The organism is Streptococcus hillyeri, assembly GCF_041081565.1.
GTDB lineage: Bacteria > Bacillota > Bacilli > Lactobacillales > Streptococcaceae > Streptococcus > Streptococcus hillyeri.
Genome location: NZ_CP163513.1, coordinates 918,715 through 976,385 on the forward strand (window position 1 = coordinate 918,715; position 57,671 = coordinate 976,385).

58 protein-coding genes and 2 pseudogenes (2 of these 60 only partly in view) are annotated in these 57,671 nt (G+C 39.3%); 50 read left to right on the top strand and 10 right to left on the bottom strand.

The features are described from left to right. Positions 1 to 1,257, bottom strand: the beginning of a protein-coding gene (locus AB6M99_RS04350; protein WP_121834380.1) for a YfhO family protein. It extends 1,623 nt beyond the left edge of the window; the window shows 1,257 of its 2,880 coding nt (coding positions 1-1,257); the start codon lies at positions 1,255 to 1,257; the stop codon falls past the left edge of the window. Next, positions 1,258 to 2,176, bottom strand: a pseudogene (locus AB6M99_RS04355) (glycosyltransferase family 2 protein). 113 nt (positions 2,177 to 2,289) lie between these two features. On the opposite strand from AB6M99_RS04355, the gene AB6M99_RS04360 reads away from it, so the two are divergent. The 4 genes from AB6M99_RS04360 to AB6M99_RS04375 all read left to right on the top strand — a co-directional run bounded on the left by AB6M99_RS04360 (position 2,290) and on the right by AB6M99_RS04375 (position 10,574). Beyond that, a complete protein-coding gene (locus AB6M99_RS04360) occupies positions 2,290 to 2,700 on the top strand; it encodes a peptide deformylase (protein WP_121834382.1) in 411 nt (136 codons plus the stop codon). 651 nt (positions 2,701 to 3,351) lie between these two features. Further along, positions 3,352 to 3,864 carry a GNAT family N-acetyltransferase gene (locus AB6M99_RS04365; RefSeq protein WP_121834383.1) on the top strand — a complete coding sequence of 171 codons (513 nt, stop codon included), beginning with the start codon at positions 3,352 to 3,354 and terminating at the stop codon, positions 3,862 to 3,864. A 155-nt stretch (positions 3,865 to 4,019) separates the two neighbouring features. After that, a complete protein-coding gene (trmFO, locus tag AB6M99_RS04370; RefSeq protein WP_369351130.1) occupies positions 4,020 to 5,360 on the top strand; it encodes a methylenetetrahydrofolate--tRNA-(uracil(54)-C(5))-methyltransferase (FADH(2)-oxidizing) TrmFO in 1,341 nt (446 codons plus the stop codon). 486 nt (positions 5,361 to 5,846) lie between these two features. After that, the gene (locus AB6M99_RS04375; protein ID WP_121834385.1) at positions 5,847 to 10,574 is read left to right on the top strand and encodes a S8 family serine peptidase; all 4,728 of its coding nucleotides are present in this window, start codon (positions 5,847 to 5,849) and stop codon (positions 10,572 to 10,574) included. Positions 10,575 to 10,726: 152 nt separating this feature from the next. Here AB6M99_RS04375 and AB6M99_RS04380 read toward each other — a convergent pair whose 3' ends face one another. The 3 genes from AB6M99_RS04380 to AB6M99_RS04390 all read right to left on the bottom strand — a co-directional run bounded on the left by AB6M99_RS04380 (position 10,727) and on the right by AB6M99_RS04390 (position 12,119). Next, positions 10,727 to 11,641, bottom strand: a complete 915-nt coding sequence (locus AB6M99_RS04380; protein ID WP_121834386.1) for an FAD:protein FMN transferase — start codon at positions 11,639 to 11,641, stop codon at positions 10,727 to 10,729. 31 nt (positions 11,642 to 11,672) lie between these two features. Then, the gene (locus tag AB6M99_RS04385; RefSeq protein WP_018364737.1) at positions 11,673 to 11,858 is read right to left on the bottom strand and encodes a 4-oxalocrotonate tautomerase; all 186 of its coding nucleotides are present in this window, start codon (positions 11,856 to 11,858) and stop codon (positions 11,673 to 11,675) included. A gap of 84 nt (positions 11,859 to 11,942) precedes the next feature. After that, positions 11,943 to 12,119, bottom strand: a complete 177-nt coding sequence (locus AB6M99_RS04390; protein ID WP_183121626.1) for a helix-turn-helix transcriptional regulator — start codon at positions 12,117 to 12,119, stop codon at positions 11,943 to 11,945. 143 nt (positions 12,120 to 12,262) lie between these two features. On the opposite strand from AB6M99_RS04390, the gene AB6M99_RS04395 reads away from it, so the two are divergent. The 25 genes from AB6M99_RS04395 to AB6M99_RS04515 all read left to right on the top strand — a co-directional run bounded on the left by AB6M99_RS04395 (position 12,263) and on the right by AB6M99_RS04515 (position 31,092). After that, on the top strand, positions 12,263 to 13,273 hold the full coding sequence (locus tag AB6M99_RS04395; RefSeq protein WP_183121627.1) for a DUF4839 domain-containing protein: 1,011 nt from the start codon (positions 12,263 to 12,265) through the stop codon (positions 13,271 to 13,273). Between the two features lie 140 nt (positions 13,274 to 13,413). Next, complete coding sequence (locus AB6M99_RS04400) at positions 13,414 to 13,623, top strand: hypothetical protein (protein ID WP_121834388.1); 210 nt, start codon at positions 13,414 to 13,416, stop codon at positions 13,621 to 13,623. A gap of 83 nt (positions 13,624 to 13,706) precedes the next feature. Beyond that, complete coding sequence (miaA, locus tag AB6M99_RS04405; RefSeq protein ID WP_369351131.1) at positions 13,707 to 14,594, top strand: tRNA (adenosine(37)-N6)-dimethylallyltransferase MiaA; 888 nt, start codon at positions 13,707 to 13,709, stop codon at positions 14,592 to 14,594. A gap of 5 nt (positions 14,595 to 14,599) precedes the next feature. Continuing rightward, entirely contained in the window at positions 14,600 to 14,821 is a 222-nt protein-coding gene (locus tag AB6M99_RS04410) for a hypothetical protein (protein ID WP_245962660.1), read from the top strand. A gap of 14 nt (positions 14,822 to 14,835) precedes the next feature. Beyond that, positions 14,836 to 15,480, top strand: a complete 645-nt coding sequence (locus tag AB6M99_RS04415; RefSeq protein WP_245962661.1) for an alpha/beta hydrolase — start codon at positions 14,836 to 14,838, stop codon at positions 15,478 to 15,480. 637 nt (positions 15,481 to 16,117) lie between these two features. Continuing rightward, complete coding sequence (hflX, locus tag AB6M99_RS04420; RefSeq protein ID WP_369351132.1) at positions 16,118 to 17,356, top strand: GTPase HflX; 1,239 nt, start codon at positions 16,118 to 16,120, stop codon at positions 17,354 to 17,356. Continuing rightward, complete coding sequence (locus tag AB6M99_RS04425; RefSeq protein WP_121834390.1) at positions 17,349 to 17,987, top strand: cystathionine beta-lyase; 639 nt, start codon at positions 17,349 to 17,351, stop codon at positions 17,985 to 17,987. The genes hflX and AB6M99_RS04425 overlap by 8 nt, the downstream gene beginning before the upstream one ends. A gap of 806 nt (positions 17,988 to 18,793) precedes the next feature. Continuing rightward, the gene (gene rnz, locus AB6M99_RS04430) at positions 18,794 to 19,723 is read left to right on the top strand and encodes a ribonuclease Z (protein ID WP_121834391.1); all 930 of its coding nucleotides are present in this window, start codon (positions 18,794 to 18,796) and stop codon (positions 19,721 to 19,723) included. After that, positions 19,720 to 20,484: an SDR family oxidoreductase gene (locus AB6M99_RS04435; RefSeq protein WP_121834392.1), complete on the top strand. Its 765-nt coding sequence runs from the start codon at positions 19,720 to 19,722 to the stop codon at positions 20,482 to 20,484. The genes rnz and AB6M99_RS04435 overlap by 4 nt, the downstream gene beginning before the upstream one ends. Before the next feature lies 1 nt (position 20,485). Beyond that, positions 20,486 to 20,773: a lipopolysaccharide assembly protein LapA domain-containing protein gene (locus tag AB6M99_RS04440; protein WP_121834393.1), complete on the top strand. Its 288-nt coding sequence runs from the start codon at positions 20,486 to 20,488 to the stop codon at positions 20,771 to 20,773. Between the two features lie 7 nt (positions 20,774 to 20,780). Further along, positions 20,781 to 21,170: a PaaI family thioesterase gene (locus tag AB6M99_RS04445; protein WP_121834541.1), complete on the top strand. Its 390-nt coding sequence runs from the start codon at positions 20,781 to 20,783 to the stop codon at positions 21,168 to 21,170. Then, complete coding sequence (locus tag AB6M99_RS04450) at positions 21,160 to 21,345, top strand: hypothetical protein (RefSeq protein ID WP_183121628.1); 186 nt, start codon at positions 21,160 to 21,162, stop codon at positions 21,343 to 21,345. Before AB6M99_RS04445 ends, AB6M99_RS04450 begins: the two co-directional genes overlap by 11 nt. Then, positions 21,346 to 21,771 carry an Imm26 family immunity protein gene (locus AB6M99_RS04455; protein WP_121834395.1) on the top strand — a complete coding sequence of 142 codons (426 nt, stop codon included), beginning with the start codon at positions 21,346 to 21,348 and terminating at the stop codon, positions 21,769 to 21,771. It abuts the gene before it with no gap. Between the two features lie 86 nt (positions 21,772 to 21,857). Then, the gene (gene recJ, locus AB6M99_RS04460) at positions 21,858 to 24,059 is read left to right on the top strand and encodes a single-stranded-DNA-specific exonuclease RecJ (protein ID WP_121834396.1); all 2,202 of its coding nucleotides are present in this window, start codon (positions 21,858 to 21,860) and stop codon (positions 24,057 to 24,059) included. Between the two features lie 79 nt (positions 24,060 to 24,138). Continuing rightward, a complete protein-coding gene (locus tag AB6M99_RS04465) occupies positions 24,139 to 24,330 on the top strand; it encodes a hypothetical protein (protein ID WP_142925580.1) in 192 nt (63 codons plus the stop codon). Continuing rightward, complete coding sequence (locus tag AB6M99_RS04470; protein WP_183121629.1) at positions 24,320 to 24,916, top strand: GNAT family N-acetyltransferase; 597 nt, start codon at positions 24,320 to 24,322, stop codon at positions 24,914 to 24,916. The genes AB6M99_RS04465 and AB6M99_RS04470 overlap by 11 nt, the downstream gene beginning before the upstream one ends. A gap of 6 nt (positions 24,917 to 24,922) precedes the next feature. After that, positions 24,923 to 25,630, top strand: coding sequence for an AAA family ATPase (locus tag AB6M99_RS04475; protein WP_369351133.1), 708 nt, complete (start codon positions 24,923 to 24,925; stop codon positions 25,628 to 25,630). Positions 25,631 to 25,719: 89 nt separating this feature from the next. Then, entirely contained in the window at positions 25,720 to 26,853 is a 1,134-nt protein-coding gene (gene hemW / locus AB6M99_RS04480) for a radical SAM family heme chaperone HemW (protein ID WP_121834399.1), read from the top strand. 66 nt (positions 26,854 to 26,919) lie between these two features. Then, positions 26,920 to 27,657, top strand: coding sequence for an acyl-ACP thioesterase domain-containing protein (locus AB6M99_RS04485; RefSeq protein WP_121834400.1), 738 nt, complete (start codon positions 26,920 to 26,922; stop codon positions 27,655 to 27,657). A 9-nt stretch (positions 27,658 to 27,666) separates the two neighbouring features. Next, positions 27,667 to 28,287 (top strand): NUDIX hydrolase N-terminal domain-containing protein, encoded by a 621-nt coding sequence (locus AB6M99_RS04490; RefSeq protein WP_121834401.1) that lies wholly within the window; start codon positions 27,667 to 27,669, stop codon positions 28,285 to 28,287. Between the two features lies 1 nt (position 28,288). Continuing rightward, positions 28,289 to 28,417 (top strand): hypothetical protein, encoded by a 129-nt coding sequence (locus AB6M99_RS04495; RefSeq protein ID WP_369351134.1) that lies wholly within the window; start codon positions 28,289 to 28,291, stop codon positions 28,415 to 28,417. Continuing rightward, positions 28,396 to 28,848: an 8-oxo-dGTP diphosphatase gene (locus AB6M99_RS04500; RefSeq protein ID WP_121834402.1), complete on the top strand. Its 453-nt coding sequence runs from the start codon at positions 28,396 to 28,398 to the stop codon at positions 28,846 to 28,848. Before AB6M99_RS04495 ends, AB6M99_RS04500 begins: the two co-directional genes overlap by 22 nt. Before the next feature lie 10 nt (positions 28,849 to 28,858). Continuing rightward, entirely contained in the window at positions 28,859 to 29,632 is a 774-nt protein-coding gene (locus AB6M99_RS04505; RefSeq protein WP_121834403.1) for a TIGR01457 family HAD-type hydrolase, read from the top strand. Further along, the gene (locus tag AB6M99_RS04510) at positions 29,622 to 30,236 is read left to right on the top strand and encodes a TIGR01906 family membrane protein (protein ID WP_121834404.1); all 615 of its coding nucleotides are present in this window, start codon (positions 29,622 to 29,624) and stop codon (positions 30,234 to 30,236) included. Before AB6M99_RS04505 ends, AB6M99_RS04510 begins: the two co-directional genes overlap by 11 nt. A gap of 118 nt (positions 30,237 to 30,354) precedes the next feature. Beyond that, positions 30,355 to 31,092, top strand: a complete 738-nt coding sequence (locus tag AB6M99_RS04515; protein ID WP_369351135.1) for a glucosaminidase domain-containing protein — start codon at positions 30,355 to 30,357, stop codon at positions 31,090 to 31,092. Positions 31,093 to 31,220: 128 nt separating this feature from the next. Here AB6M99_RS04515 and AB6M99_RS04520 read toward each other — a convergent pair whose 3' ends face one another. Then, entirely contained in the window at positions 31,221 to 31,448 is a 228-nt protein-coding gene (locus AB6M99_RS04520) for a type II toxin-antitoxin system PemK/MazF family toxin (protein ID WP_121834405.1), read from the bottom strand. A 784-nt stretch (positions 31,449 to 32,232) separates the two neighbouring features. On the opposite strand from AB6M99_RS04520, the gene AB6M99_RS04525 reads away from it, so the two are divergent. The 20 genes from AB6M99_RS04525 (at position 32,233) to AB6M99_RS04620 (ending at position 53,573) form a co-directional block, all read left to right on the top strand. Continuing rightward, entirely contained in the window at positions 32,233 to 33,966 is a 1,734-nt protein-coding gene (locus tag AB6M99_RS04525) for an ABC transporter ATP-binding protein (protein WP_121834406.1), read from the top strand. Between the two features lies 1 nt (position 33,967). Then, a complete protein-coding gene (locus AB6M99_RS04530; RefSeq protein WP_369351136.1) occupies positions 33,968 to 35,716 on the top strand; it encodes an ABC transporter ATP-binding protein in 1,749 nt (582 codons plus the stop codon). Positions 35,717 to 36,542: 826 nt separating this feature from the next. Then, the gene (yycF, locus tag AB6M99_RS04535; protein WP_369351137.1) at positions 36,543 to 37,253 is read left to right on the top strand and encodes a response regulator YycF; all 711 of its coding nucleotides are present in this window, start codon (positions 36,543 to 36,545) and stop codon (positions 37,251 to 37,253) included. Continuing rightward, positions 37,246 to 38,616, top strand: a complete 1,371-nt coding sequence (gene vicK, locus AB6M99_RS04540) for a cell wall metabolism sensor histidine kinase VicK (RefSeq protein WP_121834410.1) — start codon at positions 37,246 to 37,248, stop codon at positions 38,614 to 38,616. Before yycF ends, vicK begins: the two co-directional genes overlap by 8 nt. Beyond that, entirely contained in the window at positions 38,597 to 39,400 is an 804-nt protein-coding gene (locus AB6M99_RS04545) for an MBL fold metallo-hydrolase (protein WP_245962669.1), read from the top strand. The genes vicK and AB6M99_RS04545 overlap by 20 nt, the downstream gene beginning before the upstream one ends. A 270-nt stretch (positions 39,401 to 39,670) precedes the next feature. Further along, entirely contained in the window at positions 39,671 to 40,999 is a 1,329-nt protein-coding gene (gene xseA, locus AB6M99_RS04550; protein WP_121834411.1) for an exodeoxyribonuclease VII large subunit, read from the top strand. Then, positions 40,992 to 41,471 carry a GNAT family N-acetyltransferase gene (locus tag AB6M99_RS04555; RefSeq protein ID WP_183121631.1) on the top strand — a complete coding sequence of 160 codons (480 nt, stop codon included), beginning with the start codon at positions 40,992 to 40,994 and terminating at the stop codon, positions 41,469 to 41,471. The genes xseA and AB6M99_RS04555 overlap by 8 nt, the downstream gene beginning before the upstream one ends. 147 nt (positions 41,472 to 41,618) lie before the next feature. Then, positions 41,619 to 41,837 (top strand): exodeoxyribonuclease VII small subunit, encoded by a 219-nt coding sequence (locus AB6M99_RS04560; protein WP_121834413.1) that lies wholly within the window; start codon positions 41,619 to 41,621, stop codon positions 41,835 to 41,837. Beyond that, the gene (locus tag AB6M99_RS04565) at positions 41,837 to 42,706 is read left to right on the top strand and encodes a polyprenyl synthetase family protein (RefSeq protein WP_121834414.1); all 870 of its coding nucleotides are present in this window, start codon (positions 41,837 to 41,839) and stop codon (positions 42,704 to 42,706) included. Before AB6M99_RS04560 ends, AB6M99_RS04565 begins: the two co-directional genes overlap by 1 nt. After that, positions 42,699 to 43,520 (top strand): TlyA family RNA methyltransferase, encoded by an 822-nt coding sequence (locus AB6M99_RS04570; RefSeq protein ID WP_121834415.1) that lies wholly within the window; start codon positions 42,699 to 42,701, stop codon positions 43,518 to 43,520. Before AB6M99_RS04565 ends, AB6M99_RS04570 begins: the two co-directional genes overlap by 8 nt. A gap of 121 nt (positions 43,521 to 43,641) precedes the next feature. Continuing rightward, positions 43,642 to 44,088: an arginine repressor gene (locus AB6M99_RS04575; protein ID WP_121834416.1), complete on the top strand. Its 447-nt coding sequence runs from the start codon at positions 43,642 to 43,644 to the stop codon at positions 44,086 to 44,088. A 17-nt stretch (positions 44,089 to 44,105) separates the two neighbouring features. Continuing rightward, a complete protein-coding gene (recN, locus tag AB6M99_RS04580; protein ID WP_121834417.1) occupies positions 44,106 to 45,764 on the top strand; it encodes a DNA repair protein RecN in 1,659 nt (552 codons plus the stop codon). A gap of 228 nt (positions 45,765 to 45,992) precedes the next feature. Next, positions 45,993 to 46,829, top strand: a complete 837-nt coding sequence (locus tag AB6M99_RS04585; RefSeq protein ID WP_369351138.1) for a DegV family protein — start codon at positions 45,993 to 45,995, stop codon at positions 46,827 to 46,829. Continuing rightward, positions 46,822 to 47,661 carry an SGNH/GDSL hydrolase family protein gene (locus tag AB6M99_RS04590; RefSeq protein WP_121834419.1) on the top strand — a complete coding sequence of 280 codons (840 nt, stop codon included), beginning with the start codon at positions 46,822 to 46,824 and terminating at the stop codon, positions 47,659 to 47,661. The genes AB6M99_RS04585 and AB6M99_RS04590 overlap by 8 nt, the downstream gene beginning before the upstream one ends. Further along, entirely contained in the window at positions 47,636 to 48,250 is a 615-nt protein-coding gene (locus tag AB6M99_RS04595; RefSeq protein WP_121834420.1) for a YpmS family protein, read from the top strand. Before AB6M99_RS04590 ends, AB6M99_RS04595 begins: the two co-directional genes overlap by 26 nt. Positions 48,251 to 48,353: 103 nt before the next feature. Further along, a complete protein-coding gene (locus tag AB6M99_RS04600) occupies positions 48,354 to 48,617 on the top strand; it encodes a phosphocarrier protein HPr (RefSeq protein ID WP_027973255.1) in 264 nt (87 codons plus the stop codon). Positions 48,618 to 48,621: 4 nt separating this feature from the next. Next, positions 48,622 to 50,355 (top strand): phosphoenolpyruvate--protein phosphotransferase, encoded by a 1,734-nt coding sequence (gene ptsP / locus AB6M99_RS04605; RefSeq protein ID WP_121834421.1) that lies wholly within the window; start codon positions 48,622 to 48,624, stop codon positions 50,353 to 50,355. A gap of 197 nt (positions 50,356 to 50,552) precedes the next feature. Next, entirely contained in the window at positions 50,553 to 51,017 is a 465-nt protein-coding gene (gene tnpA, locus AB6M99_RS04610; RefSeq protein WP_121834422.1) for an IS200/IS605 family transposase, read from the top strand. Positions 51,018 to 51,299: 282 nt separating this feature from the next. Beyond that, a complete protein-coding gene (locus AB6M99_RS04615) occupies positions 51,300 to 52,553 on the top strand; it encodes an MFS transporter (RefSeq protein WP_369351139.1) in 1,254 nt (417 codons plus the stop codon). Positions 52,554 to 52,562: 9 nt separating this feature from the next. Then, a complete protein-coding gene (locus AB6M99_RS04620) occupies positions 52,563 to 53,573 on the top strand; it encodes a helix-turn-helix transcriptional regulator (protein WP_142925581.1) in 1,011 nt (336 codons plus the stop codon). 133 nt (positions 53,574 to 53,706) lie between these two features. Here AB6M99_RS04620 and AB6M99_RS04625 read toward each other — a convergent pair whose 3' ends face one another. Then, positions 53,707 to 54,363 carry a DNA alkylation repair protein gene (locus tag AB6M99_RS04625; protein ID WP_121834425.1) on the bottom strand — a complete coding sequence of 219 codons (657 nt, stop codon included), beginning with the start codon at positions 54,361 to 54,363 and terminating at the stop codon, positions 53,707 to 53,709. A gap of 72 nt (positions 54,364 to 54,435) precedes the next feature. Here AB6M99_RS04625 and nth point away from each other — a divergent pair, with 72 nt between their 5' ends. Beyond that, the gene (gene nth, locus AB6M99_RS04630) at positions 54,436 to 55,062 is read left to right on the top strand and encodes an endonuclease III (protein WP_369351140.1); all 627 of its coding nucleotides are present in this window, start codon (positions 54,436 to 54,438) and stop codon (positions 55,060 to 55,062) included. A gap of 66 nt (positions 55,063 to 55,128) precedes the next feature. On the opposite strand, the pseudogene glpK reads toward nth, so the two are convergent. From glpK to AB6M99_RS04645, 3 genes and pseudogenes are all read right to left on the bottom strand, one after another. Beyond that, positions 55,129 to 56,624, bottom strand: a pseudogene (gene glpK / locus AB6M99_RS04635) (glycerol kinase GlpK). A gap of 254 nt (positions 56,625 to 56,878) precedes the next feature. Further along, on the bottom strand, positions 56,879 to 57,430 hold the full coding sequence (locus AB6M99_RS04640; RefSeq protein WP_121834428.1) for an ECF transporter S component: 552 nt from the start codon (positions 57,428 to 57,430) through the stop codon (positions 56,879 to 56,881). Between the two features lie 15 nt (positions 57,431 to 57,445). Beyond that, positions 57,446 to 57,671 carry the final stretch of a nucleoside hydrolase gene (locus tag AB6M99_RS04645; RefSeq protein WP_121834429.1) on the bottom strand. The gene runs 743 nt beyond the window's last position, so the window shows 226 of its 969 coding nt (coding positions 744-969); its start codon lies beyond the right edge, outside the window; its stop codon occupies positions 57,446 to 57,448.

Sequence of the window (57,671 nt, forward strand, 5' to 3'; positions counted from 1 at the left end):
ATCGTGTGTAGCAACATAATAGAGGCTAGCGCTGGCTAGTCCCGCACCAATCAAGGTATCATACCATTTTACTCTGTGACTATTTTTAAGAACCTGATAAGCCAGCAAGACCATGAAAAATGAGAAAATCCAAGAAAAACGATAGAAGAATCCCGCAGGATTTTGCCCCATGTGCCAGATTTTACTGGTAAATTCATGAACAAATGACAGGAAGAAGATGGTTGTGATAAAGCTAAAACCAATTTTCCGTGTCCAATGCACCTGAGCATAACGGAAGAAATAGATGAATCCGAGGAGTGCTAGAGCCCCAACATAAATATTTGGCAAATTAGGTCCAGCTGGCCAAGACTCATTGTCAAAGGCGCCGATGGTTAGTTTGGCTAGAATATCAAGTGGGTTGATTTGTAGCTTCCATTCAAAGAGCATGGGAGCATTGTAAGCTCCTTTACTGCGTAAGAGATTTAGGATAATCGGATAAAGGGTGACAAAGGTTGATGTCGCTGCAAGGACAGAGTAACCAACAACTTTGAAGAGAGGAAAGAAAAACTGCTTTGCTTTTTCTTTGATAGTACCCTGCTCTGCCCATTTTGGTAACATATAAGCAATAGCATAAAGTGCGACAAAAAGGCAAATCATGTAGCCCATATAAAATTGCAAAAGCATTGTAAGAGCAAGGGTTATTGCATATTTAAAGGGTTTGCCACCATCTAACGTTTCTTCCAAATATAGAATAACCAGTGGAAGCATAATCATAGCATCATAAAAGATGGGATTCATCTGATAGGAGACTAGCATACCAGAGAGAGCATAAGAAGCTGCCATGAGAGGCACCAACCAGGTCTGCCCCTGAAGTGCTTGATAGCGTTTGATAAGCAAGTGACTAAAGGTTAGTCCCATGAAGCCGTAGCGTAAGGCAATGGTAATAACGACTGCCCATTTGAATTGACTGAGTGGTAGTAAAATGTAAAAGATGTTAAAGGGACTCATTAGGTAATAACCTAAAACCCCAATCATTTCACCACCAATGGATTTTTCAAAAGAATAGAGAAAGGCAGACCAGTCACCTGTGAGAACCGTTTCTTTAAGATAAGCATAAAATCCGATATATTGCTGACCAAAATCAACAGCCATCAGGCTTTTATTGCCAAAGGGAAAGGCGCCGTTGGCTGCCCAAACAAGGAGCATGATAAGGATGGGCAGACTGAAACTTGCTAGGTAGGTCAGTCCTTTTTGATGTTTGTTTAGGAATTCATTCATTTATCCTTGTCCCTCCTGATTTGCTCTGTCAATATTTGATTTGTTAACGATATAATGAGGACGGCGCTTGACTTCATAATAAATTTTACCAATGTATTCCCCTAAAATTCCGATGGAAATGAGCTGGACACCGCCAAAAAGAATAATGGCTGCAATGGTGGTAAAATAACCACTCACACTAGATTCAGGGTGCAACAGTTGTTTAGCTAATTCCCAAAAAAGGTAGATAAGGGCAAGGCTGGTGGAAGCAGCACCGAGTTGGACACAGAAGCGCAAGGGTTTATCATTAAAGGAGATAATACCCTGCATGGCATAATTGAGCGATTTTCTAAAGCCAAATTTACTTTTACCAGCTTCTCGAACATGATTTGGGTAAGGGATGACTTTTTCTTTGAAGCCAATCCATTCGTAAAGTCCCTTATTAAAGCGATTATATTCAGGGAGTGAGGTAAAGATGTCAACTGCTTTACGGCTGAGTAAGCGAAACTCTGATTTTCCATCCTGTAGTTTGACATCCATGAGATGGTTGGAGAGGCTATAAAAGGCGCGTGCAAATAAAGTTGAGGCAAAGGCCTCTCCAGAACGGTCACGTTGGCCACTGACAATATCATAGCCTTCGTCATAAGCTTTGACAAACTCTGGGATGAGACTAGGTGGGTGCTGGAGGTCACCATCCATGACAAGTACTGCATCACCTGTTGCATAGCGAAAACCAGCTAAAATACCGCCTTCGCGCCCAAAATTACGGCTAAAGCTAACATAGCGAACATGTGTATCCTGCTCCGCCATTTTTTCCATCAATAAAAGCGTCGTATCTGTCGAACCATCATCAATGTAGAGAAGTTCATAGTCTGTGATTTGATGTGGTATCATACATTTTTTCTTCATTTAGAAAGGTAATAAGTACGGTTAATTTCAAAAGTAGAGCTTCCTTTCACGTGTATCACTATTATTTTATCATAAATACATTCTAAACCCTTAAATGAACTGTTTTCCGAACATAATGATATAATGAAGAGAAGGGAGTTTATCATGATAAAACCGATTATTACAGATACTTTTTTTCTTGCGCAGCCATCTTTAGAAGCAACAAAGGATGATTTGCCGTTAGGACAAGATTTGCGCGATACCCTTGCTTTTCACCGTGAGGCTTGTGTGGGCATGGCAGCAAACATGATTGGCGTTAAAAAGCGTGCCATTATTATCAGTATGGGCTTTGTGGACTTGGTGATGTTTAATCCTGTGCTTTTGGAAAAAGCTGGCGCTTATAAGACAGAGGAGTCCTGCTTATCCTTAACTGGCAGCCGCCAGACAACGCGTTACAAAGAGATCACCATTAGCTACCGCGATGAAAAATGGATGGCGAAAACGCTGACGTTGAGAGACTTACCAGCCCAAATTGTACAGCACGAATTAGACCATTTAGAAGGTGTTGTGATTTAACAGCTTGTAATGGAGGAACATGGGGTAAATGAGTATATAGAAAAACTAGTTTCCATGAAGAAACAGGGGAAGAAGAGTTAAAGACACAGGATAATAAGTTGATGTGTTTTTTAATTTTATAGGCAATTGTCAAGTAAAGTCAATTAGTTTTTATTTAGTATTTTTGTTAGCACTTCTCCTAATGTGGTGTGGGGCGCTCAAAAGGTCTGGGAGACCTTTTGAGGTGGGAAATGAAGCTGACGAAGTCAGTGTCAGAACCTCCCCTCCAACGGAGTTCCATTCCTTCTTGGCAAGCCTAGGTCTCATTCGCTCCCAGGTTTCTAAGCTCAGGCTGAAACTGTCCACTGGACAATTTCACCCCCACACACTAAAACTTATTAGTTTTAGTGTGATCACCACTGCGGAAAGTGCTAGTTGTGGCGACTTCGTCGCTCGTAATGATTGCAGAAAATACTAGCAATAAAATATTATAAAACAACCATATATTGAAGAGGAATTCATTGTGACTGAGACATTTTATCTTAAACGAGTTTACTATTTTAAAGCTAAAACACTATACCACCAGAAAGTCGATATAGAAAAAATGATACAATAATACTAATATTGAGTGAAATAAATTAGAATTTAGCTAAATATGAGAGATGATTTAAGATGATAAGTTTAGAATTGATGTCCAAAGAAAATAGTATTGATATCTATTTTTTTGAAAAAGAGAATCAAAAGTATTTTGAGCAGAATTTGCTTCCTAGACCGATTAATTATTTTGATTTATTGAGTTTTAAAGAAATGACAAATGAATTGTTGGTGGAACAAGATAATCACGAAGTTTATATGCACCTTATAAGAGATTTTCAAGGTGTTATTGTTGGAAGAATCAATTTAATTGTTGATGGTAATGATAAAAAAACAGCTGAACTTAGATATAGAATTGGAGAACATTATACTAATTTAGGTTATGCAAGTGAAGCAGTTAAAATTGTTTTAGATAGAGCATTCAATAGTTATGGTTTAAATAAAATTATTGCTGGAACAGCAATAGATAATATTGCCTCTAAGAGAGTGCTTGAGAAGAATGGGTTTATATTTAGTAAAATTATAGAAAATGATTTGCAAATTAATAATAAATGGATTCATACAGAAGTATTTGAGATAACGAATTTGTAGCGTATTACTATGTTGAGGCATGGGACTTATTCTATTGTGAAAAATCATCAAAAATTTGATGAGAACCCTATCTAATGAAGTGTCCGAATCGTAAGAATGGGATTTTTTTGTTATAATAAGTCAGTATCAAATTAGAAAGATTGAGGTATTAGTGATTGTCTCAAGCAACATATATTAACGTTATTGGAGCAGGTCTTGCTGGCTCAGAAGCTGCTTATCAAATTGCCAAGCGTGGTATTCCTGTCAAGCTCTATGAAATGCGTGGGGTCAAACCAACGCCACAACATAAAACAACAAACTTTGCAGAATTGGTCTGCTCAAACTCTTTCCGTGGGGATAGTTTAACCAATGCGGTTGGGCTCTTGAAAGAAGAAATGCGTCGCTTAGATTCAATCATCATGCGTAATGGTGAAGAGCACCGTGTTCCAGCTGGTGGTGCGATGGCGGTGGATCGTGAGGGCTATGCTGAAGCTGTTACAGCGGAAATTGAAAATAACCCTCTGATTGAAGTCATTCGTGGAGAGATTACAGAAATTCCTAATGATGCCATCACAGTCATTGCGACAGGTCCGTTGACTTCAGATGCCCTAGCTGAAAAAATCCATGAATTAAATGGTGGTGATGGTTTCTATTTTTACGATGCCGCAGCACCAATTATTGATAAAGCAACGATTGACATGACAAAGGTTTACCTTAAGTCACGTTATGATAAAGGCGAAGCAGCTTACCTTAACTGTCCGATGACCAAGGAAGAATTTATGGCCTTTCATGAGGCTTTGGTTAATGCAGAAGAAGCTCCGCTTAATTCCTTTGAAAAAGAAAAATACTTTGAAGGTTGTATGCCAATCGAAGTGATGGCTAAACGTGGGATTAAAACCATGCTTTATGGGCCTATGAAACCAGTTGGTTTGGAATACCCAGAAGATTATGAAGGCCCTCGTGACGGTGACTTTAAAACGCCGTACGCAGTCGTTCAACTCCGTCAGGACAATGCAGCCGGTAGCCTTTATAATATCGTTGGTTTCCAAACTCATCTTAAGTGGGGAGAACAAAAACGTGTTTTCCAAATGATTCCAGGTCTTGAAAATGCAGAATTTGTTCGTTATGGTGTCATGCACCGCAACTCTTATATGGATTCGCCAAATCTTTTGACACAAACCTTCCAATCACGCACCAACCCGAATCTCTTCTTTGCGGGGCAAATGACAGGTGTAGAGGGCTATGTGGAGTCAGCAGCTTCTGGCTTAGTCGCTGGAATCAATGCTGCGCGTTTGTTCAAAGGTGAAGAAGAAGTCGTTTTCCCACGCACAACTGCTATCGGAAGTTTGCCATATTATGTGACGCACACAGAGAGCAAACATTTCCAACCGATGAACGTTAACTTTGGTATCATCAAAGAACTTGAAGGACCACGTATTCGTGATAAGAAAGAACGTTACGAAGCGATTGCTGAGCGTGCTTTAGCAGATTTGGAAAGTTATTTGGCTGCATTATAGGATAAGAAAACTCGAGTTGATAAGTCAGCTCGTTTTTTTGTTACCTAATATTTTTATTAAAGCTAACAGGGTAATTTCTAAATAAGATAGAAATAAATAGAGAGTGCCAATACAAAATAAGAACAATAATGGTAATATTAAAAACTCTTAAAATGATTTTAGATGAATATTTTTTGTTCATTTAGGTACTTTTTGAACAATCAGTTTTCCATTATGAAAAGTGCTAGAAGATTGCTGTGATTATTTAAAAATGGAATAATGACAAGACTTTTTGAAATTTCTTTTTCGTTTACCTTCCCATAGTTATGGTTATAAAAATAACAAATATAAGTTTTAAAAGATGTTTTATTCTTAAAATACAAAAAAATATACAATAAATAAACTTTTGTGAATTTACAGAAAAGTGTTGATTTTTCAAAAAATATTTGTTTTAATAATGTGTATGACAGGTTTGTCAATAAAAAATCATTTAGGAGTAGTAGATTTATGGAAAAAAGACAACGTTTTTCACTACGGAAATATAAAATTGGTGCGGTATCTGTTCTTTTAGGTGCAGTTTTTTTGTTTTCTGGTGTAAGTGCGGCAGCAGATACGCAAGGAGCCTCTGCTGAAACAACCAGTGTACCAGCAGTAGTTACTGAGTCATCTGAGGATTCTCTTGTTAGTATTACGGAAGTTTCAAATACTCCAGTTAGAGATGAGGCTACTCAGGATGTAGCAATTGAAGCTCCAGTAGTTTCCACCAATGAAGAGACAGATATAGTTGTTGCGGACACAGCTCCAAGCGCTCCAGTAAAACCTTCAGTGGCAGACCAAGAAGTAGAAAGTGTATCTAAAACAGTTTCAAACCAGCCAGAAACACCAAAAGAGATAGACTCATCAGAGTTGGATGCCAAGGCGGTTTCAGAAAGTGTGAGGAAAATTGGTGAGGAGACACCACAAAATAATGACAGTAATACCATTATTACAGTGCCAAAAGTCTGGGATACAGGTTATAAAGGTGAGGGAATGGTTGTTGCAATCATTGACTCAGGGCTTGATGTCGATCATGATGTCCTTCGGATTACTGACCCAACTAAGGCTAAATACCAATCTAAAGAACAATTAGAAGCAGCTAAAAAAGCAGCAGGTATTGATTATGGTCAATGGTATAATGATAAGGTTATTTTTGGTTATAACTACGTTGATGTCAATACGGTTTTGAAAGAAAAAACAAAGGATTCGCATGGGATGCATGTGACAGGTATTGCAGCGGGTAACCCAAGCAAACAAGATAATGGTGAATTTATCTATGGAGTCGCACCTGAGGCACAGGTCATGTTTATGCGCGTCTTTTCTGACTTACATTCACAGACAGGACCAGCTCTTTATGTTAAAGCAATCAATGATGCGGTTGCTTTAGGGGCAGACAGTATTAACCTTAGTCTTGGAGCGCCAAATGGATCTATGGCGGATACTGAAGAAAGTCTTATCGCAGCTATTGAACGTGCTCGCCAAGCAGGTATCTCAGTTGTTATAGCAGCTGGAAATGATGGGGCATTTGGTTCAGGACATGCCAATCCGCTGGCTACCAATCCAGATTATGGTTTAGTTGATAACCCATCAACGGCCAAACATGCGATATCAGTAGCTTCTTATAATAACACAACCCTTATGAATAAAGTGGTTAGTATCATTGGTCTTGAAAATGATGAGAAACTTAACCATGGGCTGTCTACTTATACAAAACCAGATCTTGGTCCTATTGATTTTGAACAAGGGAAAGCTTACGACTACGCTTATATTGGTTTAGGAACAAAAGAAGAGTTATCAGGTGAATTTGCCAATGTAGATTTGAATGGAAAATTGGCTCTGATCAAACGCGGTTCTATTACGTTTACAGAAAAAATTGCTAATGCTCAGGCCCGTGGAGCGATTGGTGTGGTTGTGTTTAACCATACAGCTGGTGAGAATAATTTAAACATGTCTTTGGAGGCAGAAGGAAAAGGCATACCATCTATTTTCATTCCATTTGAGTTTGGTGAAGCGCTTCGTTCTAATCAATATAAAATTCAATTTAACAATGCTAAAGATAAATCGGATAATCCACAAGCTGAATTGATGTCAGACTTTACAAGTTGGGGCTTGTCAGCTGATGGTGAATTAAAACCAGATTTATCAGCACCAGGTGGCTCTATCTATTCTTCTGTTAATGATGGCGATTATGATATGATGAGCGGTACCAGCATGGCTACCCCTCATGTGGCAGGAGCAGTAACTCTTGTTAAACAGTATTTGCTTAAAACTTATCCAGATAAATCACCGTCTGAAATTGAAGCCCTTGTTAAACATCTTATGATGAGTACGGCTAAAGCACATTTGAATGAAGAAACAAATGCCTACACCTCACCACGCCAACAAGGAGCAGGGATTTTGGACACTGCTGCTGCTATTTCAACAGGCTTGTACTTGACTGGAAGTGATAACTATGGAAGTATTTCACTAGGAAATGTTGGAGATGTTGTAGACTTCAAGGTAACACTTCATAATATTACTAATGAGGATAAGACGCTCCGCTATGTTACTAACGTCAATACAGATACTGTGAAAGAGGGACATATTACCTTACTTCCTAGAGAACTAGAAACCCTTGTAGGTGAGACGGTAACGGTTAAAGCAAATTCTTCAACGACGGTAAACGTTGCAATTGATGCGACTGCTTATCGTGAGGAACTTTTAAAAGAAATGCCAAATGGTTATTATTTGGAAGGATTTGTTCGTTTCCTTGATGTTGCTGATAGTGGAGAAGTGGTCAGCATTCCCTATGTTGGTTTTAGAGGAGAATTCCAAAATCTTGATGTCGTCGAAACACCGATTTATGATTTAGTTGTTGATGGAAAAGGTGGCTTTTACTTCGTTGCGGATAGCGACAAAGTTGTTCCGACAGATGAAAATTATACTTCGCTTGTTACTGGGGAAACAGAACATATTTATGCGACATCTGAAACCAGTGATATGGTAATCAAGGCCTTAGGAACTTTCAAGGATGATAATGGTAAGTTTGTCCTTACGCTAGATACTAATGGCAAACCTCACTTGGCTATTTCGCCAAATAAAGATGGCAATCAAGAATCTCTTGCCTTTAAAGGTGTATTTCTACGAAACTACAATGATTTAGTAGCAAATGTGTATGCTGCTGATGATACAGAACGTTTGACTCCATTATGGACAAGTGAGGCTGTCTCTGGTAATAAAAACTTCTTTAGCGGTAATCCTAAACACCCTAAATCAAGCATTGTTTACTCTTCTGAATGGGATGGTACAGACAATTCAGGGGCAGACTTAGCTGATGGACGTTATGTTTATGTTTTAACTTATACGTCAGCAGTCGTAGGTGCTGAACCGCAAACCATGAGTTTTGATGTGATTGTTGACCGTCAAAAACCTGTTGTTACAACAGCAAAATATGATGAAGCCAATAAGACGTTTACGCCACGTGCAGCAGTAGATGCTGGAGAATCAGGTGTTTTCCGTGATAGGGTATTCTACCTTAAAACAGATGAACATGGTTTGAAAAACTGGATTGATGTCTCAGAAACTGGGAAAGTTACCATTGGTGATAATAAGGTTTATGTCGCTAAAAATGCAGATGGTTCCTTTACATTACCACTTGATCAAGCCGATATTGCAGATTTCTATTATACCGTTGAAGATTATGCAGGAAATGTGAGCTGGGCTAAAGTTCAAGATTTAATCAAAGTGGGGAATGATAGTGGTATTGTCACTGTGAACATTCTTGACAAGGATACTAACTCTGAAGCCTATGTAAACTTTTCATACTCAGTCAAAGATGCTAACGGAAAAACAGTTGCTGATATTGCTCGTTATGGTGATAATGCTAATAAACTGATTTTACCATTCGGTACTTACACATTTGATTTGTTCCTTTATGATAAAGATTGGTCTACATTGGCAGGTGAAACAACAGTTACTGTTAATATCTCAGAAGAGAAAAGCTTGGCTGATGTGAATTTCTATGTCAATAGCCTATCAAAATCTCAAGTTTTGATTGATATTGATAAAGCATTGCCAGATGGAACAACTGTAACCTTAATCAATGGAGCAGGTGGACGAACAGAATTGCCAAATGCTAAGTATTCACCTACTGATTACGGACGTCTTGTGACGACAGGTGAATACGATATTGAGATTGCTCTTCCTGAGGGCTATGAGTTCTTGGAGGAATTGAAAGTAACAGTCGTAGATGGTGTGAGAACTGTTAAAACATTAACTCTAATCAATAAAAATCCATTAAAAGAAGCGGTAGACTCACAAGGAGATGTTTCAAAATTGCCGGTTTACTACAATGCAAGTTTAGAAACGATTCAATCTTATGAGGCAGCATTGGCTAAGGCACAAGAAGCTTTAGAAGGAAAACTTCCTCAATCAGATATTGATGCAATTCAAGAGGAGCTTGTGAAAGCTCGAGCAGCCCTTGATGGTAAAGAGACTGATTTTGCAACACTTCAATCAGAAGTAGAGCAACAAACGACAGTAGAAGCAACAGTCGCCTACAGTAATGGTAGTGAAGAAACTCAATCAGCCTACGCTGCAGCTGTTCGTGCAGCACAATTAGTCTTGGCAAATCCAAAAGCTAGCCAAAAAGAAGTAGACGAAGCACTTGCAGCTCTAGTATCAGCGAAAAACGAATTGGATGGTAAAGAGACTGATAAAGTTGCGCTTAGAAATCGTATTTCAAAAGCTACTGTCTTACAAAAAACATCAGCGAAATATCAAAATGCAAATGATAAGGTCAAAGCAGATTATGACACAGCCTTAGCAACAGCAGAGCTTATAATGGCAGATGAGAGTGCGACACAAGCAGAAGTTGATGCAGCTCTTGAAGCCTTAATAGCTTCTGAAGTAGCCCTTGATGGTGTAGAATCAGCACCAACGACTATTGTAGCTTCAGGTACAATAACGACAGGTATTTCAGATGTTAAACCATTAGCACCACCGACCCCTCTGGTAATAGGAAGTGAAAAATCTGCTGTACCAGAAGTCGTTTCAGCAACTGTGACACGAAAGGATACCTCTCAAAAACCAATTGTCGTAGCAGTAGCAGAGAAATCACTCCCTGCTACTGGTGAAAATGATTCAAACCTCTACCTTCTCTTTGCAAGCTTAAACCTAATGTTAGGATTTGTTTTATTGGCTAAGAAAGAGAAAGAATAGATTAAAGTATTAATGTTTTTCAACGTTAATGCAATCTTCAAATAAAAAAAGCTTAAAATCACAGCTTTGTAAGCCTGTTGATTTTAAGCTTTTTATTGTGTCATAATGTTTAATAGAGTGATAGGGAAGGCATTCAAACCTTGCTTCCTTCGCTAGCGAATATTATTACTGGTCAGGATTTCGAGATCTTTTGTGATAATAAGACCTTCGATACCAGGGGTGTGATTGATGATTTGGAGAGTGGTGGCAGTTGGAAGTCCAAAAAGTCTAGTTGTCCAAATTTCACAATCTAAGGATGATTTGGCAACGATGGTAAGGCTTGCCATGTCAGTTTCGATAGGGTAACCTGTTTTTCGATCAAAAATGTGATGGTAATGCTTGTCTCCAATTGTCAGAACACGCTCATAGACACCAGATGTCACGACCGAAGCGTTTTGAATCGGAAGGATAGTGGCCTGATTTCCTCTTGGCTTATCAGGGTGCTGGATGCCGACATACCATAAGTGATTGTCACGGTTCGGATTTGGTCCGTGGACAAGTAGGTTGCCTCCTAGGTTGACCATAGCAGAGCTGGCACCTGCTTTTACCAGATAATCCATAACTTTATCTGCGATATAACCTTTAGCTAGGGCACCAAGGTCGATTTTCATGCCCTTTTTGGCAAGAAAGACGGTCTGTTTTTCGGGATTGAGAATGATTTGTTTAGGGTCTGTTAAAGCTAATTTGTCAGAAATATCTGACGCTGAAGGCAATTTAGCATCAGAAAAACCAATTCGCCAAGTTTGCACGAGTGGTCCGATAGCGATGTTCAGATTACTTTGGTCTGCGCAGCTATGTTTTTTACCGATAGCAATCAGTTCAAACAGTTCTGGGTGAACTGAGACAGGCTCAATGCCAGCTTTGCTATTGACCAGAGAAAGCTCGGAAGTGACATCGTTGGCGGAAAAACGGTTGTTGTAGAGGTGAAGCAAGTTCTCAGCTTCGTCGAGGAGATGGCTACTATTTGGGGCGACAACAAGAAGGTCGATGGTTGTGCCCATGAGTTTGAGTTGACGAGTATTTTGCATAGTAAAACTTGAAAAAACTAAGCAAATGTGCTTAGTTTTTCTTTTTCATCTCTCCGTGCGGGTAGTAAGTGCCCTCAGGCATGTCGTTAATAAAGACATGAATAGCTTCCTTAGGAGCTTTAGCGATACGAGAAACGACCTCAGTCACTTCGCGGGCCAATTCAATTTTTTGCTCTTCTGTACGACCTTCAAATAAATCAATTTTTACAAATGGCATAATATTCTCCTTGTGTTTTTTCTTGCTATTATTTTATCACAAAATTAAAAATCCTGCTTCACTTAGATGAAATTGAAGTAGGATTTAACTGTCTTTATCGTTAACAAAACAAATGACTTCATTTGGAGTGCATGCCAAAATGGTACAGAGTTTTTCCAAAGTCAATAGAGTAATATTTTTGTTCTTTTTAAGGCTATCTAGTGTTTTATTATCAATGCCTGATTTGAGAAGTTTGTATTGGGAAATCCCTTTCTTCTCCATTGTCTTCCAGAGTGGTTCAAAACTTATAATGGCTATCAACTCCTTTGAATACAATTATAAGTTTAAAAATTTGTTTATCATATTGTGTATATATCCACAATGTGATATAGTAATGTTAATAATTAAGAATGGAGACGACCAAAATGGCAATATTTAAAGGTAAAACAGTAAATGAAGCTACTGAACAAGCGTTAAAAGAATTACAAGTTGATAAACAGAATGTTGATATCAATGTACTTCAGGAACCTAGTAAAGGAATATTTGGTGTTTTTGAGAAAGAGGCTGAAATTGAAGTAATCGTTTTAAGCGATGATGAAATTATGAGACGGGCTAAGAAGAAAAAAAGAGAGAAATTATTGTATATTGCTGGTTGTTCAGGCTTAGCTCTAATAACTATTCTAGGAATATTTTTTGCTCCACAAAATGATGAGTCAACAGAAACTGATATTAAAACGCCAGCAAGTTCTAAAGATTTAGTGGGCGAAAACTATAAAACAGTTGTAAGTAAATTAGAAGCTGCAGGATTTTCAAACGTAAAAACTCAAAAGTTAGATGATTTGATTGTTGGGTTGCTTACCAAAGATGGAGAAGTAGAGACGGTATTGATTGGTAGTGATGATGACTTTGCTAAAGGTGAACGTTTTGATAAAGATATTAAAATTATTGTAAGTTACCATACGTTTGCCGAAAAAGAAACAACAACTGTAACGAGCTCGGAGATGGTAACTCAAACACCAAGAACGACTGAAATCGTAGAGCAAACTAAGAAAGACCAGGTACTGACTTTAGAAAATAATGCAGAATTTGCAGCTATTTTAAATTCGGATAATGGGGAATTAGCAAAACAATTTTCTGAAAAATATATGGGATTAATGGTAGAATTTGATGGTCATATTATGAATATCATGCCTCATGACAACTATAAAACAAGGTACGATATTTTGATTTTTGGTGGAGATTACAGTGGTACTGATTCGACCAGCTATCATGGTGTAAATTTACAATTTTTTGATGTGGCAACGGTCGCTGAGGCGTTTGATAGTCTTGATGGCTTGTCAGTTGGTCAAAATTTGCACATTAAGGCAAGAGTGATAGAATATAATGAAGTTTCAGGGGTGTTAAGATTAGAACCAGTGCTAGTTACTGCACGGTAAAGTCACTATCGTTATTCCAAGAAAATAAAACCTCAAACAGCTTAATGTTTCTTATTTTAAGTTGTTTTTATCCAGTAAATAATTGCTTTTACCTTTACATTATTTTATACTGAATACAATAATTAAAATGGAGTTTGCCTATGAAACGCTTTATTTGTGCTCTTTTTATTGCGGTATTTTCTTTTGCATCAGTTATTTATCTTTTTTCAGAAAGTGTTTGGTCAGGTCCTATCTTATTGACAATATCATTTTTTGCTATTATTTACAGCTTAGTGGGTCTGTCTAAACGTAGTAAAGTTTTTAAAGAGGTCATATCATTTTTTGTTGAACTCTTACTTTCTTGGCCATAATCTTATCGTAATAACAAGCTTTTTCGGCTTGTTTTTTCTATTTGGATTGTTGTGTCCTCGTCTCTCTGTGATATAATACTCCTATGACTAAACTAATTGTAATTGCTGGGCCGACAGCAGTTGGAAAGACGGCTCTTGGGATTAAACTGGCGCAAAACTTTAATGGAGAGATTATTTCAGGCGATAGCCAGCAGGTTTATCGTGACCTTAATATTGGTACGGCTAAGGCTAGTTTGGAGGAGCAAGCTGCTGCTGTTCACCATTTGATTGATGTTCGTGATGTGACAGAGACTTACTCGGCCTTTGATTTTGTGGCGGAGGCTAGGGCTGCGATTGAGGATATTTCTAGCCGTGGCAAACTCCCTATCATTGTTGGCGGTACAGGTCTTTATCTTCAAAGCCTTCTTGAGGGCTATCATTTGGGCGGAGAGGTTGACCAAGAGGCCGTTCTGGCTTATCGTACGGAGCTTGATGCTTTTTCTGATGAGGTTTTATTTGGGAAAATAGCAGAGCTGGGGCTTGAGATTCCTCAGTTAAACCGCAGGCGTGCTATTCGTGCGCTTGAATTAGCACGATTTACAGATCACCTCGAAAACCAAGAAACAGACTATGATGCCCTGCTTTTATGCCTAACAGATGACAGACAAGTCCTCTATGACCGTATCAATGGGCGTGTGGATAAGATGGTAGAGCAAGGGCTTTTGGATGAGGCTAGGTGGCTCTATGATAATTATCCGAATGCTCAAGCTGCGCGTGGTATTGGGTATAAGGAGCTTTTTCCCTATTTTGCAGATGAGCAATCACTGGACGAAGCGGTTGACAAGCTCAAGCAAAACACACGTCGCTTTGCGAAACGTCAGTTGACCTGGTTCAGAAACCGTATGGAGATGACCTTTTGTGAAGTTGGATCTAGTGATTTTGAGGCGAAGGTTAAGCAGCAGATTTCTGAATTTTTAAAAGGGGAAAAATGAGGTTGATGAAAAAAGTTTTGCTGATGTTGTTTGTACTGAGCATTTTGGGATATGCTGGCTTTTCATATTATCTAGCAAGCTCGATTGTTACACCCAAGGTATTGACTTTGTCTGAGGAACGTCAATGGATTGAGGAATACGATTTAGTCGGTGATTTTGATGCTTACAATAAGGAAGAGTTTACTGTTACAAGCTTCACGCTCAACTCATCAAATCAGATAATCTAACTTCTAGCAAATATGTGATTATCACACACGGCTTTCGTTCCAATCGAAATGGAGCTATCAAGTATGTGGATAGTTACCACAAGTTAGGCTACCATGTGATTATTTATGATGTGCGTGGTCATGGTGAAAACCAACCAACGCCAGTTAGTCTTGGTAGATTAGAATCAGAAGATTTGCTTGCTTTGATACACTACACCTATCAAACCTTTGGTGAGACGATTAGTCTGGGGTTGCATGGTGAATCTATGGGGAGTGCGATTTCCTTATCTGTTCTTGATAAACACCCTAAGTTAGATTTTGTAGTAGCGGACTGTGGGTTTACGAATTTATATGACCTGATAGAAGGAGCTTATGGGGATAATCACCTTGGTTTTCTCGTTTATGGTGTGAATGCTGTCACAAAATGGGGATTTGGGATTAACATGAAAGAGACCAGTCCGATTGAGGCGATAAAAACGAATCAGGTGCCCATCTTATTTATCCATGGTGAAAAAGATAATTTTATCAAACCGGAAAATAGTCAAAAACTTTTCGAAGCGAATGCTTCCAAGGATCAACTGGTCATTGTTCCAAAGGCAGAGCATGCTAGTTCACGAGAAATTTTAGGAAAAGAAGCCTACACAAAACTCATCGAAAATTTCATTAATGGCTTGAAATGAAAACGTCATTTTCATTAGGAAAGGGTGGTTACTTTGACCGCCTTTTTATCTTTTTTATGGTAAAATAGTAGCAATGGTCATTTTGAAGTTAATACTCATCCAAAATCAAAATTAGCATTTTAGAGCCTCTAATACTTTTGATGGACTACCGAACGAAGTGAGGCTAAAATGTTTCTTTCGCTATAGTGGTATTCTTAGCAGTGAAATTGTCCAGTGGATGGTTTCAGCCTGAGCTTAGAAATTAAAAAGCGAGGGGAATTGGCTCGATATGAACGGCTTTTTGGGAGAACTACAGAAATTGAGAATCAATTTCGTAGTAGTTCCCCCGCAAGGATGATTAGGGTGGACACTGTCGAGTAGTCGACAAGTACATCCAATCATCTACTACGAAAAGTAGGTTCAAATCTAGCAATGAAACTCCGTAGGAGGTTTTGACACTGACTTCGTCAGTTATATTTCCCACCTCCAAAGGTCTCCCAGACCTTTGGAGCGTCCGCACTTTTAAGAAAGAAACAAAAAGTAATTTTTGATTTTTGTTAAGTATAAAATGACAAAAAGTCTGAATAAGATTAGAAGCTGAGTGATCATTTTTCTTGAAAAGGAGAAGTGTATCAGGTATTAATTTAGGAGGTCTGCCATGATTGAGACAAAAAAAGAGCAGGAGCGTGTCATTTTAGTAGGTGTTGAATTGCAGGACACGCCACATTTTGACATGTCAATGGCAGAGCTAGCTAGTCTTGCTAAGACGGCTGGTGCCGAAGTGGTGTCCAGTTACACCCAAAAAAGAGAACGTTATGACAGTAAGTCCTTTGTTGGTTCAGGAAAATTGGCTGAAATTAAAGACATTGTCGAAGCCGATGAAATTGACACTGTGATTGTCAACAATCGTTTAACGCCTCGGCAAAACGCCAATTTGGAGACAGAACTCGGTGTCAAAGTCATTGACCGTATGCAGTTGATTTTAGATATTTTTGCCATGCGTGCAAGAAGTCACGAGGGCAAGTTACAAGTTCATCTTGCCCAGTTAAAATATATGCTGCCACGTTTGGTAGGACAAGGGATTATGCTCAGTCGTCAGGCGGGTGGTATTGGGTCACGAGGGCCAGGTGAGAGTCAACTAGAATTGAACCGTCGTTCCATTAGAAATCAGATTTCGGATATTGAACGTCAATTAAAAATTGTTGAGAAAAATCGCCAGACCATACGCGACAAACGAAGCCAGTCTGAGGTCTTTAAAATTGGTCTTATCGGCTATACCAATGCAGGGAAATCAACGATTATGAATGTCTTAACAGATAATCGTCAGTACGAAGCCGATGAATTGTTTGCGACTTTGGATGCGACAACCAAGCAGATTTATCTTCAAAATCAATTTCAGGCAACCTTGACGGATACTGTTGGGTTTATTCAAGACTTGCCGACGGAATTGGTAGCAGCTTTTAAGTCAACTTTGGAAGAAAGTCGCCATGTGGATTTACTCCTTCATGTGATTGATGCGTCAGATCCAGATCACGAAGAACATGAAAAGGTTGTTTTGGATCTCCTCAAGGATTTGGACATGCTAGATATTCCGCGTTTAGCCATTTACAATAAAATGGACAAGGCTGAAAATTTAACAGCAACAGCCTTCCCAAATGTTCGTATTTCTGCACGTGAAGAAGGGGCAAGAGAAAGTTTACGCCGTCTCATTATTGACGAGATTCGTGATGTTTTTGAACCCTTTAACATCAAAGTTAGCCAAGATAAGCTTTATAAACTTTATGAGCTTAATCGCCTTGCTTTGTTAGACCGCTATGATTTTGATGAACCGATTGAGGAAATCACAGGTCATATTGCGAGCCATAATCGTTGGAAGTTAGAAGAATTTTATGATTGATTATATATCACTTGCCCTCACTTATGGGGGCTTTACCGTGTTGGATAAGGTTTATTTGGAAAATAAGCTGGCGCAACTATCAGAAGATGATAAATTAACTTTTATTACGCCACCACCTAGTGTTATCAACGCTTATTTTGCAGAGCTTTATCAAAAAGAAAGTCCAGAAGCAGCCACAAATTATTTTTTCAAGATGAGCCAGGAACTTAAACTGTACCAGGCAAATCCCTCTTTTTTAGAAGAAAAACCCTTTGTCAGATTAAATTTATCAGGCAAATCTTATGGGTTTGCCTATGAAAGTGATGAGGAAATCGCTCTTGTTTTTTCAGAACAAGATGAGCCAGTGAGCTCTGCTATTTTGTTTGAATTAGCACAGATTTTTCCACATTATAAGATTTACCTACAAGATAGCCTGATTAAGATGGCTAAAATGGCATTTTCAAATGAGGAATTAGAAGATTTAACCCCTGAAACGGCACTGCTAAGCCAAGTCACAAGACTTTCAGGAGACGTCATCAAAGTCCAATCTTTCAACCAAGAAGAATGTGCAGAGCTTGCGTCAGCTTTTGAGGGAGAAAAATACTACCACTACCAACAAAGAGAATTTGTCATCTACATTGCTGAAAAGTAAATTAGCAAGCCATCCTAGGGATAAAATATGAGAACCTGACGTGACAGATACTTAGATGAACTGAAAAAGAATAGAATGTATGAGAAAAGAGTGTGAGCAAACTTCAAATCGTTACATGACATGATGTCCCAATGCTTAGCTCTATAACTCGTTATTCCGTTTAAAATGTCTATAGAAGTTTTTGAAAGTAAGAGAGATTTTCTAATTTTAACGAGCGATAGCGAGTAAATCAACGATACTTCCGCCGTGATGAAAGTGTCAGAAATGACTCGAAGTAATATTTCTGGCACTCGGAATATTTGAGACCTAATTGAACACGCCTACAATGCTATGAATTTAGACTCACTTTCCTAATGCTTACGGCATCTTCGTCAAGCTCCATAAAATTCTTTGCATTGCTTAACAGCTTTGTATCTTAAATTAGGCTCAAATATTAGTCATGCTCAAATAGTCCAGTGGGCTATTTGAGGTTGGAAATAAAGTAGGCTACAGCCTGTGTCAAATACCCGTAGGAAGTCTGCTTGTGTCCGACATCACTTAAGGAAGTGAGAGTGGGACAGAAGTCATGATTTCGAAGAAATTGACTTCGTCGTCCCACCTCCGCACAGTTGATTAGGATGGCCGCTAACGATTGCGTAGCAAGGGTTTAGGACCTCCAATCAACCACTGCGTCAATCTGTTATTACCATTAAAAATAGAAGGTTGAAATATTTATGTCCCAACCTCAAGAGTGAAAACAGAATAACGACAATAAAAGAATGAAAAGAAAGGATGTCGTAGGTTTGCCCTACGATTAGTATGATAAGATGGAATTACAGTTCTTAGGAACAGGGGCAGGTCAGCCTGCAAAACAGCGTAATGTGTCAAGTTTAGTGTTGAAATTATTGGATGAGATTAACGAAATTTGGATGTTTGACTGTGGTGAAGGGACTCAGCGCCAGATTTTGGAAACAACGATTAAGCCTCGTAAGGTTAAGAAAATTTTTATCACGCATTTGCATGGAGACCATGTTTTGGGGTTGCCAGGATTCCTTGCCAGCCGTGCTTTTCAAGCTAGTGAAGAGCAGACGGATTTGGATATTTATGGTCCGCTAGGTATTCGTCAATTTGTCTTGACCAGTCTCAAAGTAACAGGGTCACGTCTGCCTTACCGTATTAATTTTTACGAATTTGATCGACAGAATTTGGGTAAAATACTGGAAACAGACAAGTTTATTGTTTATGCTGATCAGTTAGATCATAGCATTTTTTGTATGGGTTATCGTGTCATGCAGAAAGATTTGGAAGGAACTCTTGATGCGGAAGCTCTAAAAGCAGCAGGTGTTCCTTTTGGTCCCCTTTTTGGTAAAGTTAAAAATGGTGAAGATATTACCTTAGAAGACGGAACAAAAATCATTGCAAAGGATTATATTTCAGAGCCTAAAAAAGGGAAAATCATCACTATTTTAGGAGATACAAGACAAACGGATGCCAGTGTCCGTCTCGCACTTGGAGCAGATGTTTTGGTGCATGAATCCACTTATGGAAAAGGGGATGAGAAAATTGCTCGAAGCCATGGGCATTCAACCAACATGCAAGCAGCAGAGGTGGCAAAAGCAGCGTCAGCCAAACGTCTTTTACTCAACCATGTTTCGGCACGTTTTCTTGGCCGTGATTGTAGGCAGATGGAGCGCGATGCGTCAGCCATTTTCAAAAATGTCCATGTGGTGAAAGATTTTGAGGAGATTGAGATTTGAGAATTATTGTGATTACGGGGGCTTCTGGGGGAATAGCAGAGCAGTTAATCAAGCAAGTACCGCAAGAGGATATGATTCTTCTCATCGGTCGGAGTGAGGAGCGCCTAGCAGAGCTTTACAAGAACCGCCAAAACAAACGTTGTATCGGTCTTGATATTACGGATGATAGTGCTGTTGAGCGCTTGATTTCTAAGATTTATCAAGAATTTGGTCGGATTGATATTCTCATCAATAATGCTGGTTATGCGACTTACAAGGATTTTGAACAGTTTTCGATGACTGAAATCCGTGACATGTTTGATGTCAATACCTTTGCTAGTATGAATTTTTGCCGTCTCGTTGGTGGTAAGATGAAGGAAGCTAAATCAGGTCACATTATCAACATTGTCTCTATGTCAGGTTATATGGCTACGGGGCAATCGTCTATCTATTCAGCGAGCAAATTTGCCATGATTGGCTATTCAGATACCCTTCGTTTAGAATTGGCTCCTTATGGTGTATTTGTCACGACTGTTAATCCAGGTCCTGTTGCGACAAAATTCTTTGACCAAGCAGACCCAAGCGGTGCTTATCTTGATAGTGTCAAAGCTTTTACCTTGCAGCCTGAGGTGGTTGCGACTAAGATTGTTAACATTCTAGGAAAGAAAAAGCGTCAGTTGAACATGCCGCTTGCCTTAAATGCCGCTCATAAAGCCTACACGCTGTTTCCAACTATTGCTGATTTTTTAGCAGGGACCGTGTTTAATTTGAAAGGAAAGTAAGATGCGTAAAAATGTAACGGTGGGACTCTTAGTAGCGTCCGTTGGCTTAACAGCCTTGTTGTCTATTGCCAATATCCAATCTGTGACAGTCAATTATTTATTTGGAACGTTTAAGTTGCCTTTGATTTTACTGATTTTGCTTTCAGTTGGTTTAGGAATGTTCATTCAATTTCTGCTCGGCTTTTTCAAAAACATGAGCTTACGCCAAGAAATTAAAAATCTGAAGCTAAATCACAAAGGGCAAGAAGAAACAGTTTTGGAAGCAAGAAAAGAATCTGATGAAAAATAGGATTACTATGGATATTTTATTACACGAAATTAGAGTTTTTGAAAATTATGATGTAAAATTGGCAGAAGAAGGTCATATTGTTATTGATACTAAGGTAGTAGATGGTTCTCTAAACTATTATGGTAATGCTCATGGTGGTTATCTATTTACGCTCTGTGACCAAATTTCTGGTTTGGTTTCTCGCTCACTTGGTGTCAATGCGGTGACACTACAGTCAAATATTAATTACTTGCGAGCAGGTCATCTTGGAGATACTTTAACAGTAGAAGGACGTTGTGTGCACAATGGTCGTACCACAAAAATAGTTGACACTGTGATTACCAATGAAAAGGGAGACGTTATCACTAAAGCAAGTTTTACCATGTTTGTCACAGGAAAACCAGCAGGTGATGCGTAATGTTATGGATAATCCTGTTAAAATAAATCTACAAAAAAAGTATGAAAAGCTTACAGATAAACAGAGGTGTCTATTGGAGTTTTATGGTGATTTACCCAAAGAAGAAAAATACTTCATTCCAATTAAACGAAGACGCCAACCAAATGTGCAAGTAGGCGATATTTTTGCAGTATAACTGCCAGATAAGAAATTTTGCTATGGTAAAGTTATTGCTCCAGCCGCCAAATTACCTCGGATTCAGGAAGGATTTTTTTCTGTCATGATGAGTAATATTGTGACAAACACACTAGATGAAGTAACATTTGAACTGAATGAATCAAGTATTTTATTACCTCCATGGATTGTAAACGAAACATTTTGGCGGAATGGTACATTTTTTACCATTAGTCGAAAACCTCTAACAAACAAAGAAAAGGACCTCAAGATTGGTTATGTCGTATTTGATGCGAAAAAGCACTTGAGAGGTGAAAGAGGTTGGGACTTATATGATATCAATGGTAATTTAATTGAGAAAGCGGATTATTATACTTTTTCTGGTTATACAACAATACATGGCATGGAATTTGATTTATATCGTGAAAAGATATGTGGAACTATATAAAAAGTAGGAAAGGGTTGTTCGATAAGCAGAAACTTATTTGAATGAGTGATTTTGGTAATACGCCAAAGTCTTTTATAACTTAAACTATGATTACATCAAAATACGATTGGAAAATAAATGAACAAGTGCCTGATGAGGGCTTTTTAAAAGTTGCTAAGAAAGCTGGTCTGACGAAAACAGCTGCTGGTATTGCTTTTGAGCGAGGTATTGATAATGAGGAGAAGTTATCTGATTTTTTAGGAGCTGACCTGTCACATTTGCATGACCCTTACCTGCTTAATGACATGGAGAAGGCGGTGGAGCGGATTCGGTCTGCGATTGAAACTGGTGAACAAATTCTCATCTATGGTGACTATGATGCTGACGGCATGACCAGCGCAAGCATTGTCAAAGAAACTCTAGAGATGATGGGAGCAGAAGTTCAAGTCTATCTGCCGAACCGCTTTACCGATGGTTACGGTCCAAATCTTAGTGTTTACAAGTATTTTATCGAGCAACAAGGGATTTCTCTAATTGTGACGGTAGATAATGGCGTAGCGGGACACGAGGCGATTGCTTATGCACAAGGTCAGGGAGTTGACGTTATCGTTACCGATCACCACAGCATGCCAGCAGAGCTTCCAGAAGCCTTTGCTATTGTTCATCCTGAACATCCAGAAGCAGATTATCCTTTTAAACATTTAGCAGGTTGTGGTGTGGCTTTCAAATTAGCTACGGCGCTTCTTGAGAGTATTCCCACAGAGTTATTAGATTTAGTTGCCATTGGGACGATTGCTGATATGGTCAGTCTGACCGATGAAAATCGTATCATGGTTAAGGTGGGACTTGCTATGATGAAACAAACGGAACGTATTGGTCTTTTAGAATTATTGAAAGTCTCTGATGTTGACCTTGAGACGATAAATGAAGATACAGTTGGTTTTACCATTGCACCGCAGTTAAACGCTCTGGGGCGTCTAGATGATCCAAATCCAGCGATTGACTTGTTGACAGGATTTGATGATGAAGAAGCGCAAGCCATTGCCCTCATGATTAAAGACAAAAATGAGGAACGTAAAGCGTTAGTTCAACGGATTTTTGATGAGGCAGTTACCATGATTGATCCTGAAAAGCCTGTTCAAGTGCTGGCTAAGGAAGGTTGGCACCCAGGTGTACTGGGAATTGTTGCAGGTCGGATTTTGGAACAAATCAGTCAGACTGTTGTAGTTCTCAATATTGAAAATGGTTCAGCCAAAGGTTCAGCCCGCAGCCTTGAAAGTCTGGATATTTTTGTAGCGCTTGATGACCATCGTGATATCTTTACAGCTTTTGGTGGCCATAGCGGAGCTGCTGGAATGACTCTTCCTGAGGAAAATCTTGAGAGACTGTCCGAAATTCTTTGTAACTATGTGGTTGACAATCAGATAGACACTTCTGTCAAAAATAATTTAACGGTTGATGAAGAACTTGATTTGTCTGATTTAAGTCTAGAAACCCTTAAATCATTGGACAAACTAGCCCCATTTGGAATGGACAATAAAAAGCCTGTTTTTTGGCTCAAAGATTTCAAGGTCACTCAGGCTCGTACCATGGGACAAAATAATGCCCATCTCAAGTTAAAAGTCAGTCAAAATGGCGCTGATTATGATGTGGTCGCCTTTCACCAAGGAGCCCTTGTTCAAGAATTTCAGCAAGCGCAGGATTTAGAACTTGCGGTGACTCTATCTGTCAACGTTTGGAACGGTGCAACGACCTTACAACTGATGTTAGTCGATGCGCGTGTTAATGGGATTCAGCTCTTTGACATTCGTGCTAAGTCGGCTCAGTTGCCAGCTGGTGTTCCTGATATTTTTTCTGTTGAAAATAGCAGAGCAGTTGTAGTGACTGACCTCCCAAACGCAGAAGAGCTAAAACGTGTTTTTGAGCATAAAGACTTTGAAGCCATTTATTTTAAAAATACCATTAAAGAACCTTATTACCTGACAGGATTTGGAACGCGAGAGCAATACGCTAAGCTCTACAAAACGATTTACCAGTTTCCTGAATTTGATGTGCGTTACAAGCTCAAGGAGCTCAGCCATTTCCTAAAAATCGAAAGCATTTTACTGGTCAAAATGATTCAAATCTTTGATGAGTTAGGCTTTGTCACAATTACAGATGGTGTGATGACGGTCAATAAAGATGCGCAAAAACGTGAGATTGCTGACAGTCAGATTTACCAAGAATTAAAAGCAACGGTGAAATACCAAGAACTCATGGCACTTGGAACTCCGCAGGAAATTTACGACTGGCTAAAATCAGAAAACTAATTCTAAGCAATCATTAAAAGCACGACATCCGGTCGTGTTTTTTGATATAATAATGGTAAATCAACGATGTGAGGGGAACATGAAAAACGTATTAAAATCAGATAACTGGATTACTTTCTTTTTCCTAGTGTTATACGGTGGTGGAGTTGTGGTAAATGTTAAGAGCAGTAATTTACTAATGGCAAGCCTCTGGGCAGTCTTATTTTTAATCAATCTTGGAATGCTCTTGTACCGTATTTATGGGAAGAAGGATAAGAATAATGGCAGATGAGCGTGTCCAACAGCTGAGTGCGCGTTTCCCAAAAGATGTGTCAGAACATTACCAACAAATGATTCCAGCCTATCAGAAAGGGTATGCTGACTATGTCTTTCAAACGGATCAGGAAGCTACACAAAATCGGCGGATTAAACAACTGACGAAAAACTTTCGTAGCTATGCGACAAAACCGTATCACTACCTCCAACCGTTATCATCAGAGGATGCCTTACAAATTGCTACAAACTGGCAATTATCTTCAGAGATGCAAGCAAGTCTGCTCAACCCCAAACCCAATCAATCTTCTTTTCAAGTGATTAAAAATGGTCTCTTTTTCGCCTATTGTTGCGTTGAAGAGCAAAATGGCACGCTAGTTTTGGCATTTGCTATAGCGCCACAGTATAGAGGCAATGGACATGGCAGAGCTTGTTATCAAGCTATTGAAGACTACATTAAGACGTCCTTTACAGATAAACAAATCAGTCTAAATCTATCACCAGAAGAAGCTGATAATATAAGTTTTTTAGAATCACTAGGGTTTCAAAACGTTAGTAATCAAGATGGCTATCATTTGATGACAAAACCCTTAGTAAAGGAGTGACAAAACATGAACTCTAATTACCTACATGGTTTAGTGATAAATTGGGACCAGGTAGCAGGAGAATCTTATTTATCTAAAATCCCTGCCTTAGCTAGTGTTTCTGAACTATCGTTCTCAAGCCCGGTAACCTTTTTCGTCGGTGAAAATGGCTCTGGAAAATCAACGTTACTTGAAGCGATTGCAGTAGCAGATGGGTTCAATGCGGAAGGTGGCAGTCGCAATTACCGTTTTTCAACCTATGATAGTCACTCAGAACTCCATGAGGCTGTACGGTTGAAACGTGGCGTCAAAAAATCATCTTGGGGCTATTTTTTGCGGGCAGAGAGTTTTTATAATGTGGCAACCATGGAAGAAACGTATTTCGGCTCTCAATCCCAACATTATCACAAGCAGTCGCACGGTGAAAGTTTTCTTAGTCTCTTGGAAAATCAATCGTCAGATAATGGCTTTTACCTTTTGGATGAGTCAGAAGCAGCCCTATCACCGCAACGCCAGCTAACACTTTTGTACCATTTTCATGAGCAAGTGAAAAAAGGTGCCCAGTTCATTATTGCGACCCATTCGCCCATTTTACTTGGGTTTCCAGAGGCAAGTATTCTCTCCTTTGATGATGGACAAGTTCAGGAAGTGGCCTATGAAGAGTGTCCAGCCTATCAAATCACCAAACTTTTTCTTGAAGACCGTGAAAGGGTACTCCATAATTTACTAAAGTAATGAGTGTGCAGAATTTTATTGTCCCATAATAAGCAAACTATCCGTATTATCTTTTAGAAAAATGGGTTACAATCTGTTATAATAGTGTCATGTTAAAAAAACCAACATCCGCTTATGTGCACATTCCCTTTTGCACACAGATTTGTTACTATTGTGATTTTTCAAAAGTATTTATCAAAAATCAGCCTGTGGATGCCTATCTACAGGCTCTTATTCGTGAAATTGAGTTAGCTGATACGGGCAAACTGCGGACCCTTTACATCGGTGGGGGAACCCCAACAGCAATCACCGCTGAACAGCTAGACTATTTGCTGACGCATTTGGAAAAGGTTTTGGACTTGTCGCAAGTAGAAGAGTACACCATTGAAGCTAACCCTGGAGATTTGTCTCCTGAAAAAATAGCAGTGCTTCAAAAATCACGAGTCAATCGTGTGTCACTAGGGGTTCAGACTTTCAACGATAAACACTTGAAACGCATTGGACGTAGCCACAATGAAGCACAGATTTATGACAATATTGCTGCTTTAAAACAAGCTGGATTCGACAATATTTCCATTGATCTGATTTATGCCCTACCTGGTCAGACCATGGAAGACGTTCGTGAAAATGTTGCGAAAGCACTCGCCTTAGACATTCCTCACCTCAGCCTTTACAGTCTCATCTTAGAGCATCATACGGTCTTTATGAATAAAATGCGGCGCGGTAAACTCAATCTGCCAACAGAAGATTTAGAAGCTGAAATGTTTGATTACATCATCGCAGAGCTGGAAAAAAATGGCTTTGAGCATTATGAGATTTCTAACTTCACCAAACCAACTATGGAAAGTCGCCACAACCTCATGTATTGGGATAATGATGAGTATTATGGTTTTGGTGCAGGTGCTTCTGGCTACGTTGATGGCGTGCGCTATCGTAATCGAGGGCCAATTCAGCACTACCTTAAAGCTATCGCAGAAGAGGGGCATGCCAGATTATCTGAGGAAGTTTTGACCAAACGTGAGATGATGGAAGAAGAGTTTTTCTTGGGTCTTCGAAAAAAATCTGGCGTTTCCATCCCACGTTTCGAAGAAAAATTCCAAGAGAGTTTTGAAGGATTATACGGCGAAGCTGTTAAAGAATTATTAGCAGATGGTCTTGTCCAAATAACGGATGGTCGCCTCAGAATGACCAAAAAAGGTCTCTTCTTAGGCGATACGGTGGCTGAGAAATTTATTTTAGACTAAAGCATTAGTTGGCAAAGTGACAAAAGGTAATGTTGCACTATTTACAAGTTAGAAAAAGGAGATACAATGGGACACATTTATAAAGAAGATTTTTTAATTCCATTTGACATGGTCGATGTCAATCACAATATCAAGTTGCCAAAACTCTTGTCTTACTGCCTGTTTGTATCAGGGAAACAGTCTCATTTACTAGGGCGAAGCGATGAGTATGTGCTTGAACAGTTTGGTTTGGTATGGATTATCACAGATTACGAAGTTACCATTCACCGTCTCCCACAATTTACCGAGACAATTACGATTGAGACAGAAGCCATCAGCTACAATAAATTTTTCTGTTACCGCGTTTTCAGAGTTTATGATGCTGCTGGTGAGCTGTTGCTTGATATTTTGACTTACTTTGCTTTGATGGATGCCAACACGCGAAAGGTTTCCCCTGTCTTGCCTGAGATTGTTGACGTTTACGGCTCTGCCTTTGTCAAAAAAATCCAAAGAGCGCCTAAGATGTTACCTTTGGAAAATGCAGAGCAGACGACCTATCATGTCCGTTATTTTGATATTGATATGAATGGTCATGTCAATAATAGCATCTATCTTGACTGGATGTATGATGTGTTGGGCTATGAGTTTTTGAGTCAGCATCGGCCTGCAAAATTGCAACTCAAATACAGCCGAGAAGTGTCTCCTGGTGGTGACATTTCATCAAACGTGGTTAAGGATGGCTTGACGACTTACCACGATATTACCTCAGAAGGCCAAATCAATGCTCAGGCTGTCATTGAGTGGCTTCCCTTGGAAGAGAAATAGGGCAATAGGATGACTGAAAACAACAATTATTTAGACTGGGCAGTTCGATTACAATCCCTAGCCCAAGCAGGACTTGCATATAGTGATAACGTGTTTGACCGAGAACGCTTTGAGGAAATCAGAGACATTGCGGCAAGCATGCTGGTGGAACCGTCAGGTTTACCAAAGGAAGTCGTCAAAGACCTTTTTGCCTCTGATTCGGGATACCAGACCCCTAAAATTGACACCCGCGCAGCTATTTTTCAAAATGATAAAATTCTCTTAGTTCAAGAAAATGACGGGCGATGGAGTTTACCAGGTGGTTGGTGTGACGTTGATCAGTCGGTGATGGAAAATACGATGAAGGAAGCTTTTGAGGAAGCTGGCGCATTAGTGAAGCCGATTCGTCTGGTAGCAGTATTGGACAAGGCTAAAAATAATCCTGCAACAACTGCCGTTCGCGTGATTAAGCACTTTGTCCTTTGTCGCTATATCTGCGGTGACTTCGTGCCAAATAATGAGACACTAGATGCCAAATATTTTGCCTTAGCTGACCTACCAAAGTTGGTTGAAACAAAAGCCACAGCAGCCCAAATCGCCCTCTGTTTTGAAGCAAGTAAGGCTGAGCACTGGGAAACGGTATTTGACTAAGATGACGAAACGCATTAAAAAGAACAAGCAAAAAATAGCCAGAGCAACCATTATTGGTTGGGCGGATGCTTCTACAGAAATCTATGTAATTGGTAAGAAGGAGCAAGAATGTCCAGAGAGGAACGAGTGATTCTGACTAATATGTGCATGATCAGAGATGGTGATAAGATATTGGTTATAGATAAGAAATCTGATAGCTGGCCAGGGATTTGTTTTCCAGGAGGCCATATTGAACCAAATGAGTCTTTTGTTACTTCAACAGTCCGTGAAGTGTATGAAGAGACGGGTTTAGTCGTTTCTGAACTTAAACTGTGTGGACATCAGCAGTTTACCATGCCAGAAGGTTATCGTTATATTGTTTTCTTGTACAAAACGGATACTTTTACTGGACAACTTAAGTCCTCTGAGGAAGGCGATGTTTTCTGGATAAAACGGTCAGAATTAGAACAGTATCAGTTGGCAGATGGTTTCGATGTGATGTTATCCATCTTTGAAAATGACGCATTTTCTGAGAATTATTATTATTTAGAAAATAACAACTGGAAATGGAAAAATTTATAAAGGAGCTAAGATGACATACAAGGGTTATTTAATTGATTTAGACGGAACAATTTATAAAGGGAGTGACCGCATTCCTGCTGGGGAGCAATTTATCCGTGACTTGCAGGCGCGTGAGATTCGCTACATGCTGGTGACCAATAATACCACGCGCACGCCAGAGCAGGTACAAGCCATGCTCCGTGATAAGTTTGAGATTGAGACGCCGCTGGAAACGGTTTATACGGCGACGCTGGCGACGGTTGATTACATGAAAGATGCCAATCTGGGTAATACTGTCTATATCATTGGCGAAGAAGGACTAAAATCAGCCATTTATGAAGCTGGTTTTGTAGAAGATACTGAAAATCCAGCCTTTGTTGTGGTTGGTCTGGACTGGTCAGTTGATTATGAAAAATTTGTGACGGCAACCCTTGCTATACAAAAAGGGGCGCATTTTATCGGTACCAATCCTGACCTCAATATCCCAACTGAGCGTGGGCTTTTACCGGGAGCAGGTTCGCTAATCGCTCTACTTGAAGCAGCGACCCGTGTCAAACCAGCTATTATTGGAAAACCAGAAGCCATCATTATGGACAAGGCATTAGCTCGTCTTGGTGTTGACAAAGCAGAAGCCATTATGGTCGGTGATAATTATCTAACAGACATCATGGCTGGCATCCAAAACGGCATTGATACCCTCCTAGTCTTGACAGGGTTTACGGCCAAAGAAGACGTGCCTACCTTACCGATCGCACCGACACATGTCTTAGAAAGCCTAGCGGAATGGTCATTTGATGAAAACTAGACTCTACGCTTATCTGACCGTCCTTTGGCTTTTGGCAATGGCAGTGCTGGGCACCATTTACGGAGCCTGGCTCCTCTATCCCTTGGAAGTTGATTGGCTGAAACTGACGAATCAAGTCATCATCACTAAAGCAGAGCTGTTGCATAATTTTAATGTTCTTATGGTTTATCTGACCAGTCCCTTTTCACAGGTGCTAGACATGCCAGATTTTCCATCATCAGCGAGTGGGCTCAAACACTTTGCAGATGTGAAACTGCTTTTTCATCTGACACAAGTGATTGCAATTTTAACGACCCTACCTGCTCTGCTATTTTTCAAAAGTAAAGACAACATTTTCCATCAAAAAGTCTTTCTAGGGGCGGCTTTTGTGCCAGTAGTTGTCGGTCTGATGGGAGTGATGATTGGGTTTGAGAATTTCTTTACACTGTTTCATCAGGTTCTGTTCCCAGGGGATAGCTCTTGGCTTTTCAATCCAGCGACTGACCCTATCATCTGGGTTCTACCAGAAACCTTCTTTTTGCATTGCTTTATCCTCTTTTTTGCGCTGTATGAAAGCCTAATGTTAGGACTATTTTTCTGGTGTCGGAAAATCAATAGTTTGTGACCTTGAGTTAGGGTTATGTTAATTCAGTCAACATTTGTCTCTAATTTGTAACATTAAGTGTCTTGTTTGTTTGAGAAAGGTGTTTTATAATACCAATATAGACAATAAGGAGAAAAAGATGCATTTTAACAATAAAGCTCGTAAAGTGAGTAAGAAAGACCCTGTATCAGTAATCATGGCGTTGACATTAAGTGTTTTAGCGGTGTGTCTTTTCGCTTTTGGTAAAAGTCTTACAAAAATTGCAGAGGCAAATGAATATAGTGTTGTTGACTACAGGCAGCAATTTATCAATTCTATTGCAGGTTCAGCTCAAGAATTAGCAAATGCTAATGATTTATACCCATCTGTTATGATTGCGCAAGCTATTCATGAAAGTAACTATGGGTTATCAGGATTAGGAGCTTTCCCATATCACAATCTTTTTGGAATAAAAGGAAGTTACCAAGGTCAAGCTGTCCAAATGGAGACTTGGGAAGATGATGGTGCTGGAAATGCTTATACGATTTTGTCTTATTTCCGTAGCTATCCAAGTTATCATGAATCCTTGCAGGATTATGTTGGTGTTGTCAGACAAGATTACTTTAGTGGAGCGTGGCGTTCAAATACATTGAGCTATGCAGATGCAACGCAAGCCCTAACAGGAACTTATGCGACCGATACAAGTTATGTAAACAAGCTGAATGCTATTATTGAACTGCACAATCTGACACAATATGATACCATGCAAACCTCAAATGGTGAAAGTAGTATGGTTGCTGGTGACTTAGTTTGGAATAACTATCGTCGTCAGTACACCACTCAAGAAACCCTTGATATCGATCATGCTTGGGCGATTCACATTGGTCAAGCGCAATAAAACATAACATAAATCCTAAAAGAGAGTGTGAAGTCACTCTCTTTTTTAGATTAGAAATTCAGTTAGCTCACTTTTGTTAAGTATAAAAAGAGAAATGTGACCTTTTATGATGATTTTTATTGTACCTATTAGTAGTGATCTAACATAATCTTTCCATGTACCGTTTTAGCCGTAGTCAATGTATGATAAGTTGGATAATTTCTTTCAGTCGTTGATATCAGAGCAACAATAGTTAGTCCTCCAAAACGAGTCACCAGATCATGACTTAATGCAATCGCTGGTCGTCTATTCTTCTGTTCATGCCCAATATTGGGATTGAAATCCACATAAAAAATATCACCTTGAGAAATTACCATTGCATCTCATTCCCTTCTGCCCGACCCCAATTAACTTCATTGTGACGAACACCATCATCTTCCCAACCTGCAAATAGCTCCTGTATTGTCCTTGGCTTTTGAATTTCAGGAGTTAGAATGATTGATTTATCTTTTACAGATACAGCAAATTTTTGATTATCATCACCATTTAATAATTTTAAAATACTTGATGGAACTCTTGTTGCTTTCGAGTTTCCTCACTGTGCTAATGTGGTATATTCTTGTACTACTGATGGCATAATGTGCTCCTCCTATTTCATAGGATATCCTTTGTAGATACTTCTGTCAAGAAATTATGATAATCACTCTATTGCTTTAGATTTGAAGGCTAGAGGTGTCACCAAAGTCGAGGAAGCAATATCTAAACAGGAGTTGAAAGATATACTGGATAAGTATAAGCTACTTTTCGATTTAGCCTAGTTGCCTAGTCTAATTTTGTCAAAAAACGAAAAAAAATCTTTACAAAAAAATGAAATTATGCTAGACTGATAACATATTTATGAAAGGAGAATATAACAATGAACAACGTATTCACACAAAAAGTTAATAAAGCTCTCCTTTCTAGTCAGTCTCGTTAGTTTATTTTTTGTTGTAAAAAAAAACTAAAGGCCTATGGGAGGAGTTTGTCCATAGGTCTTTTTGTGTGTCTTGAAATCAATACCAAGAAAGAAAAATGATGTAGGTGGAGAAAATGTAGTAGATAGACTTTTTAGGTTAGAAAAAATAGTTAGTTTATATAAAGAAAAATATTTTGGGAGAAAATATGTTTAAGTTAGTTGGAAAATATATTAAAGACCACAAGTGGCTTTATGTCTTAGTAGGTCTTGTCTTGATTATTTACGATGCCAGTCTGGTGGTTCCAACTCAGATTATTCAACGATTGATTGATTTGATGACGACAGGAAGTCTGACAAAAAGTAATCTTTGGTTGAATATCGGGATTCTGGTTGGAGCCACAGTGGTAAGTTATGTGACAGCCTTCTTTTGGAGTTTGAAAATCTTTCAGCAGGCCAGTCGATTTAAGTTTGATTTGCAGCAAAATGCCTTTAAAAAATTAGTTTCCATGCGGACGCCATTTTACGAAAAATTCCGATCAGGCGATATGATGACTCGTTTCTCTTCTGATGTGGAGATGTTACAAGATTTGGTGGGCTATGGTTTAATGACGGTCTTGTATGCCGGTGGGATGCTACTCTTTATCATTCCAGTCATGTTTGCCATGTCTTGGCAGATTACTTTTGCTGCCCTCTTACCAGTCATTATCTTATCATCAGCCATTTATTTTATCAGTAGGAAAACAGATAGCCTTTTTGATGATAATCGTGAGGCGGTGGCAAATCTGAGTAATGAGGTGGTGGAGGCCATCGAGGGTGTTCGTGTCATGCGTGCTTACAGTCGTAAGGATTTGCAGGCGACCCGTTTTCGTCAGAAAACACAGGATTTGGTTGACCGAGAAAATCGCTTGGTGCGCGTCACGGCACTTTACAACCCTATCTATACCCTCATGTTTGGAGCAACGACTTTGGTTACCCTGCTTTTAGGAACAACATTTGTTGCAGATGGCAGTATGACGGTTGGTCAAGTGTTAGCCATGCAGCTTTATACGGTCTCATTGACAGAACCGATTTCCATGCTTTCAGAGCTTGTTTTGGTTTACCAGACAGGACGGACCTCTTTCGAGAAATTACAGGGCTTGATTGAGACCAGTGATGATATGGAAGCTGATGGTGAGTTAGAAGCGCAAGCCTTTGAAGTGGCTCACTTTAAAGATTACAGTTTTACCTATCCTCAGGCAACACATGCTAGCCTTAACAGCGTCAGCTTTTCCCTTAAAAAAGGACAGACGCTTGGTATTGTCGGCAAGACTGGGTCAGGTAAGACGACTCTGGTGCGCCAGTTTCTCCGTCAATACCCTGTTGGTTCTGGTGGTTTTGGGTTAAATGGCAGAGCAATCACTGAGTACGCTCGGAAAAGTGTAGAGGGGCTGATTGGCTATGTGCCACAGGAACACATCCTCTTTTCACGGTCTGTTGGTGAAAACATTGCTATGGGGAAACCGAATGCTGATGAGAATGCCATTCATCAGGCTATTGAAACAGCAGCCTTTACAGAGGATTTGGAGCGTATGTCAAATGGCCTAGCCACAACCATTGGTGAACGTGGGGTGTCTATATCAGGTGGTCAGAAGCAACGGATTTCCCTAGCGCGTGCCTTTATCAAGGACCCAGAACTCTTGATTTTAGATGATTCATTATCAGCTGTTGATGCGAGAACGGAGAAAAAAATCATTCAAAATATCCAGAAAGAGCGTGCTGGTAAGACTAATATTATCGTTACCCACCGATTATCTGCGGTACAACATGCTGACTGGGTGTTGGTTCTGGAAGATGGTCGTATTGTCGAAGAGGGGACCCCAGATGACCTTATTCAATTAGGTGGCTGGTATTTTGAACAATACCAACGTCAGCAAGCACAAGGGATAGAAGAGGAGGTGTAAAATGAAGACGATATTAAACTTAATGAAGCAATTAACCGTTGTGAAAGGTCTTTTTGCACTTGGTGTTGTTATGCTTTTGCTAGCAACAGCGGTCAGTCAATTATCACCCCTAGTTTTGCAACAAGTCATTGATAGTAGTTTAACAGTTCTTGACCAAGGTAAGGTTATCAACCAAGCGCTTTTTATGAAGTATATGGCCCTCTATGCTGGTCTTACAGTATTGTCGTTATTTCTTTACTATTTTAACCGATACATTTTTAGTCGCTGTGCCTTTTTAGTGACGGCTCACTTGCGTAATCAAGCTTTTGATAAAATGCAGCGGCTACCGATTTCTTATTTCGATGATAAGCCTGCTGGGAAAATCGCGACACGGATTGTCAATGATACCGAAACGCTACGCAATCAATTCTATAGCAATCTGTTGACCATGATTTTTCTCAATATCATTCGGATTATTGCCATCTACGTGATTTTAATTCGATTGGATGTGACGATTGGTCTTTACATGCTTATTTTAATTCCTCTTTTTTATGGGTTACAGGTGTTGTATGGGCGAGCGACTAATAAACCGATGAAGGATTTCTATGATGCCCGAAGTGAGGTCAATACTCAGGTCAACGAAACGATGAACGGAGCGAGTCTCATTCAACTTTACCACCAGGAAGAAAAGGTTTTGGAAGATTTTAACAAGACTTCTGGGAAAATGTTGGCGGCAGATAATCGCATGCATCTGGTCAATTCAACAGCGTCCTGGACACTGACAGAATTTGCCAAGTACATGGTGATTTCAGGTGTTCTAACAGTGGTTGGCTATCAATTTTTAGGTGGAAATCTAGGAGTCACCCCTGGTCGTCTCTTTGTCTATATCAACTATATTACGACATTATTTGATTTGTTGGGAATGTTGGTGAGACAGCTACCCAACATCCATCGTTCACTGGAGACAGGACGCCGTGTCCTTGATTTATTGGAAGAACAAGAAGAAGCAGATGGTGACGCTCAGCTATTTGTCCAAGAGGGGGACGTCGTCTTTGACCATGTAACCTTTGCTTATGAGGAAGGAAAAGCGGTGCTTCGTGATATTGCCATTCATGCTAAGGCGGGTGAGACAGTTGCCTTGGTTGGGCATACAGGTTCAGGAAAATCGTCTATCATGAATCTCCTCTATCGTTTTTATGACCCACAAGAAGGAAAGGTTCTGATTGACGGACAGGATATTCGTCATTTTTCACGTGAAAGTCTCAGGAGCTATATGGGAATTGTGTTGCAGGATCCGTATCTTTTCACAGGAACCATTGCTAGTAATGTGTCCATGGAAAATAAAGGGTTATCTGATGAAGCGATTTTAGCCAGTCTTGAAAAGGTTGGAGCAAAAGACATGGTGGAGCGATTAGATAAAGGTATCCACGAGCCAGTAGTTGAAAAAGGCTCTGCCTTCTCATCAGGAGAGCGTCAGTTGATTGCTTTTGCTAGAACCTTGATTACGGACCCTAAAATTTTAATTTTAGACGAAGCAACCTCGCACATTGATACCGAGACAGAAGAAGTCATTCAACGTGCAATGCATATCGTTAAAGAAGGACGGACAACCTTTATTATCGCCCACCGGCTTTCAACCATTCAAAATGCAGACCAAATTCTTGTCTTGGATGCAGGTCAGATTATTGAACGTGGAACCCATGCCGAGCTCTTGGCACTAGGTGGCCGTTATGCTGAAATGCATAAAATCCAGCAAAGAGTATCAGTTTAATCCATTTATTATAGAAGCAGATTCCACCAATGGGGTCTGTTTTTTTGATTGTTATAAAATTATAATTTTGATTTTTAACGAGTAATATTCTAAACTGAAGTGCTATGTCAATAAACCTAATCCTATATGAAAAGAGTATAATGCAAGTAGAAAGAGGTGAGTGAGAATGTTATCTCAAAATAGGGTATCTTTATTTCAAACTATTTTACAAATCATCTATTTAGTTGCGGTTATTTACTATTTATTTAACGGGGACATTCTTTTTGATTTTGTTATTATCGCTACTGGGATAGGAGCATTTTTCTCGCCTATCACTTACTTTGTACTTATCGGGGTCGGAGTTTTTACAGATTATAACATAAAGCCTAATACCATTTAATTTGATTTATGAATACAAGCACCTATTTGAGGTGTTTTTATTTTGTGATCAAAATTTAGAAATAAAAAACTCATGGCACACCTTTGGGTGAAATGCGGATTGATTTAGAGCCGGATAGTTGCAGTTTTACAGTTAGCAGGAGGACTAAAAGCTGAGGCTAAGGTATTAGATGAGATTTAAAAAAAGGTAACAACATGCTCTTATTATCAAATGAGCAAAAAACATTACTTAAAACCATGACGATGCAAGGAGAAGTTATTGAAAAGTTAAATACTAATTTTGATAAGATAGAACTGTGCTCTAAGTAAAAGCTATCAAGTGGCGATAATGCTATAATAACGTGTCACTATATTTAGAATTAAAAGCGGAAAGTTTCTATTTATGGACAAATTTGCTATAATAGTCGCAGATATGAGAACAAACCTAAAAGAAAGGTCAATGTAACCAATGAAAAAAATTCTTATTGTTGATGATGAAAAACCAATTTCAGACATCATTAAATTTAATTTATCGAAGGAAGGCTATGAAGTCGTTACGGCTTTCGATGGACGAGAAGCCCTTGCGCAATTTGCAGCGGAGGATCCTGACTTAATTATTTTGGATTTGATGTTGCCAGAGCTAGATGGACTTGAAGTTGCCAAAGAAGTGCGTAAAACAAGTCATATTCCTATTATCATGCTTTCTGCAAAAGATAGCGAGTTTGACAAGGTCATTGGATTGGAAATTGGTGCAGATGATTATGTGACCAAGCCCTTTTCAAATCGTGAATTGTTAGCACGTGTGAAAGCTCACTTGCGTCGTACAGAAAACATTGAACTTGCTCTTGCTGATGAAAATGCTTCGGAAAAATCGAGTCTTTTGAAAATTGGTGAGCTAGAAATTTTACCAGATGCTTATGTGGCACATAAGCGTGGTCAAGAACTGGAGTTGACTCACCGGGAGTTCGAATTATTATTCCACTTGGCGACTCATATTGGGCAAGTGATGACGCGTGAACATCTCCTAGAGACAGTTTGGGGCTACGATTACTTTGGAGATGTGCGTACTGTTGACGTAACCGTGCGACGTCTGCGTGAAAAAATTGAGGATATTCCTAGTCGTCCAGAGTACATCTTAACCCGCCGTGGTGTTGGCTATTATATGAAAGCATATGACTAATTTAACAGATAATTTAGGAATTTTTGAGAGTTTTCTTTTACTCCTTTTGGGAATAACGGCGACATATCTCTTGTACGGTGCCTATCGTGATTATAGGCAGGCAAAGATTATTCGTCAGTTGACTGAAAATGTTTACGCCCTGATTGATGGGGAGTATTCAGATATTTTGGACGTTGCAGCTGATTCGGATTTAGAAGATCTTGCCAATAGTCTCAGTGATTTGTCTGAGGTGGTTCGCTTGACTCACGGTAATTTATCACAGGAAAGAGACCGTCTTTCTAGCCTTTTAGCTTATATGACTGATGGGGTTTTAGCGACTGACCGTGGTGGTAAAATTGTCACGATTAATGAAACTGCTCAAAAACAGCTTAATTTAACTGCTGAGCAAGCCTTGAAGATGACCATCCTAGATATTCTTGGGAGTGATAATCCTTATTCTTACCATGATTTGGTTGTTAAAACACCGAATATTTTGATTAATCGCCGAAATGAATTTGGGGAATTCATGACGTTACGTTTTCGTTTTGCCTTAAACCGTCGAGAGTCTGGTTTTATTTCGGGATTAGTTGTGGTGTTGCACGATGTTACAGAACAAGAAAAAGAAGAGCGTGAACGTCGTCTTTTTGTATCAAATGTTAGTCACGAGTTGCGCACGCCATTAACTTCGGTAAAATCGTATTTAGAGGCTCTTGATGAAGGGGCTCTAAAAGATGATGTTGCTCCGCAATTTATCAAAGTATCCTTAGACGAGACTAACCGTATGATGCGTATGATTACTGACCTTCTTAACCTTTCTAGAATTGATAATGGTGCGGTGCAGTTAGAAGTAGAAATGACAAATTTTACAGCTTTTATGACGTCAATTTTGAATCGCTTTGATAAAGTTAAAAGTCAGCATACAACATCTGATAAGAATTTTGAGATTGTTCGTGACTATCCCTTGACATCTGTTTGGATGGAGATTGATAATGACAAAATGACACAGGTTATTGAAAATATTTTAAATAATGCAATCAAGTATTCACCTGATGGTGGGCAGATTAAGGTGAGTATGAAAACCACGGATAGTCAGTTAATTGTTTCTATTACAGACCAAGGATTAGGCATTCCTAAAAAGGATTTGCCGTTGATTTTTGACCGCTTTTATCGCGTTGATAAAGCCAGAAGTCGTGCTCAAGGTGGAACAGGTTTAGGTCTATCAATTGCTAAAGAAATTGTGAAACAACACCAAGGTTTCATTTGGGCTAAAAGTGAGGAAGGTAAGGGGTCAACCTTTACAATTGTTTTGCCTTATGACAAAGAAGTTCTAGAATTGGATGAATGGGAGGATTACGAAGACAATGGTGATGGAAAAGGGGTTTAAGTATAGTATCCTTGCTTCAGGTTCTAGCGGGAATTCCTTTTACTTAGAAACCCCAAAGAAACGTATTTTAGTCGATGCTGGTCTCTCTGGTAAGAAAATTGTGAGTTTACTTGATGAAATTGACCGAAAACCAGAGGATTTAGACGCTATTTTAGTAACACATGAGCATAAAGATCATATCCACGGTGTCGGTGTTTTAGCCCGTAAATATAATTTAGACGTTTATGCTAATAGTAAGACTTGGCAGGCCATGGACAAGATGCTAGGTAAACTGGATGTGAGTCAAAAGCATATTTTTGAGACAGGAAAGGTGCTTACATTTGACGATATAGATATCGAGAGTTTTGCTGTTAGTCACGATGCTGTAGCTCCGCAATTTTACCGTTTCATGAAAGATGACAAGAGTTTTGTCATGTTGACAGATACGGGTTATGTTTCCGATCGGATGTCAGGGATTATTGAAAATGCTGACGCCTATCTCATTGAAGCCAACCATGATATTGAAATATTGAGAGCAGGCTCATATCCTTGGTCAACAAAGCAGCGCATCTTATCAGATTATGGGCATTTATCAAATGAAGCTGGAGCACAGGCCATGATTGATAGTCTGGGTAACAGAACGCAAAAAATTTATCTGGGGCATTTATCTAAAGAAAATAACATCAAAGAATTAGCTCACCTGACTGTTAAAAATAATCTTGCACAGGCAGATATTGATGTTGAACGTACGGTTAAAATTTTAGATACTTCTCCAGATACTGCAACTCCGTTGACTCAGATTTAGATTTTTTGCACGATATAACTAATTGAGGATTGGATATTTTAGATTCCATCCTCTTTTACTTAGAAAAGCGTAAAAACAAAATGACCTCTGGATAACTATATTTAAACTATTTTTGGTATAATTGTTAAAGTATACAAATGTGATTATTGAGTGATTAACTTCCAAACGTATCATTATTTGTTTTTAAGAAGATAGTATGATAAAAGTAAAACTTGATAGGGATAACAACTGACGATAGTGTCACTATAGATTTGAAAGAAAGGAAGAGCGTTGACAGATTATTTATCGGTCACTAATTTGACCAAATATCTTAAAATGAAGATTGACCGTGACCCTTATTTGGAGCGAGTCTACTTGACAGGTCAGGTCTCTAACTTTCGTAGACGACCAAATCACCAGTATTTTTCCCTCAAGGATGAGGGTGCAGTTATTCAAGCGACCATGTGGGGCGGTATTTACAAAAAACTTGGCTTTGACCTTGAAGAAGGCATGAAAGTCAATGTTATTGGTCGCATTGAACTTTATCCGCCAAGCGGCTCTTACTCCATTATTATTGAAAAGGCAGAGCCGGATGGTGTTGGTGCTTTAGCTGTTCAATTTGAGCAACTCAAGAAAAAATTATCTGAAGCTGGCTATTTTGATGATCGCCATAAACAAGCTCTGCCACAATTTGTCAAAAAAATTGGTGTCATTACCAGTCCAAGTGGTGCTGTGATCCGAGATATCATTACGACAGTAAGCAGACGGTTTCCAGGTGTTGAGATTTTACTTTTTCCAACCAAGGTTCAAGGGGAGGGAAGTGCTCATGAAGTGGCAACAAATATTGCTAAGGCAAATGAACGAAGTGACCTTGACTTGCTGATTGTTGGTCGTGGTGGTGGCTCTATTGAAGATCTCTGGTCTTTCAATGAAGAGATCGTCGTTCAAGCGATTTTTGAGTCCAGATTGCCAGTGATATCTTCTGTGGGCCACGAGACTGATACGACTTTGGCAGACTTTGTCGCCGATCGCAGAGCAGCTACTCCAACAGCAGCAGCCGAGCTAGCAACCCCTGTAACAAAATCGGATATTGTGTCATGGCTTGCAGAGCGACAAAATAGGGCTTATCAAGCGACACTACGGCGTATTCAATTTAATCAGGAGCGTGTGTTAAAACTGTCAAACTCTGTTATTTTCAGACAGCCAGAACGTCTTTATGACGGCTATGTGCAGAAATTGGATAAATTAACGACGAGATTAGTCACAAAAACTGAAAATCAATTGAACCAAGCTCAGCAGAAATCAGCTTTGATAAACCAGCGTTTATTGGCGGTGGACTTGAAAGGTAGACTCACCAGTTATTATGAGCGCTTGGCCGTTCAGGAACGACTTCTCAAGTCTCACATGACCAACCAGTACGATAGCAAGTTATCTCGATTTGAAAAGGCACAAGATGCGCTTTTGTCACTGGATACCAATAGAATTATTGCGCGTGGCTATGCAATGGTTCAAAAAAATCATCAGATAGTTGCGAGTAGTAAGGAAGTTAGTAAAGGTGATACCCTTAATGTTCTCATGAAAGATGGGCAGCTGGAAGTTGAGGTTGTTGATATTGTCTAAGATTCATTTAGAAAGATATGACATCAATAGCCATGGAGACCTATCGGATTATCAGCTTTGTGATACGACCTTTACAGCTCATCCAAGAGAGGCAATTGAAGACTGTTTAATGGAGTCGTCACGTCAACCTGTTATCGTGCTTAATGAAAATCAGATCGTGGGTTATTTTACCTTGCATTTTGAGGGTGGTCCGGAAACTTACGGATATGACAGCACTAAGCGAGTGCTTTTAAGAGCGTTGTCCATTGATGATAGATACCGTCGTAAGGGTTACAGCAGTCAGGCCATGTTACTGATTTTCGATTTTATTGAAGATGTTTTAGGTAGGGTGTGTGACAGTCTTATATTAGCCGTCAATGTAGCTAATATCCCAGCTCAAGCGATGTATGAGCAGTTAGGATTTAAACGATTGCGGGAAGATTTTCCAGGTCGATTTGGAAACTTAATCATTATGGAAAAGGATAATGATTAAGGATTTCGATAGAATTATTAGAAAGGAAATGTCAGTTTAGTATTCTAAACTGACTGTGGGTAGGTTTTTCAATGATGAAATACCATATGTGCTTAATGCGATGTGTTATGGATTTCATTTTATTGACGATATCCGAAATTGTAAATAATGCCAAGCAAGAAAAAAACATTTGAAGAAAATTTACAAGAATTAGAAGCTATTGTGGCCAAGCTAGAAAATGGTGATGTCGCCTTGGAAGAGGCTATCGCCGAGTTTCAAAAAGGAATGGTCTTGTCAAAGGATTTACAACAGACGCTTGCTCAGGCTGAAAAAACCTTGGTCAAGGTCATGCAGGCTGATGGTTCAGAAAAGGAATTTGATGCCTAATGGATAAGTTGCAAGGCATAGATCAGGCGATTTATCGCTATTACCGTAGTCGAAAGGTTATTTCAGAAGAGTTGATTGCCAGTATTCTTTACTCGATTGATTCTGGCGGGAAGAGAATTCGTCCCTTAATCATGCTAGAAATCCTAGAAGGTTTTGGAGTTAAGTTAAATGACAGTCATTTTGATGTGGCGGCAGCTGTTGAGATGATTCACACGGGTTCCCTCATCCATGATGACCTACCAGCTATGGATAATGACGATTACCGTCGAGGTAGACTAACCAATCATAAAAAGTTTAATGAAGCGACAGCTATCTTGGCAGGCGATTCTCTTTTTTTGGATCCCTTTGGTTTGATTGCGGAGACAAATTTATCTGCTGAGATTAAGATTCAATTGGTTTCGGAGTTGTCCTATAGTTCAGGAACCTTTGGTATGGTTGGTGGGCAAATGCTAGATATGTTAGGTGAGGAGGCGCAGCTTTCTTTAGAAGACCTACAAACGATTCATGCTAATAAAACGGGAAAATTATTGGCTTTTCCTTTTGTAGCAGCTGGGATAATAGCAGAGCAGTCAAGCGTTGTTGTGACTGATTTACAGACAGCGGGTGAGTTAATTGGTCTTGCTTTTCAAGTCCGTGATGACATTTTAGACGTGACGGCGACGTTTGAGGAAATCGGTAAGACACCGCAAAAAGACTTGTTGGCTGAAAAATCTACCTACCCAGCCCTTCTAGGTTTAGAAAAATCTTATGCGATTTTAAATGAGAGTCTGGAGAAAGCGCAAGCCATTTTCCAAAAACTCCAAGAAAATCAAGGATTTAATCCACAAAATATCCAAGAAATAATAGAAAGGTTGCGACTTCATGCCTAAGGAAAGAGTAGATGTCCTAGCGCACAAACAAGGACTTTTTGAGACGCGAGAACAGGCCAAGCGTGGTGTTATGGCAGGTCTTGTGGTCAATGTCATCAATGGTGAGCGCTATGATAAACCCGGTGAAAAAATTGATGATAGCACTGAGTTAAAACTCAAAGGTGAAAAGCTCAAGTATGTCAGTCGGGGCGGTTTGAAACTTGAGAAGGCGCTTGACGTTTTTGGTATTTCAGTTGAAGGTGCAACAACCATTGATATTGGTGCGTCGACAGGTGGTTTTACGGATGTCATGCTTCAAAGCGGTGCGAAATTGGTTTACGCAGTAGATGTTGGTACCAATCAATTGGTCTGGAAATTGCGTAATGATGAGCGCGTGCGTTCTATGGAGCAATACAATTTCCGTTATGCTGAATTGTCTGATTTCACAGAAGGGCAACCGACTTTTGCGTCAATAGATGTCAGTTTCATATCATTGAATTTGATTTTACCGGCTCTTCATAAAGTATTAGCAGAAGGTGGTCAAGTGGTTGCTCTTATTAAACCTCAATTTGAAGCAGGACGTGAACAAATTGGTAAAAATGGGATTATCAAGGATCAGACGGTTCACGAAAAAGTTTTAGGAACAGTGACACATTTTGCCGTTAATTACGGATTTACTGTTAAAGGCCTTGATTTTTCACCGATCCAAGGTGGTCATGGCAATATTGAATTTTTAGCCCATTTGGAAAAAGCTGCTGACGCAAACAATCTTGTTAGCTCAGCCATTTCTCAAGTGGTTATACAAGCACATGATGCTTTTAAAGCATCCCTATAAATGAAGAAAGGAATATTTAGTCAAAAACACTGACTAAATCAGAGCTAAGTGCATTGAAAATGGTGATAGATTTATAAAACTCATCTTTTTCTCTGGCTATAAAGCTCTGCAAATGATACTTATGAAAAAAAATGAACGTTTAGAATTAATTAAAAAAATTATTTTATCGAATGAAATTGAAACACAGCATGAATTGTTATCTTTTTTAGAAAAAGAAGGTTTGACACCGACTCAAGCTACCATTTCACGTGATATGAATGAAATTGGTATCGTCAAAGTACCATCAAAATCAGGACGTTACGTTTATGGATTATCAACGAGCAAGGCAGCAGTCATTGTTCCTCAACCGTTAAACTTATCTGCTATTATTTTAGAAATTTCACGTTTGAAAAACATGCTCAATATTGAGGTTGTTCCAGGTAATAGCCGTTTATTGAAACGCCATATTTTAAATGAATTTTCAGATCAAATTTTTAGCTTGGTTGCTGATGATGATAGCCTTCTTCTCGTTGCTCCAACGGATGCTACGGCAGAAGCTCTTCAAAAACGTATTAGCAGCTGGACTTAATCAAATAAGGAGTGGCTATGTTATTAGAAATTGCCATCAGAAACTTTGCCATCATTGAAGAAATTTCGCTCAATTTTGAGAAGGGAATGACCGTGCTGACTGGTGAGACAGGGGCAGGGAAATCCATCATTATTGATGCCATGAATCTGATGTTAGGTTCTCGTGCTAGCACAGAAGTCATCCGTTATGGAGCGCCAAAAGCAGAGATAGAAGGTCTCTTTTCAGTGGACCAAAATACTGCACTAACACAACTCTTAGAAGATAATGGGATTGAAGTGACCGATGAACTCATTATCCGCCGTGAGATTTTGCAAAATGGCCGTAGCATTAGCCGTATCAATGGTTCCTTAGTTAATTTGACGACACTTAAGGCTGTTGGGCAACATTTGGTGGACATTCATGGTCAACATGACCAAGAAGAATTGATGAAACCAGCCTTACATGGTCACTTGCTAGATGCTTTTGGCGATGATGAGTTTGTGGCGCTCAAAAAATCCTACCAAGAGATTTTTGATCGCTATAAAACTTTGCGTAAGGCAGTTGTGACTAAACAAAAAAATGAGCAGGAGCACAAGGCGCGCATTGAGATGTTAGAGTTTCAATTGGCTGAACTTGAAGCTGCCAATCTTGTCTCTGGCGAGGATCAAGCGCTCAATCAAGAACGCGATAAACTGCTCAATCATAAAAACATTGCAGACACATTGACCAATGCCTTTGTCATGTTAGATAATGATGACTTTTCCAGCCTGTCTAACGTCCGTTCAGCAATGAATGATTTGATGAGTTTGGAAGAATTTGACTTGGAATACAAGGAGCTTTCTAGCAGTCTTTCGGAAGCCTATTACGTTATGGAAGAAGTGACTAAGCGTCTTGGAACCATTATTGATGATTTGGATTTTGATGCCGGTCGCTTACAGGCAATTGAACAACGTTTAGATGTGATATACAGCATCACTAGAAAATACGGTGGCTCAGTTGATGATGTCTTAGATTATTTGGCTAATATTAGTTCAGAGTATAGTCTTTTAACTGGTCAAGGGCAATCTTCAGATGACATGGAACGTGAACTTAAGGTGCTAGAAAAAGAGTTGGTCTCAACAGCGGCACAATTGAGCCAAGAAAGACATACTCTAGCAGTTGCTCTCCAAGATGAAATCAAGTCAGAACTTAAAGACCTTTATATGGAAAAAGCGGAGTTTCAGGTCCAATTTATCAAAAGTAAATTTAATCGCGAAGGAAATGAAACTGTCGAATTTTACATTTCAACAAATCCTGGTGAAGGGTTCAAGCCTTTGGTTAAGGTTGCGTCTGGTGGAGAATTATCTCGTCTCATGCTAGCCATAAAATCAGCCTTTTCAAGAAGAGAAGATAAGACAAGTATTGTATTTGATGAAGTAGACACAGGGGTGTCAGGTCGTGTTGCGCAGGCTATTGCCCAAAAAATTCATAAAATTGGTCGCCACGGTCAAGTTTTGGCGATTTCCCATCTCCCACAGGTGATTGCTATCGCTGATTATCAGTTCTTTATTGAAAAGCAGAGCGATGATACCAAGACTGTTTCAACAGTGCGTCTACTGACGCCAGAAGAACGTGTTGAAGAAATCGCTAAAATGTTAGCAGGAGATGATGTGACAGAAACTGCTCGCATTCAAGCAAGAGAATTATTAAAACTTTAGAAAACTAAAAGAGGTTGAATTGTTTAGACCTCTTTTATCAATTTTCTGAGCAATTTTGCTATAATATTACCATTAAGATTAAAAAGGATAACGTGTACAAGTGTTCTAAAACTCAAGAACTAAGGTTACTGTCAGCTCAATGAATGTAAGATTTCGTGACCTAGTTAGTTTCTGATTGTGATAGCATATAAGAACATTTAAAATCACACGTTTTTGGTATGATATATTATGATTAAAATTTTGACAGATTCGTCGGTTACTATTGAGCCAGAGTTAATCAAGGAATTAGATATTACTGTTGTTCCCTTATCTGTCATGGTGGATGGAACACTTTATTCTGATGCTGAACTCAAAGAGGTCAGTAAATTTCGCTCTCTAATGAGAGGTAGCAAAGAACTTCCTAAAACCAGCCAGCCGCCAGTTGGTCTATTTTCTGAGACTTACGAGTCATTGGTTAAAGGCGGGGCAGACCATATTATTGCCATTCACCTCACTCATTCCCTATCGGGGACCTTAGAAGCTTCACGCCAAGGAGCAAACATCGCAGAAGCTCCAGTGACGATCGTGGATTCAACCTTCACTGACCAAGCTATGAAATTCCAAGTTGTTGAAGCAGCTAAGTTAGCCAAGGCAGGGGCGGACCTAGAGACGGTATTAGCTCGTATTGAAGAAGTACGAACGAAGTCTGAGCTCTTTATTGGAGTTTCAACCTTAGAAAATTTGGTTAAAGGTGGTCGTATAGGACGTGTGACAGGGATGCTGAGTTCATTACTCAATATTAAGGTCATTATGGAACTTAAAAATCATGAGCTCACTCCAATCGTTAAAGGGCGTGGGACAAAGACTTTTACCAAATGGCTAGAAAACTGGAAATCACAGATTGCTTCTCGAAAAATCGCTGAAATTGGGATCTCGTACTCGGGGACGATTGATTTGGCACAATCCCTAAAAGAAGAACTTTTAGAGGTCGTTGATGCCTCAAAAATTTCGGTTCTAGAAACAGGTTCAATCATCCAAACGCATACAGGGGAAGGGGCATTTGCCGTCATGGTGCGCTATGAATAAAAGACGATTGTTGTTGGGAGTTATAGGTTTTCTATTATCTTACCTCTTTTTCTTGGCTCTCTTTAATGTAATCGTCCCAAAATCAGACAGTAAGTTAACCAAAAAAGATTTTCTATCCCAAAAAGTTGAAACTTTTTCTTATGTCGCTATTGGTGACTCACTTACTGAAGGAGTAGGAGATACAACAGGTCAGGGTGGCTTTATTCCTTTACTAGGAAATAATCTAAATGCAACATATGGTTATGAAATTAATAGCCAAAATTACGGCGTTGCTGGAAATACAAGTAACCAGATTTTAAAACGCATGAAAGACGATGAAGACATCAAAGAAAGTTTGGAAAAAGCTGATTTAATGACCTTGACAGTTGGTGGTAACGACGTCATGGCTGTCATTCGAAAGAATTTAGCTGATTTAGATGTAGACACCTTTAAAAAACCAGCTAAGGATTACCAAAAACGTCTGAGAAAGATTATTGAATTAGCTAGAGAGGATAATAAGAATCTCCCAATCTATATTTTAGGTATTTATAATCCCTTTTATCTGAATTTTCCTGAAGTGACAGAAATGCAAACTGTCGTGGAAAATTGGAATAAGGCTACTCAAAAGGTGACAAAAGAATACCAAAATGTTTATTTTGTTCCTATTAATGATCTCCTTTATAAAGGAATTAATGGTGAAGAAGGTATTGTTCAAACATCTGGAAAACAGACAACTGTTATCAACGATGCCCTTTTTGCTGATGATCTTTTTCATCCCAATAATACAGGTTACCAGCTAATGGCAGATGCCGTGACGGAGGAAATTCGTGAAACAAAGAAAAAATGGAAATAAGAGACGCATTAATGGTTGGAAGTGGGCGTTTATTTTGCTTCTATCAGCACAGTTTGCCCTATTTTCGGTGATTGCTAGTCGTTTAATCGAAATTCGTGAGCCAGTAACAGAGTCAGTTTCGACTAAGTCAAAAGATAAGAGTATTAGCATCGGAACAATCACGACTACTAAAGAGCAGCTAAATGCCACACTGGCTTCATATCTATCTGATTTAAAGGCTAAAAATTTGACCTTTGAATTTTATGCTAGCTCAACCACCATGCTTTTTGAGGGAGCTTATACTTTCTTGGGATATGAAGTGCCACTCTATATTTATTTTGAACCTTATGTTTCAGAAAATGGAGCAGTGCAGTTGAAATTGACTTCTTTCTCTGCTGGAACCCTATCATTGCCAGAAGGGGAGGTCCTAAAATACCTCAAGAAAGCCTATAAATTCCCTGAATTGGTAACGGTTGATACTGAAAATTCTCTCATCACAATTGATGTGACAAAAATCAAAAATTCTCAAGACATTTATGTCAAAGCTAAAAAAATTGATTTGAAAAATGACGTCATCACTTTCGAAATTTACAAGAAAAATGGAAAATAAGCACTTCAAAACTTGAAAAGAGCTTACATTTATGCTATAATTTACGATTGTAAGGGTTATCAATCGATAACTCAGAAATTCAAAAAAACAAAGGAGAAACCACATGGCTTCTAAAGAATTCCACATTGTTGCAGAAACAGGTATCCACGCACGTCCAGCGACTTTACTTGTTCAAACAGCTAGCAAATTTGCATCAGATATCACTTTGGATTACAAAGGTAAATCAGTAAACCTTAAATCAATCATGGGTGTTATGTCACTTGGTGTTGGTCAAGGTGCTGACGTAACTATCTCTGCAGAAGGTGCTGATGAAGCAGAAGCACTTGCAGCAATCGAAGAAACAATGACAAAAGAGGGATTGGCTTAAGATTATGACAGAAATGCTTAAAGGAATCGCAGCATCTGACGGTGTTGCCGTTGCTAAAGCATATCTACTGGTTCAACCAGACTTGTCATTCGAGACAATCACAGTTGAAGACACAACTGCGGAAGAAGCTCGTCTAGATGCTGCTCTAGCGGCGTCGCAAGACGAGCTTTCTGTTATCCGTGAGAAAGCAGTAGGTACGCTCGGAGAAGAGGCGGCAGCAGTTTTTGATGCCCACCTCATGGTATTGGCTGACCCAGAAATGATTAGCCAAATTAAAGAAACAATTCGTGCTAAACAAACCAACGCTGAAACTGGTTTGAAAGAAGTGACTGATATGTTCATCACTATCTTTGAAGGCATGGAAGATAACCCATACATGCAAGAGCGTGCAGCTGATATCCGTGATGTAGCAAAACGTGTTCTTGCCCACCTTCTTGGTGTAAAACTTCCAAACCCAGCAACTATCAGTGAAGAGTCTATCGTGATTGCTCACGATTTGACACCATCTGATACTGCTCAATTGGACAAAAAATTTGTAAAAGCCTTTGTCACAAACATTGGTGGACGTACAAGTCACTCAGCTATCATGGCACGTACGCTTGAAATTGCTGCTGTACTTGGTACAAATAACATTACAGAAATTGTTAAAGATGGAGACCTTCTAGCCGTTAATGGTATTACTGGTGAAGTTGTTATCAACCCATCAGAAGAAGTTATTGCAGAATTCAAAGAAGCTGGTGAAGCTTATGCTAAGCAAAAAGCTGAGTGGGCACTTCTTAAAGATGCACAAACAGTGACTGCTGATGGTAAACACTTTGAATTGGCAGCTAACATTGGTACTCCAAAAGATGTTGAGGGTGTTAATGATAACGGTGCTGAGGCAGTAGGTCTTTACCGTACAGAATTCCTTTACATGGATTCACAAGACTTCCCAACAGAAGATGAGCAATATGAAGCTTATAAAGCTGTTCTTGAAGGTATGAATGGTAAACCTGTCGTTGTCCGTACAATGGACATCGGTGGTGATAAAGAACTTCCATACTTTGACATGCCACACGAAATGAACCCATTCCTTGGTTTCCGTGCGCTTCGTATCTCTATCTCTGAGACTGGTGATGCGATGTTCCGTACACAAATTCGCGCCCTTCTCCGTGCTTCAGTTCATGGTCAACTTCGCATCATGTTCCCAATGGTTGCACTTCTTACAGAATTCCGTGCAGCTAAGAAAGTCTTCGATGAAGAAAAAGCGAACTTGTTGGCGGAAGGTGTAGCTGTTGCGGATGATATCCAAGTTGGTATCATGATTGAAATCCCAGCAGCAGCAATGCTCGCTGACCAATTTGCGAAAGAAGTAGACTTCTTCTCAATTGGTACAAACGACCTTATCCAATACACAATGGCTGCAGACCGTATGAACGAACAAGTATCATACCTCTACCAACCATATAACCCATCAATCCTTCGTTTGATTAACAACGTTATCAAAGCAGCACACGCAGAAGGTAAATGGGCTGGTATGTGTGGTGAGATGGCAGGTGACCAACAAGCTGTTCCGCTTCTTGTCGGAATGGGACTTGATGAGTTCTCTATGTCAGCCACATCAGTTCTTCGTACACGTAGCTTGATGAAGAAACTTGACACTGCTAAGATGGAAGAGTACGCAAACCGTGCCCTTACAGAATGTTCAACAGCAGAAGAAGTTCTTGAATTGGCTAAAGAGTATGTTAATTTTGACTAATATTGGTTAATTTAAGTATTTAAACACGACTTCGGTCGTGTTTTTTGTTTATGTGACTTTAAGTCCGTTTCGCTCCGTAGGTGCGAAACAAATAAACCACCCGCTATGCGGGTGCGCATCGTTGGTTATACCAAAAAAACTCCAAACGCGATACAATAAAGGTGTTCAAGCCTGAAGTAAAGCGAAAGGAGCAATATATGGCACAAAAGGCACATAGTTTATCACACACAAAGTGGATGTGTAAATACCACATTGTGTTTACACCTAAGTATAGACGAAAAGTAATCTATAATCAATATCGAAGCAGTCTAGGCGAAATATTTCGACGTTTATGTAGTTATAAAGGAGTCGAAATAATAGAAGGACATTTAATGCCAGATCAAGTTCATATGCTAGTTAGTATTCCCCCAAGAATCAGCGTTTCAAGTTTCATGGGCTACTTAAAAGGTAAAAGTGCTCTGATGATGTTTGACAAACACGCTAATCTCAAATACAAGTTTGGGAATCGCCATTTTTGGGCAGAGGGTTATTATGTGAGCACAGTTGGACTGAATGAAGCGACTATTAAAAAATATATCCAAGAACAAGAAAAACATGATATTGCTCTGGATAAATTGAGCGTAAAAGAATACGAAGATCCCTTTAGGGATGATGGCAAGTAATACCAGCGCCTCTTTAAGAGGCAAGTGACGAGTCAAAAGCGATTAGGCTTGAACAAAGTGAAAGCCAGCGTCTTTAGGCGCTGGCTGGTGATGTGGGCTTATAGCCCCTGTTCAAACCACCCGTTTGACGGGTGGTCATGATTTTTGGTTTATTGACTACTGTAGTGAGCCTCTTGATAAATAATTGTTTTCTATTGTATAAGTATTGACTTATTTGATCTAAAAGAATATACTGTTATTTAATAAACGTTTATTTATTTTTTAGATAATGAGGATTTATTTATGATGAAGATTCTTAAAAATAAGCTATTCATGTGGACTTATTTAGCTGATACTCTCTCGAATTTTGGTGATGTTGTGTATTATTTGGCTTTGATGGATTATGTCTTGCAATTGCCGAATGCCCCTCTTGCGATTTCTTTGGTGACAGTATCAGAGACATTACCCTATCTGACCATGCTTATCATGGCAGTTTGGGCTGACCAGACGAAGGACAAAGTCAATCGTATTTTAGGGACACAGTTTTTCCGTGTTAGTCTTTATGTTGTCATGGGATTGGTGATGGGCTTTTCTCCCGCTTTATGGATTGTTGGGGTGGCTATCCTCATCAATATCTTGTCTGACTTATCTGGTCAATATGAAAATGCTCTGTACACGCCAATCAGTTTACGTGTGATTCCTCGTGAAGATAGGGAAACACTGATTGCCTTTCGTCAGGGATCAAGGTATGCTTTACAACTTGTTTTTCAGTCTCTTGGAGCTCTCCTAGTGACACTTTTAGGTTATCAGCAATTAGCCTTCTTAAATGCTGGTACATTTTTCCTAAGTTTTGTCATCATGTGTGGACTGCGGCCATTTTTACAGAACCTCTTAGAAAAAAATCCGATTCAAATGCCAGAAGAGGCACATGAAGATAATATAGGTCAAATCAGAAAGTTGCTGAATGCTTTAAAGAATGCTGTGCAGACCTTGAAAGAAAGTTCAAGTTTACTGAGATTGTCTCTTATCTGCTTGACAGGCTTGAATGCCATTAGTGCAGCACAAACGCCTCTTATCCTTTTTATCATGAGTCAGAACAAAGACTTTGTGTTGGGAAGTTCAGCAATGACGTTGGCTCTTTTGTCATCAGTTGCTATTATAGGAGTGGTGACAGGGAGCGTGTTGACAAGGACACTTTTTAAAGAGACATCACTACATTTCCTACTGATAGCAAGTGCAGGAGTAACAACATTATGTTTCTTGGGCTTGTTTGGTGAGCAGATTGTTCTGGTGTTAGTCTTTCAATTGATTAGTCGTATCATGAATGGGGTGATGATGCCAAAGCTTCAGACAATGGTATTCAACTCTTTTCCAGAACACCAGCTAGCAACTGTTGGGGCAGGGATTGATACGATGGTGACGTTGGGGATGGTGTTCACTCCTATATTACTTTCTGGTATGATATTGGTCCTACCAGCACGTTTCATCTCCGTTCTTTTTGTCTTGCTTTCCACGCTACTTTTGGGGTATACTTTTAAAGAAGCAAAGAAAATATGAGGTATGCTTATGGAGATGGATTATCAACCTTATCGCAGTGAGATTTTTGAGTATTTTTTACTACCAACTTTTCTTCATGAACGTTCCGAGTCGCAATGGGAATTTAGTCAAAAAGAAAAACAGATTCTAGGTGAAACCTTTCAAGTATTAGAAGATTTGTATCAGCTGTTTCTTCCCTTTAAAGAGGAAATGTTAACCTACTATCTTATGGGTGATGGGATAAGTTTGTTAGGTTCTTGTTACCTCTATTTATTAGACAAGGGGTATGACCCGCAAACAGTAGAAGAAGCACATGAGTTGATATTACAGTTGAGTGCTGATGAGGTAGAGCATTGTCTGCGAACTCTTGTACTGGGAGAGAGTGTGGAACAGTATGCGAATCAAACACTGATAAACCTTTTGCTAGATAGTTCTGCTAGCTCAGATTTGAAATGGAATTTTCTCGCTTTTTCACAAGATTTACTTGGCAATTTGAAGAAATTGATTGAACTCTCTCGCCGCTTAATTCCTCTTTACCAGCCTTTTATGGACAAGGGACAATCTCAAAAAGAGCAGTTTTTGAATCAGATGTCACTGGAAACATTCCTAGAAAAAGAGATGGAAGAGCAGAGCGACAAGGTAGAGGTATTTTTGTTAAATGCCTGGTTGATTCGTCTTTATCAACTGACGCTTCCTCACCTGAAAAATTATTCTAGTATTATTACTCTTTCTTGCCAAATAGACCAGATTTTACAAGTGCGTGAGGCCATGGATGATGATCAGTTGAGTACGATTCTAAAAGTTCTGAGTGATTTGAGTCGCTACAAAGTCTTGGTTGAATTAACAAAACCTTTGGCGAAAACAAAAGATATTGCCAAGAAGTTAGGGATTACAGGGCCAGGGGTATCCTTTCATACACAGAAGTTACTCAATGCGAACCTCTTGAAAGCTAACCGTGACGATAAAGCGGTTCGCTATGATGCGAATAAAGACTTATTGCGTGAACTTGTCGAAAAAATACAAGAAGATTTTGACTTGTAAAAAAATAGAAGTAGGAAGTGGAAGAAAAAAGGCATAAGACCAGTGATAAAACTGATTTTATGCCTTTTTGTGTTAAGTGATTATTTTTTTAATCGCATAGTTTGCTAATCATTATGGTCAAAATGATTTTATATTAAATATGCTTACTCCCCTCCCTAATAGATAGTGGCGCTAGTTGATTTTGGTAGTCTTTAATAAATTGTCGAACCCAGTTGGGGTTAGTCTTTGAGTAGTCTCTAAGTGCCCATCCGATAGCTTTATTGATAAAAAATTCATTGCTACCAAGGTTATTGACTATAATTTGCTTGAGGAGAGTGGTGTCTGTCTTATCTTTTTTTCCTAATTGGTGGTCAATGGCAATGCGGCGTAGCCAAAAGTTATCAGCTAGGGAAAAGTCTATCATGAGTTTAGGAATTCTAGCGTCAGCAATATTTCCAAAAATGCGGTCAAAATGATCAATCGTGTCCCACCATTCTTTGCTTGAGGCATAGGCGATGAGTTTTGATACATCTTCATAAGTTAAGACTTTTTGTAAGCCCTTGAGATAATCACAAACAAAGTAATGAAGTTCACGATGGGACTCAGCCCAAGCTAAATCAAGAAGATTCCAGTCAATTTGCTTTGCCTTTTTATCAGTGGCAATGAGCTCATGATAAATTTTACGCCGTTCAGGTGTTGGAATACCATAAAAAGTAAACTGATGACGCATATAGGCTGACATTTTTTGCGCTTTTTCAGGATTAGCTGATTGTTCAAAAGTTTGTTTAAGGTTTAAAAATCGATTTGTCATAGGTTTATTTTACACTAAAAATTTTAGGATACCAATTCTAAGATTTTGAGAAAGGTTTGGTATAATGAGAATATGGTATTATCAAAAAAACGTGCAAGACATGTTCTTGAAGAAATTATCGCTCTTTTCCCCGACGCCAAACCAAGCCTTGATTTTAAAAATCATTTTGAGTTAGTCATTGCTGTACTCTTATCAGCTCAGACGACAGATAAGGCTGTTAATCAAGTAACACCTGCTCTGTTTGAAGCTTTTCCGACGCCAGAGGCAATGGCAGTAGCTTCTGAAAGTGAGCTGGCTAAGTACATTTCACGCTTAGGACTCTATCGCAATAAGGCAAAGTTTATGAAAAAATGTGCTCAGCAACTTGTTGATGATTTTGGTGGTGTGGTCCCACAAACACGTAAAGAATTAGAGAGCTTGGCTGGTGTTGGTCGTAAAACAGCTAATGTTGTGATGTCAGTGGGATTTGGCATTCCTGCCTTTGCTGTTGATACGCATGTAGAACGCATCTGCAAACATCACGATCTTGTCAAAAAATCAGCGACGCCTCGTGAAGTCGAGGACTATGTTTGTTCTGTCTTACCACCAGAAAAATGGTTGGCTGGGCATCAAGCAATGATTTACTTTGGACGTGCCATTTGTCATCCCAAAAATCCAGAGTGTGATCAGTATCCACAACTCTATAACTTTCCAAAATAGTTAAAAGTGAGAGAGCCGAAACTTTCTCACTTTTCATTTTTAGGTGTGTGTAGCGTGTAGCGTTTCTTACTCTTCTCCAAAGAGTCTAGTCGCTTTAACGGCACGTATCCAGCCCTTATAGAGTTTTGACTGTCGTCTTGGGAGATTTGAGGTTTGAAGACTTGTCCATGCGAGAAAAGGGTTTGTAATTCGTTGGTGTCTTTCCAGAACCCAACCGCTAAGCCTGCTAAGAAAGCTGCGCCTAGAGCTGTTGTTTCTAGGTTTTGCGCACGCTCAATATGAGTTTGTAGGATATCTGCTTGGAATTGTAAGAGGTAATTATTTCTCGCTGCACCGCCATCAACTCGGAGCGTTGGAATGGAGATACCTGTATCAAGTGTCATAGTGTCTACAACGTCTCTTGTTTGATAGGCAAGAGATTGTATGGTAGCTTTGATGAGGTCATCAGAATTGGTCCCTCTGGTTAATCCAAAGATAGCACCTCTAGCCTTGCTGTCCCAATATGGAGCGCCAAGTCCTGTAAAGGCAGGAACAACGTACACCTCATTGAGACTGGTAGAGCGGTAAGCGGCTGTCTCGGATTCTGGAGCGGATGGCAAAATCTTAATTTGGTCGCGCAGCCATTGGAGGGCAGAGCCCGATACAAAGACAGAGCCTTCTAAGGCATAAGTTACTTGTCCATTGATAGCATAGCCGATAGTTGTGAGCAGATTATGTTGAGAAAGAACAGGTTGATTACCAGTATTCATCACAATGAATGAACCTGTGCCGTAGGTGTTTTTGACCATACCTTCTTCAAGAGCTAGTTGGCCAAAGAGTGCAGCTTGTTGGTCGCCTGCCATTCCAGAAATAGGAATGTGGTGGTCTGAGAAAATAAAATGCTCTGCGTAGCCATAGATTTCTGAATTGCTCTTAACCTCTGGTAACAGTTTTTTTGGAATGTTTAAGAGTTCTAAAATGTCCTTGTCCCAAGTGAGGTCGTGAATATTAAAAAGCATGGTACGACTGGCATTGGCATAGTCAGTCACATGAACTTTCCCATTGGTCAATTTCCATAAAAGCCAAGTATCAATGGTACCAAATAATAATTCCCCAGCTTCCGCACGCTCTTGAGCATGGGGGACATGGTCAAGTAGCCAACGAACTTTTGTGGCAGAGAAGTAAGCATCAATGATGAGACCTGTTTTTTGATGAAACATGTCAGAATAACCATCGGCAATGAGCTGATCGGCAAGTTCACTGGTTTGGCGAGACTGCCAGACAATTGCTTTATGAATAGGTTCACCTGTTTTTTTATCCCAGATGACAGTGGTCTCACGTTGATTGGTAATTCCGATACCAGCTATCTCTGATGGAGAGATTTTTGAGGCAATGAGAGCATCAGCTATTGTGGACAGTACAGCATCCCAAATTTCATTGGCATCGTGTTCTACCCAACCAGGTTCTGGGAAATACTGCGGAAATTCGCTCTGACCTTCGCCAATCTTTTGACCATTATGGTCGAAAATAATAGCACGGGTACTTGTTGTCCCCTCATCAATAGCAAGAATATATGATGACATAAAAACTCCTTAATCATTACAATGTCGATAACAATAGTATGAAATCGTTTTCTATATTATAAGATAAAAAGTTAATTTTAGCAAAATAGAAAATTATCGAGGTACTATTTGCTTTGAGTACAACATTTTTGTTTTTTCACTGTCCACTATAAGGGGAGTGTATCAATTGCGTCTCCTTTTACGTTTAGCTATAAGTCACCCACCAATAACTAAAAAAGTCAGAAGTGGTACTGCACTCTGACTAAAGGTTGTTTTTAGGCTTTGATAAATGGCATGTTTTTACTTAAGACTTTGAGGATAGCAATAACCAGTACAAGACTAATCAAGCGATCAAGATAGTCTGTCCCAGCCTGTACTAAAATAACGCTTGTTGTCATATCAAGACCTAGGCCTGCTAAAAATTGAACAACCAACGAAGATCCGCTTGATGTAATTCCTTTAAAAAGGATAACCGTAATAATAGAAGCAGTGACTGTTCCTGGCAATGAGACGAGGAAACTTTTCCAAATCAGGTGATGCATCTTGTCTTGATTTTTGATGAGAAATCCAGCCATTAGAGCAACAATAATAGCTACTGGAGCAAAATAAAGAGAAAAAATATCAGTGGTCATCCAGTTAATTAAGGCACTGATGGTAGCTGTTCCAACACCAAGCCATGGTCCAAAGGCAACAGCCATTAAAAGTGTTCCGATAGTATCTAAGTAGATTGGAAGTTTTAAAAAGAGGGCAATATTAGCACCAACAATATTCAAGGCAATCGCCATTGCCATAAAGGTGAGCAGGTGAGTTTTAGATAATTTAGACATCGTTTTTCCTAACTATTAAATGAATTTTTTGACGAGTTCTTCATCAATTTGTGCATGAAATAGTGTGGTTAGGAAATCTTTCCAGAATGAATAAGTGTTAACAGTTGTTAAAATGTGGGCATTACTTGGTTTACCATAAAAGTTATGGCTATCAATGACAGTTTGTCCTAATGCAATCCCTTCTGTTGAGATATCGGTATATGCCGAAAATCCAGCACAGATATCAGGATTGATAAAATAG

What these genes read in the sequence shown, in the direction of transcription:
- AB6M99_RS04615 (WP_369351139.1), top strand. Translation starts at nt 51,300, where the DNA reads ATGATGAAGATTCTTAAAAATAAGCTATTCATGTGGACTTATTTAGCT.
- AB6M99_RS04510 (WP_121834404.1), top strand. Translation starts at nt 29,622, where the DNA reads ATGAAAACTAGACTCTACGCTTATCTGACCGTCCTTTGGCTTTTGGCA.
- rnz (WP_121834391.1), top strand. Translation starts at nt 18,794, where the DNA reads ATGGAATTACAGTTCTTAGGAACAGGGGCAGGTCAGCCTGCAAAACAG.
- AB6M99_RS04575 (WP_121834416.1), top strand. Translation starts at nt 43,642, where the DNA reads ATGAAAAAAAATGAACGTTTAGAATTAATTAAAAAAATTATTTTATCG.
- miaA (WP_369351131.1), top strand. Translation starts at nt 13,707, where the DNA reads ATGACTAAACTAATTGTAATTGCTGGGCCGACAGCAGTTGGAAAGACG.
- AB6M99_RS04520 (WP_121834405.1), bottom strand. Translation starts at nt 31,448, where the DNA reads ATGGTAATTTCTCAAGGTGATATTTTTTATGTGGATTTCAATCCCAAT.
- AB6M99_RS04445 (WP_121834541.1), top strand. Translation starts at nt 20,781, where the DNA reads ATGGATATTTTATTACACGAAATTAGAGTTTTTGAAAATTATGATGTA.
- AB6M99_RS04395 (WP_183121627.1), top strand. Translation starts at nt 12,263, where the DNA reads ATGGCAATATTTAAAGGTAAAACAGTAAATGAAGCTACTGAACAAGCG.
- AB6M99_RS04465 (WP_142925580.1), top strand. Translation starts at nt 24,139, where the DNA reads ATGAAAAACGTATTAAAATCAGATAACTGGATTACTTTCTTTTTCCTA.
- AB6M99_RS04400 (WP_121834388.1), top strand. Translation starts at nt 13,414, where the DNA reads ATGAAACGCTTTATTTGTGCTCTTTTTATTGCGGTATTTTCTTTTGCA.
- AB6M99_RS04390 (WP_183121626.1), bottom strand. Translation starts at nt 12,119, where the DNA reads ATGGAGAAGAAAGGGATTTCCCAATACAAACTTCTCAAATCAGGCATT.
- recJ (WP_121834396.1), top strand. Translation starts at nt 21,858, where the DNA reads ATGATTACATCAAAATACGATTGGAAAATAAATGAACAAGTGCCTGAT.
- AB6M99_RS04365 (WP_121834383.1), top strand. Translation starts at nt 3,352, where the DNA reads ATGATAAGTTTAGAATTGATGTCCAAAGAAAATAGTATTGATATCTAT.
- AB6M99_RS04600 (WP_027973255.1), top strand. Translation starts at nt 48,354, where the DNA reads ATGGCTTCTAAAGAATTCCACATTGTTGCAGAAACAGGTATCCACGCA.
- AB6M99_RS04515 (WP_369351135.1), top strand. Translation starts at nt 30,355, where the DNA reads ATGCATTTTAACAATAAAGCTCGTAAAGTGAGTAAGAAAGACCCTGTA.
- AB6M99_RS04620 (WP_142925581.1), top strand. Translation starts at nt 52,563, where the DNA reads ATGGAGATGGATTATCAACCTTATCGCAGTGAGATTTTTGAGTATTTT.
- nth (WP_369351140.1), top strand. Translation starts at nt 54,436, where the DNA reads ATGGTATTATCAAAAAAACGTGCAAGACATGTTCTTGAAGAAATTATC.
- AB6M99_RS04500 (WP_121834402.1), top strand. Translation starts at nt 28,396, where the DNA reads ATGTCCAGAGAGGAACGAGTGATTCTGACTAATATGTGCATGATCAGA.
- AB6M99_RS04470 (WP_183121629.1), top strand. Translation starts at nt 24,320, where the DNA reads ATGGCAGATGAGCGTGTCCAACAGCTGAGTGCGCGTTTCCCAAAAGAT.
- AB6M99_RS04475 (WP_369351133.1), top strand. Translation starts at nt 24,923, where the DNA reads ATGAACTCTAATTACCTACATGGTTTAGTGATAAATTGGGACCAGGTA.
- AB6M99_RS04530 (WP_369351136.1), top strand. Translation starts at nt 33,968, where the DNA reads ATGAAGACGATATTAAACTTAATGAAGCAATTAACCGTTGTGAAAGGT.
- ptsP (WP_121834421.1), top strand. Translation starts at nt 48,622, where the DNA reads ATGACAGAAATGCTTAAAGGAATCGCAGCATCTGACGGTGTTGCCGTT.
- yycF (WP_369351137.1), top strand. Translation starts at nt 36,543, where the DNA reads ATGAAAAAAATTCTTATTGTTGATGATGAAAAACCAATTTCAGACATC.
- AB6M99_RS04410 (WP_245962660.1), top strand. Translation starts at nt 14,600, where the DNA reads ATGAAAAAAGTTTTGCTGATGTTGTTTGTACTGAGCATTTTGGGATAT.
- AB6M99_RS04625 (WP_121834425.1), bottom strand. Translation starts at nt 54,363, where the DNA reads ATGACAAATCGATTTTTAAACCTTAAACAAACTTTTGAACAATCAGCT.
- AB6M99_RS04495 (WP_369351134.1), top strand. Translation starts at nt 28,289, where the DNA reads ATGACGAAACGCATTAAAAAGAACAAGCAAAAAATAGCCAGAGCAACC.
- tnpA (WP_121834422.1), top strand. Translation starts at nt 50,553, where the DNA reads ATGGCACAAAAGGCACATAGTTTATCACACACAAAGTGGATGTGTAAA.
- vicK (WP_121834410.1), top strand. Translation starts at nt 37,246, where the DNA reads ATGACTAATTTAACAGATAATTTAGGAATTTTTGAGAGTTTTCTTTTA.
- hflX (WP_369351132.1), top strand. Translation starts at nt 16,118, where the DNA reads ATGATTGAGACAAAAAAAGAGCAGGAGCGTGTCATTTTAGTAGGTGTT.
- AB6M99_RS04525 (WP_121834406.1), top strand. Translation starts at nt 32,233, where the DNA reads ATGTTTAAGTTAGTTGGAAAATATATTAAAGACCACAAGTGGCTTTAT.
- AB6M99_RS04570 (WP_121834415.1), top strand. Translation starts at nt 42,699, where the DNA reads ATGCCTAAGGAAAGAGTAGATGTCCTAGCGCACAAACAAGGACTTTTT.
- AB6M99_RS04380 (WP_121834386.1), bottom strand. Translation starts at nt 11,641, where the DNA reads ATGCAAAATACTCGTCAACTCAAACTCATGGGCACAACCATCGACCTT.
- hemW (WP_121834399.1), top strand. Translation starts at nt 25,720, where the DNA reads ATGTTAAAAAAACCAACATCCGCTTATGTGCACATTCCCTTTTGCACA.
- AB6M99_RS04640 (WP_121834428.1), bottom strand. Translation starts at nt 57,430, where the DNA reads ATGTCTAAATTATCTAAAACTCACCTGCTCACCTTTATGGCAATGGCG.
- AB6M99_RS04360 (WP_121834382.1), top strand. Translation starts at nt 2,290, where the DNA reads ATGATAAAACCGATTATTACAGATACTTTTTTTCTTGCGCAGCCATCT.
- AB6M99_RS04565 (WP_121834414.1), top strand. Translation starts at nt 41,837, where the DNA reads ATGGATAAGTTGCAAGGCATAGATCAGGCGATTTATCGCTATTACCGT.
- AB6M99_RS04385 (WP_018364737.1), bottom strand. Translation starts at nt 11,858, where the DNA reads ATGCCATTTGTAAAAATTGATTTATTTGAAGGTCGTACAGAAGAGCAA.
- AB6M99_RS04375 (WP_121834385.1), top strand. Translation starts at nt 5,847, where the DNA reads ATGGAAAAAAGACAACGTTTTTCACTACGGAAATATAAAATTGGTGCG.
- AB6M99_RS04485 (WP_121834400.1), top strand. Translation starts at nt 26,920, where the DNA reads ATGGGACACATTTATAAAGAAGATTTTTTAATTCCATTTGACATGGTC.
- AB6M99_RS04425 (WP_121834390.1), top strand. Translation starts at nt 17,349, where the DNA reads ATGATTGATTATATATCACTTGCCCTCACTTATGGGGGCTTTACCGTG.
- AB6M99_RS04585 (WP_369351138.1), top strand. Translation starts at nt 45,993, where the DNA reads ATGATTAAAATTTTGACAGATTCGTCGGTTACTATTGAGCCAGAGTTA.
- recN (WP_121834417.1), top strand. Translation starts at nt 44,106, where the DNA reads ATGTTATTAGAAATTGCCATCAGAAACTTTGCCATCATTGAAGAAATT.
- AB6M99_RS04505 (WP_121834403.1), top strand. Translation starts at nt 28,859, where the DNA reads ATGACATACAAGGGTTATTTAATTGATTTAGACGGAACAATTTATAAA.
- AB6M99_RS04440 (WP_121834393.1), top strand. Translation starts at nt 20,486, where the DNA reads ATGCGTAAAAATGTAACGGTGGGACTCTTAGTAGCGTCCGTTGGCTTA.
- AB6M99_RS04560 (WP_121834413.1), top strand. Translation starts at nt 41,619, where the DNA reads ATGCCAAGCAAGAAAAAAACATTTGAAGAAAATTTACAAGAATTAGAA.
- AB6M99_RS04490 (WP_121834401.1), top strand. Translation starts at nt 27,667, where the DNA reads ATGACTGAAAACAACAATTATTTAGACTGGGCAGTTCGATTACAATCC.
- AB6M99_RS04590 (WP_121834419.1), top strand. Translation starts at nt 46,822, where the DNA reads ATGAATAAAAGACGATTGTTGTTGGGAGTTATAGGTTTTCTATTATCT.